51 protein-coding genes and 2 tRNA genes (1 of these 53 running past the window's edge) are annotated in these 57,671 nt (G+C 37.7%); 22 read left to right on the top strand and 31 right to left on the bottom strand.

From position 1 onward, the window contains the following. The 5 genes from EZ444_RS03495 to EZ444_RS03475 form a co-directional block, all read right to left on the bottom strand. Positions 1 to 559: the 5' portion of a glycerophosphodiester phosphodiesterase family protein gene (locus EZ444_RS03495; protein ID WP_225874620.1), read on the bottom strand. The gene continues 359 nt to the left of window position 1, outside the view; only the first 559 of its 918 coding nucleotides appear in the window; it begins with the start codon at positions 557 to 559; the stop codon falls past the left edge of the window. A 78-nt stretch (positions 560 to 637) separates the two neighbouring features. After that, complete coding sequence (locus EZ444_RS03490) at positions 638 to 1,000, bottom strand: response regulator transcription factor (protein WP_131607345.1); 363 nt, start codon at positions 998 to 1,000, stop codon at positions 638 to 640. A 114-nt stretch (positions 1,001 to 1,114) separates the two neighbouring features. Beyond that, positions 1,115 to 2,428, bottom strand: coding sequence for an alpha/beta fold hydrolase (locus EZ444_RS03485; protein WP_131607343.1), 1,314 nt, complete (start codon positions 2,426 to 2,428; stop codon positions 1,115 to 1,117). 31 nt (positions 2,429 to 2,459) lie between these two features. Beyond that, positions 2,460 to 2,912 (bottom strand): DsrE family protein, encoded by a 453-nt coding sequence (locus EZ444_RS03480; RefSeq protein WP_131607341.1) that lies wholly within the window; start codon positions 2,910 to 2,912, stop codon positions 2,460 to 2,462. A 40-nt stretch (positions 2,913 to 2,952) separates the two neighbouring features. Further along, positions 2,953 to 3,414, bottom strand: a complete 462-nt coding sequence (locus EZ444_RS03475; protein WP_131607340.1) for a DUF4268 domain-containing protein — start codon at positions 3,412 to 3,414, stop codon at positions 2,953 to 2,955. 421 nt (positions 3,415 to 3,835) lie between these two features. Here EZ444_RS03475 and EZ444_RS03470 point away from each other — a divergent pair. Together EZ444_RS03470 and EZ444_RS03465 are read left to right on the top strand one after the other, a co-directional pair. Next, a tRNA-Ala gene (locus EZ444_RS03470) sits at positions 3,836 to 3,912 on the top strand. Positions 3,913 to 3,961: 49 nt separating this feature from the next. Then, positions 3,962 to 4,044 (top strand) — tRNA-Tyr (locus EZ444_RS03465). Between the two features lie 39 nt (positions 4,045 to 4,083). Here EZ444_RS03465 and EZ444_RS03460 read toward each other — a convergent pair. After that, a complete protein-coding gene (locus tag EZ444_RS03460; protein WP_131607338.1) occupies positions 4,084 to 4,422 on the bottom strand; it encodes a hypothetical protein in 339 nt (112 codons plus the stop codon). Positions 4,423 to 4,826: 404 nt separating this feature from the next. Then, positions 4,827 to 7,220 (bottom strand): TonB-dependent receptor, encoded by a 2,394-nt coding sequence (locus EZ444_RS03455; protein ID WP_225874619.1) that lies wholly within the window; start codon positions 7,218 to 7,220, stop codon positions 4,827 to 4,829. 187 nt (positions 7,221 to 7,407) lie between these two features. Here EZ444_RS03455 and EZ444_RS03450 point away from each other — a divergent pair, with 187 nt between their 5' ends. The 4 genes from EZ444_RS03450 (at position 7,408) to EZ444_RS03435 (ending at position 10,280) form a co-directional block, all read left to right on the top strand. After that, the gene (locus EZ444_RS03450; RefSeq protein ID WP_131607334.1) at positions 7,408 to 7,668 is read left to right on the top strand and encodes a type II toxin-antitoxin system HicA family toxin; all 261 of its coding nucleotides are present in this window, start codon (positions 7,408 to 7,410) and stop codon (positions 7,666 to 7,668) included. Beyond that, positions 7,652 to 8,020 (top strand): type II toxin-antitoxin system HicB family antitoxin, encoded by a 369-nt coding sequence (locus tag EZ444_RS03445; RefSeq protein WP_131607332.1) that lies wholly within the window; start codon positions 7,652 to 7,654, stop codon positions 8,018 to 8,020. Before EZ444_RS03450 ends, EZ444_RS03445 begins: the two co-directional genes overlap by 17 nt. 61 nt (positions 8,021 to 8,081) lie before the next feature. Then, entirely contained in the window at positions 8,082 to 9,686 is a 1,605-nt protein-coding gene (locus tag EZ444_RS03440; protein WP_131607330.1) for a Na+/H+ antiporter, read from the top strand. A 24-nt stretch (positions 9,687 to 9,710) separates the two neighbouring features. Next, positions 9,711 to 10,280, top strand: coding sequence for an acyl-CoA thioesterase (locus tag EZ444_RS03435; protein WP_131607328.1), 570 nt, complete (start codon positions 9,711 to 9,713; stop codon positions 10,278 to 10,280). On the opposite strand, the gene lpxB is transcribed toward EZ444_RS03435, so the two are convergent. From lpxB to surE, 3 genes are read right to left on the bottom strand one after another with little or no spacing between them, the layout of a single operon-like run. Next, positions 10,224 to 11,339: a lipid-A-disaccharide synthase gene (gene lpxB, locus EZ444_RS03430; RefSeq protein ID WP_131607326.1), complete on the bottom strand. Its 1,116-nt coding sequence runs from the start codon at positions 11,337 to 11,339 to the stop codon at positions 10,224 to 10,226. The two genes, EZ444_RS03435 and lpxB, sit on opposite strands and share 57 nt — an antisense overlap. Continuing rightward, the gene (locus tag EZ444_RS03425; RefSeq protein WP_131607324.1) at positions 11,339 to 11,620 is read right to left on the bottom strand and encodes a stationary phase survival protein SurE; all 282 of its coding nucleotides are present in this window, start codon (positions 11,618 to 11,620) and stop codon (positions 11,339 to 11,341) included. Before EZ444_RS03425 ends, lpxB begins: the two co-directional genes overlap by 1 nt. 2 nt (positions 11,621 to 11,622) lie before the next feature. Further along, on the bottom strand, positions 11,623 to 12,444 hold the full coding sequence (gene surE / locus EZ444_RS03420; protein ID WP_131607322.1) for a 5'/3'-nucleotidase SurE: 822 nt from the start codon (positions 12,442 to 12,444) through the stop codon (positions 11,623 to 11,625). Between the two features lie 170 nt (positions 12,445 to 12,614). Between surE and EZ444_RS03415 the strand changes: the two genes are divergently transcribed. Together EZ444_RS03415 and EZ444_RS03410 are read left to right on the top strand one after the other, a co-directional pair. Beyond that, positions 12,615 to 15,548: a M16 family metallopeptidase gene (locus EZ444_RS03415; protein WP_131607320.1), complete on the top strand. Its 2,934-nt coding sequence runs from the start codon at positions 12,615 to 12,617 to the stop codon at positions 15,546 to 15,548. A gap of 87 nt (positions 15,549 to 15,635) precedes the next feature. After that, entirely contained in the window at positions 15,636 to 18,047 is a 2,412-nt protein-coding gene (locus EZ444_RS03410) for a hypothetical protein (protein ID WP_131607318.1), read from the top strand. Positions 18,048 to 18,075: 28 nt separating this feature from the next. On the opposite strand, the gene acs is transcribed toward EZ444_RS03410, so the two are convergent. Further along, on the bottom strand, positions 18,076 to 19,974 hold the full coding sequence (gene acs / locus EZ444_RS03405) for an acetate--CoA ligase (RefSeq protein WP_131607316.1): 1,899 nt from the start codon (positions 19,972 to 19,974) through the stop codon (positions 18,076 to 18,078). Positions 19,975 to 20,149: 175 nt separating this feature from the next. Here acs and EZ444_RS03400 point away from each other — a divergent pair, with 175 nt between their 5' ends. From EZ444_RS03400 to EZ444_RS03390, 3 genes are all read left to right on the top strand, one after another. Next, positions 20,150 to 21,106: a helix-turn-helix transcriptional regulator gene (locus tag EZ444_RS03400; RefSeq protein ID WP_225874618.1), complete on the top strand. Its 957-nt coding sequence runs from the start codon at positions 20,150 to 20,152 to the stop codon at positions 21,104 to 21,106. A 102-nt stretch (positions 21,107 to 21,208) separates the two neighbouring features. After that, positions 21,209 to 21,664, top strand: coding sequence for a MauE/DoxX family redox-associated membrane protein (locus tag EZ444_RS03395; RefSeq protein WP_131607314.1), 456 nt, complete (start codon positions 21,209 to 21,211; stop codon positions 21,662 to 21,664). Positions 21,665 to 21,743: 79 nt separating this feature from the next. Then, positions 21,744 to 22,052 carry a hypothetical protein gene (locus EZ444_RS03390; RefSeq protein WP_131607312.1) on the top strand — a complete coding sequence of 103 codons (309 nt, stop codon included), beginning with the start codon at positions 21,744 to 21,746 and terminating at the stop codon, positions 22,050 to 22,052. Positions 22,053 to 22,094: 42 nt separating this feature from the next. Here the strand turns inward: EZ444_RS03390 and EZ444_RS03385 are convergent, their stop codons facing one another. From EZ444_RS03385 to EZ444_RS03375, 3 genes are read right to left on the bottom strand one after another with little or no spacing between them, the layout of a single operon-like run. Next, entirely contained in the window at positions 22,095 to 23,468 is a 1,374-nt protein-coding gene (locus tag EZ444_RS03385) for a RagB/SusD family nutrient uptake outer membrane protein (RefSeq protein WP_131607310.1), read from the bottom strand. Positions 23,469 to 23,477: 9 nt separating this feature from the next. Beyond that, on the bottom strand, positions 23,478 to 26,768 hold the full coding sequence (locus tag EZ444_RS03380; RefSeq protein WP_131607308.1) for a SusC/RagA family TonB-linked outer membrane protein: 3,291 nt from the start codon (positions 26,766 to 26,768) through the stop codon (positions 23,478 to 23,480). Then, positions 26,768 to 28,054: a FecR domain-containing protein gene (locus EZ444_RS03375; protein WP_131607306.1), complete on the bottom strand. Its 1,287-nt coding sequence runs from the start codon at positions 28,052 to 28,054 to the stop codon at positions 26,768 to 26,770. The genes EZ444_RS03380 and EZ444_RS03375 overlap by 1 nt, the downstream gene beginning before the upstream one ends. A gap of 417 nt (positions 28,055 to 28,471) precedes the next feature. Between EZ444_RS03375 and rpmB the strand changes: the two genes are divergently transcribed. From rpmB to EZ444_RS03340, 7 genes are all read left to right on the top strand, one after another. Next, entirely contained in the window at positions 28,472 to 28,705 is a 234-nt protein-coding gene (gene rpmB / locus EZ444_RS03370; RefSeq protein ID WP_084289430.1) for a 50S ribosomal protein L28, read from the top strand. Positions 28,706 to 28,746: 41 nt separating this feature from the next. Then, positions 28,747 to 28,929, top strand: a complete 183-nt coding sequence (gene rpmG / locus EZ444_RS03365; RefSeq protein WP_015809322.1) for a 50S ribosomal protein L33 — start codon at positions 28,747 to 28,749, stop codon at positions 28,927 to 28,929. Between the two features lie 40 nt (positions 28,930 to 28,969). Next, the gene (locus tag EZ444_RS03360; protein WP_131607304.1) at positions 28,970 to 29,125 is read left to right on the top strand and encodes a DUF4295 domain-containing protein; all 156 of its coding nucleotides are present in this window, start codon (positions 28,970 to 28,972) and stop codon (positions 29,123 to 29,125) included. Positions 29,126 to 29,197: 72 nt separating this feature from the next. Next, a complete protein-coding gene (gene ftsY / locus EZ444_RS03355) occupies positions 29,198 to 30,160 on the top strand; it encodes a signal recognition particle-docking protein FtsY (RefSeq protein WP_131607302.1) in 963 nt (320 codons plus the stop codon). 43 nt (positions 30,161 to 30,203) lie between these two features. Next, complete coding sequence (rimO, locus tag EZ444_RS03350) at positions 30,204 to 31,538, top strand: 30S ribosomal protein S12 methylthiotransferase RimO (RefSeq protein WP_131607300.1); 1,335 nt, start codon at positions 30,204 to 30,206, stop codon at positions 31,536 to 31,538. 46 nt (positions 31,539 to 31,584) lie between these two features. Then, on the top strand, positions 31,585 to 33,171 hold the full coding sequence (gene bshC / locus EZ444_RS03345; protein ID WP_131607297.1) for a bacillithiol biosynthesis cysteine-adding enzyme BshC: 1,587 nt from the start codon (positions 31,585 to 31,587) through the stop codon (positions 33,169 to 33,171). Between the two features lie 5 nt (positions 33,172 to 33,176). Then, positions 33,177 to 34,262: an Ldh family oxidoreductase gene (locus tag EZ444_RS03340; RefSeq protein ID WP_131607295.1), complete on the top strand. Its 1,086-nt coding sequence runs from the start codon at positions 33,177 to 33,179 to the stop codon at positions 34,260 to 34,262. Here the strand turns inward: EZ444_RS03340 and lepB are convergent. Genes lepB through EZ444_RS03315 form a run of 5 tightly spaced genes read right to left on the bottom strand, consistent with a single transcriptional unit; the run spans position 34,259 to position 38,590 of the window. Beyond that, positions 34,259 to 35,458 (bottom strand): signal peptidase I, encoded by a 1,200-nt coding sequence (gene lepB / locus EZ444_RS03335; RefSeq protein WP_131607293.1) that lies wholly within the window; start codon positions 35,456 to 35,458, stop codon positions 34,259 to 34,261. The two genes, EZ444_RS03340 and lepB, sit on opposite strands and share 4 nt — an antisense overlap. Before the next feature lie 6 nt (positions 35,459 to 35,464). After that, entirely contained in the window at positions 35,465 to 36,205 is a 741-nt protein-coding gene (dapB, locus tag EZ444_RS03330) for a 4-hydroxy-tetrahydrodipicolinate reductase (RefSeq protein WP_131607291.1), read from the bottom strand. 27 nt (positions 36,206 to 36,232) lie between these two features. Next, positions 36,233 to 36,853 carry a DUF5683 domain-containing protein gene (locus tag EZ444_RS03325; RefSeq protein ID WP_131607289.1) on the bottom strand — a complete coding sequence of 207 codons (621 nt, stop codon included), beginning with the start codon at positions 36,851 to 36,853 and terminating at the stop codon, positions 36,233 to 36,235. Next, positions 36,853 to 37,776, bottom strand: a complete 924-nt coding sequence (locus EZ444_RS03320; protein WP_131607287.1) for a ParB/RepB/Spo0J family partition protein — start codon at positions 37,774 to 37,776, stop codon at positions 36,853 to 36,855. The genes EZ444_RS03325 and EZ444_RS03320 overlap by 1 nt, the downstream gene beginning before the upstream one ends. Positions 37,777 to 37,786: 10 nt before the next feature. After that, positions 37,787 to 38,590, bottom strand: coding sequence for a ParA family protein (locus tag EZ444_RS03315; protein WP_131607285.1), 804 nt, complete (start codon positions 38,588 to 38,590; stop codon positions 37,787 to 37,789). A 182-nt stretch (positions 38,591 to 38,772) separates the two neighbouring features. Between EZ444_RS03315 and EZ444_RS03310 the strand changes: the two genes are divergently transcribed. Then, the gene (locus EZ444_RS03310) at positions 38,773 to 39,294 is read left to right on the top strand and encodes an NADPH-dependent FMN reductase (RefSeq protein WP_131607283.1); all 522 of its coding nucleotides are present in this window, start codon (positions 38,773 to 38,775) and stop codon (positions 39,292 to 39,294) included. Here the strand turns inward: EZ444_RS03310 and EZ444_RS03305 are convergent. Then, positions 39,281 to 39,739 carry a hypothetical protein gene (locus EZ444_RS03305; RefSeq protein ID WP_131607281.1) on the bottom strand — a complete coding sequence of 153 codons (459 nt, stop codon included), beginning with the start codon at positions 39,737 to 39,739 and terminating at the stop codon, positions 39,281 to 39,283. The genes EZ444_RS03310 and EZ444_RS03305 overlap by 14 nt on opposite strands. 54 nt (positions 39,740 to 39,793) lie before the next feature. On the opposite strand from EZ444_RS03305, the gene EZ444_RS03300 reads away from it, so the two are divergent. Then, positions 39,794 to 41,416: an ABC transporter substrate-binding protein gene (locus tag EZ444_RS03300; RefSeq protein WP_317130108.1), complete on the top strand. Its 1,623-nt coding sequence runs from the start codon at positions 39,794 to 39,796 to the stop codon at positions 41,414 to 41,416. 72 nt (positions 41,417 to 41,488) lie between these two features. Here EZ444_RS03300 and EZ444_RS03295 read toward each other — a convergent pair whose 3' ends face one another. The 8 genes from EZ444_RS03295 to EZ444_RS03260 form a co-directional block, all read right to left on the bottom strand. Next, positions 41,489 to 42,796 (bottom strand): hypothetical protein, encoded by a 1,308-nt coding sequence (locus EZ444_RS03295; RefSeq protein ID WP_131607277.1) that lies wholly within the window; start codon positions 42,794 to 42,796, stop codon positions 41,489 to 41,491. An 80-nt stretch (positions 42,797 to 42,876) separates the two neighbouring features. Next, positions 42,877 to 43,248, bottom strand: a complete 372-nt coding sequence (locus EZ444_RS03290) for a hypothetical protein (protein ID WP_131607275.1) — start codon at positions 43,246 to 43,248, stop codon at positions 42,877 to 42,879. 63 nt (positions 43,249 to 43,311) lie between these two features. Then, positions 43,312 to 43,539, bottom strand: a complete 228-nt coding sequence (locus tag EZ444_RS03285) for a hypothetical protein (RefSeq protein WP_131607273.1) — start codon at positions 43,537 to 43,539, stop codon at positions 43,312 to 43,314. Positions 43,540 to 44,021: 482 nt separating this feature from the next. Beyond that, complete coding sequence (locus tag EZ444_RS03280; RefSeq protein WP_131607271.1) at positions 44,022 to 44,234, bottom strand: RNA polymerase sigma factor; 213 nt, start codon at positions 44,232 to 44,234, stop codon at positions 44,022 to 44,024. 401 nt (positions 44,235 to 44,635) lie between these two features. Next, on the bottom strand, positions 44,636 to 45,826 hold the full coding sequence (locus EZ444_RS03275; protein ID WP_131607269.1) for a hypothetical protein: 1,191 nt from the start codon (positions 45,824 to 45,826) through the stop codon (positions 44,636 to 44,638). Between the two features lie 78 nt (positions 45,827 to 45,904). After that, on the bottom strand, positions 45,905 to 47,218 hold the full coding sequence (locus tag EZ444_RS03270) for an HlyD family secretion protein (protein ID WP_131607267.1): 1,314 nt from the start codon (positions 47,216 to 47,218) through the stop codon (positions 45,905 to 45,907). Between the two features lie 4 nt (positions 47,219 to 47,222). Then, entirely contained in the window at positions 47,223 to 49,424 is a 2,202-nt protein-coding gene (locus tag EZ444_RS03265) for a peptidase domain-containing ABC transporter (RefSeq protein WP_131607265.1), read from the bottom strand. Between the two features lie 26 nt (positions 49,425 to 49,450). Continuing rightward, a complete protein-coding gene (locus tag EZ444_RS03260; RefSeq protein ID WP_131607263.1) occupies positions 49,451 to 51,034 on the bottom strand; it encodes a cysteine peptidase family C39 domain-containing protein in 1,584 nt (527 codons plus the stop codon). Between the two features lie 200 nt (positions 51,035 to 51,234). Here EZ444_RS03260 and EZ444_RS27570 point away from each other — a divergent pair, with 200 nt between their 5' ends. Further along, positions 51,235 to 51,531, top strand: a complete 297-nt coding sequence (locus tag EZ444_RS27570) for an ABC transporter substrate-binding protein (RefSeq protein WP_317130114.1) — start codon at positions 51,235 to 51,237, stop codon at positions 51,529 to 51,531. A 213-nt stretch (positions 51,532 to 51,744) separates the two neighbouring features. Next, entirely contained in the window at positions 51,745 to 51,990 is a 246-nt protein-coding gene (locus tag EZ444_RS27565; RefSeq protein WP_225874617.1) for an ABC transporter substrate-binding protein, read from the top strand. A gap of 1,229 nt (positions 51,991 to 53,219) precedes the next feature. On the opposite strand, the gene EZ444_RS03250 is transcribed toward EZ444_RS27565, so the two are convergent. From EZ444_RS03250 to EZ444_RS03240, 3 genes are all read right to left on the bottom strand, one after another. Then, the gene (locus EZ444_RS03250; RefSeq protein ID WP_131607261.1) at positions 53,220 to 53,528 is read right to left on the bottom strand and encodes a hypothetical protein; all 309 of its coding nucleotides are present in this window, start codon (positions 53,526 to 53,528) and stop codon (positions 53,220 to 53,222) included. A 118-nt stretch (positions 53,529 to 53,646) separates the two neighbouring features. After that, positions 53,647 to 56,094, bottom strand: coding sequence for an outer membrane beta-barrel family protein (locus EZ444_RS03245; protein WP_131607259.1), 2,448 nt, complete (start codon positions 56,092 to 56,094; stop codon positions 53,647 to 53,649). Between the two features lie 80 nt (positions 56,095 to 56,174). Beyond that, on the bottom strand, positions 56,175 to 56,660 hold the full coding sequence (locus tag EZ444_RS03240; protein ID WP_165503513.1) for a DUF2147 domain-containing protein: 486 nt from the start codon (positions 56,658 to 56,660) through the stop codon (positions 56,175 to 56,177). Positions 56,661 to 57,671: the final 1,011 nt, after the last annotated feature.

Here is a 57,671-nt window from a genome sequence, read left to right as displayed (position 1 = left end):
TGTGTACCGTAAGCATGATGATGTCATTTTTACATTCCGTCAAAATCTTTGCTGTCACCTCCAAAGGCAAATCCTTTTTATCCAGGTTCACTATCGTTTTACCTTTGCTCCAAAGAATCACCTCTTTCAGCGTCGGAATTTTAGCCTCAGTCACATGGCCTTCAGGATCTTTTAACCTAAATTTCTGTAGTTCTGCATAAGTATAATCAGAAACTTTACCCGTACCATTAGTGGTTCTGTCCAATGTAGCATCGTGCATCAACACAGCCACACCATCCTTTGTTAAACGCGGATCTATCTCATAAAAAGCAGGCGTAAAACGTAAGGTGTTTTCAAAAGTCTCAATACTATTTTCAGGAAAGCCTTTGATCATGCCTCCTCTATGACCGCTAATAACAGGTATATTTTTGCCTTTGTACCTAAAAAATTCTTTCAGTTGCTTGGTGTTTTTAACATTTAGCGTGTGGAGTTTCTGAGCCGAAGCCATACAACTTACACCTAGAAGGCATAAGGTCAGCATCAATACAAGACCGTTATTTTTCAAAATTTTCATCATCATTTCTGGGGTACGGCTTTTTCATAAAAAAGGCTAATCACAAATATACATGATCAGCCCTTTTTATAAATTGAGATTAATCTATTTTACTAACAATTTGTTAATTCGATTAACAATATGATCAATGTCAAAAGGCTTACTGATATAATCATCAGCCCCAGCTCCTAGACTTTTATCTTTATTTTTGTCATCTGCAGACATTACTATAATGGGGATCTGTTTTGTAAAAATATCATTTTTCAGGTCCGCACAAATATCTGTACCATTACCATCAGGAATCATTACATCTAAAATAAACAAATCAGGAACAGAATCTTTCAGTTTGCTTTTTAGGTCACTAAATGACGATGAAAGCTGAAGTTCATATCCCTCATCCTTCAATAAAACTCCAATAATATATCTGATATCTTCGTCATCTTCAAGTACGTGCACCCTTTTAATCATAATTAACTTTGCTTTACGTTTAAATTCAATTTAATACATGCAACAATTTTGCCATAAATTAAATAAAGCTAAACTATCAGACAATATCATAATTTAACATAGCCAATTATATCATTACTTAGCTTTAATCCAATTGACGAGATCAGTAATCAGCTCTTCTGATACGCTTGAAGGGACACTATATTGATTCATCGATCCCTTTTCTGTCTGCCAACTCATTAAGTGATTAAGACTAGGGTACAGTTTCAACTCCACATTTTTCTTTTTACCAAGCGCAGCATTCCACAAATCATAATCGGTTGTCGATACCTGAAAATCATGACCTCCTTGAGCTATAAAAATGCGCTGTTTCAATTTCTTTGCGACTTCAACCTGATTATAATTATTAATATCAACCAAATAAGATGCTGGCAGAACTAAAACATTAGAATCCGGCTTCATTGCACCCAATTGAGTAATTCTGGTTTTATCAAGCATTTTAATCACACTATCGAGCTGTAATTTACCCGCCTGAGTGGTATCCTTAGAAAGTGCAAAGCCGTACTTATTTTGTTCCACCATTAAATCGGTCAATGATCTTGCAGGTGCAGCAAGTAACAAAACCCCATTTAAATCAGGTGCTAACATTGCCAACCTTGGAGCCAACATTCCACCCAAACTATGCCCTAATAAGTAAATTTGCTTTTTATCTACCTCCGGAATTGTTCTCGCCAAGGCAACCGCAGCCAATGCATCATCTAAAACCTCTTCCTTAACAGTGAAAGCACCACCAAAATCATTTGGATAAACCATTGTTCTTTTCACATAGCGGATGCTAGCAATGCCTTTGGCAGCCAAACCCGCTGCCAGGTCTTTAAATGGCTTATTTGGACCAATAGTTTCATCCATATCACTTGGACCAGAGCCATGCACCAACACCACAACCGGATAATTGGTCGCATTTTTAGGAACAGTTAGTAATCCAACAAGATTATGATCTGCCGACTTGACATAGACCTCTTTCTCTTTATATAAAGTTGTATCAGCATAAGCAGGAGCTACGTAAGCAGCTGCTGTTGACTTAGGCTGAAGGAAAAAGCCTACTATCTTTTCAGTTTTATTATAAGCAATCATAAAATTCTGCGTATCGTTAGTAAACTTCCCTTCTACTATAACTGTGTAAAAGTCACCTTCAGTTTTACTATTTATGACCGATACAGCATCTAGCTTACCAAATCGTTCGCCTATTTTACCCCATAGCGACTTTAAATCATCCTGGGTCACCTTAGCTTGAAAGGTAGCATCAAAATTAGCATAAGCTTCAGTAAATTTATCTTCGGAGAACTGATTAAACAAATTTTGTGATTTGCCTATAAGGCTTAAAATACCTTGCGAAAATGATGCACTTGAAATTAAAAGGGCAAAAAACAAAAGAAATACTTTCTTCATATCAATGGTTTAAAGGTTTTTAGGTATAATTTTAAGGATGAACAATCGCCCAGCCTTGTTGCTGTCTGATGATGATCTCTCCATTGCCGCTAGGCACAAAGTTTATAAAATCGTATAGGGTATTTTTATCGATATTTCGTTCCTTAGGGGTATTTTCGCACTGCGCAAGTAACACTCCTCTTGCCTTTAGGTCTTTTAGCTTTTCTTGATACGGGCTATTTTTGTCATAAATGGTTACCCCATCTCCAAAAACAACAAATTCTAATTCTAATTTTCCTTTAAGTCGTGGATCTTCCAGTGCATTTTTAATATTGCGGAGGGTGCCATTGATCTTTTTTTCATCACCACTATTTAGCACATACAATGCCTTATAGTGCTTCAACGTAGCTTTTGCCCCAGTAAAAACTGGCTGTACTTGAGATTGAGCAGAAAAAGAGATGCCCAATAGCAAAAGGAAAGAAAAAATTATGGTGTATTGTCTCATGTATATTAAAAATTATAATGGCACAATATACCCGATTTTTTTATTTAAACACATCAAAACTATGCTGTGCATCGTTCCAAAATTCGTCCAATGCAATCATTCTTGGTTTAAAAAATGAGATCAATGCTGGCCAGTCTTCTTTTTTAAAGATGCTAACCCCTGGCAAGACTGTATAAATGCGGCTAATCTTTTTACCATACTCATCAACTGCCCCAAGTTCCCATTCCCACTCTTCCTGCACCTGAGCTTCAAACAACTTTTTAAACTCTTTAAATTGCTCGAATACCAATTCCTGCATACCTGCATCTGGGTGCGTGATCTCTATCCCTATTGTAGCCTGACGTTTATCAGCTTGCATTTTAAAGAACAGGTGTTTTATTCCTGTTTTATAGTTAATCCAATTGATTCTTAACCCTTCAGCTGATAGTTGCGGTGCAATATACTGTCCAAATGCGGTCCAGAATTCCTGTTTTAATTGTGATACTTGATCTTTTGAGTACAATTTGAATCGTATTGAAAATAGTTAAACTTCCCCAAACGTAGGTAATGGGGTATAAAGCCACAAAACTACGACTAGTTTAGAACTATTTTTTATAACTTTAAGATAACTTAAACCCAAACTATGCATTTATTTCAATTAATGGCTCTACTTCCCATCGTGTTTACACTGGTGGCAACCATTCTATTTTTCTTAATTCTAAACAGCTTTCGTAACACAGCAAAGGAAAAAAACCAAATTCTTAGAGAGATCCTCTCTGAATTAAAGTCACGCAAGGAATAAATCAAAACGATAATCCACTGACAACGTGGCCATATGATTCTATTACAGATTCCCAGAGCAGTTATTTCAATATTTAATTTGTAGGGTTTCTAAATTTAATTACTTTTGCCCCACGCTGGTAATTGATTATCGGCAGTTTTAAGGGGGATTAGCTCATTTGGCTAGAGCGCTTCGCTGGCAGTGAAGAGGTGATCGGTTCGAATCCGATATTCTCCACCAATAAAGCTTCAGAGCAATCTGAAGCTTTATTATTTAGAACGATATAAATGGGGGGATACCAGAGTGGCCAAATGGGACAGACTGTAACTCTGTTGTCGCAAGACTTCGAAGGTTCGAATCCTTCTCCCCCCACTTCTAAAGCTTTTCCACATAAAAGCCAAGTACCAACAGCTACACCTTTACGCTTTCAATTTTAGTCAACCTCCGATCACCTAATAAGAACACGCAATCAAAGCTATAGGAAGTCATACCTTCATTTTTTAGAAATGTAACAATCCTTGGTTTAAAAGCAATAAATAAGGATGTGCAGTAAAGTTCAAAATTATTAAGAATGAATTTTCGCTGATACTCTTCAGTAAAACCATTGAAATCAAAGATGAGCCTATTGCTTTCTGTCAGGACAATCAATTTATTATAACGACTTATTGCCTTACTCATATATTTATTGGCGGTTACAAAGGCAGCTGCAAACCGGTTAAATGACATTACTTGCTCTTCATTTAAAATCATAATACTAACAAATTTAGCGAAACAATTTATAATAGCTGAAATTGATGTAACAACCAATTCTGCATAAGATCCGTTGAAAAACATTTACCTGGCATTAATGCAGAAGCGTTATCGGATAATTTAAGTCCATAGGATTGTGGTACCAATTGTAAGCTGCATTAGTTTTTGGCAAAAGAGATTGAAGCTTATAAAGCTTAAGGCAGAAAAAAGCCCTAAAAAAGAACACCCAGAAGCGCTAATAGCACTTCTGGGTGTAGTATGGCCTCAATATGTAATGTATCGAAATTAATCAGCAAGTGTCCAATGATTTGAAGCTTAAACACCTACTTAACCAAACTGTCGCAAAGATACACTTTTTACACAAAAAAACAGCATCCTCGCTAAAAGTATATTTACAAATACACTTAAAACTCTATCCTATAATTAATTGTGGGAATAATTCCACTCCATTTTTGTGGTTCTATAACCCGTTTACTCGAATTATAGAACATCCCAACCGTATTTTCACGGTTCAAAAGATTCTGAATATCAATAATAATCAAATGACTTACGCTCTTACTATTGATACGATAGCTGGCAGAAAAATCAACCCTTACATAAGGATCAGCAGTTAAAGTATTAATTTTGTTCTGATCTATGACTTCTTCATCCAACCTAAAAGACTCTTCAACCAGAATTGGAGAATACCTTCTGCCACCGGCATAAATCAATTTTGCATTCAACCCGAAAATATTGTTCTTTTTTTTGCCTGCTATCCATTCTTTTCCTGCCAAAAGATTACCTACGTATCGAGTATTGAAGGACGTATTAAATTCCTTACCACTCAAAGCTTTAAATTTCGAATCGAATAATGAAGTTGTGGCAATGAAATAATAACCTTTACTCAGGGATTTTTCAAGTGAAAACTCGACACCATAGTTTTTACCAGTCCCCTTATTAACAAGCTGACGGTAAGCGGAAGAACTGATGGCGGAATTATCTGAGACATTGAGCAATGAAAAATTCACAGTTGGATCTACAGACACCGGCACATCATACAAATGCTGATAATACACTTCTGTTTTAAATTTCAGGTTTCCACCAAATAGCTTTTCGTATCCCAATACAGCTTGCGCAGACTTTGTAGGCGTAAGCGGTTTAACAGGCTCAGCTCTTCCAGATGATGCTCCACTTTTAGCAAAATAGTAGGAAAGCGGTTCAAGACGGCTATACAAACCTGTTCCGAAAGATAGCAGCTGATCCGGAGACAGTTGATATTTTAAGCCTAATCTGGGCTCAAAACTCCAACTCTTGCTTAAGTTAAAATAATTGATATGCAGTCCCGTGTTTAAGGTTAGTTTACTGTTTAATTCGGCTTTATGTTGCACAAATCCATCGTAACTACTGGTATTACCTTGTTGATTAATCAACTCTTTTAATGCATTAAGTTGTGTATCATGAGTTAATGCATACAAGTCATATTTTAAAAAACTAGCATTTACACCTGCCCTGATCGTATTTGAGCCGTTGATCTTATAATTTAGGCTTCCCGCATACCGAATCGCCGTATTGGTATACTGATCTTTATAATCGAGACTAGGCTGATAGTTTTTAGTGAGCGTGTCGGTAGTATTAGCGCTTCGACTAACAGAAACAGAAACGATATTATTAAAATAAAGTTTGCTGTTGGCAATATAAAGGTGCTTCAAGCCTGCACTTCCAGCATTAAAACTCAAATTTTGATTCGAGCCGTCATACCGTTCTTCCCATTTTGTATAATCGTGGTCTGCCACTTTATTGATCTTACCCAAGCCACCAATTCCAAACAAGGAAAAAGTACCTCCCTTTTTTGTAGGGAATACAAAATTGAAAGACAAATCCTGATATTTTGGCGTACCCGCATCCGAAACTTCAACTCCCACCTTTTCCAGTAAACTCAAGGAAGAATAACGGTAACTAACCAAATATGAGGCAGCCCCACCCTTTTTAAATGGACCTTCCAAAGTAGCCCCAGCTCCTAATACTCCAATATTAAAGGCATATTCTCTCTTGTCTGTATTTCCCTTTCTGAACTTTAAGTCAAAAACACCAGAAATCGCATTACCATATTCTGCCGCTAAACCTCCTGTATAAAAGTCAGAGGTACTTAAAACGGTGGTATTGATCATACTCACCCCACCTCCAGAGGCCCCTTCACTACCAAAATGATTCGGATTTACAATTTCTATTCCTTCTAATCGCCATTGTAAACTTTTTGGAGAATTCCCTCTTACGATGATTTCGTTATCATCGCCGCCGGCAACAACGCCTGGAAAGCTTTGAGCCATTCTTGCTGGGTCAAAAAATGCACCAGCATAACGATTCGTTTCCTCAGGAGAAAAGGAACGTCCACTAACCAGTGCCATTTGGTTTAATGGCTTTTTACCTGAATTCGCATTTACGACGACTTCGTTCAGGTTATTGCTTTGCGGCTCCATCTCCAGATTCAATATATTTTCTTTGCCACTGGTAATCAATAGTTCGGCAAGAACTACGTGTTGGTAACCGGTTATACTGGCCTGTAATACCTGACGACCTAAAGGCACACCAATTAAACGGAATACACCATTCTGATCTGTACTAGACACCTTAACAGATGGATTTGAGGTTAACCTTATCGTAACACCAGCTAATGGTAACCTGCTGCCCTTGTCTAACACGGTACCTTTGATGGTTTCGGTTAATATTTTACTATTTAAAGTTGTTGAATCTTTGTGCTGAGCCACAACATGTAAACTTTGCATCAGAAAAGCAACGAAGAGAATGGGGGAAAATTTCATATTCATTATGAGTTGGTTTCCCCTTATGACACCGAGTTTAAAGTTTACCCCTATGTCGACCAAAAATTTAATCAACAACTCTTCACCCAACGTAATAAGCTTTAGGTATAGATTAGCATCATTAATAAAAATAGGGGCAAAACCACAAGTAACTATTTTTTAGTTACAAAACTAATTGTATATTTGTATGAGCAAAATAGAGAAGCTATTAGCACGATTATATTCGAAACCAAAAGACTTTACCTGGCAAGAGGCCACCAAAATATTAACCCATTATGGCTTTCAAGAAATAAACAAAGGTAAAACTGGCGGATCCAGAAGAAAATTTGCAAATCAATATAAGGATGTTATAAGTATACATGAACCACATCCCAGCAATATTTTAAAGGGTTACCAAATTGATTTAATTAAACAACAACTTAATCAGCACTATGAAAAACTATTTTGAATACGAAGGATATATAGGCTCTGTAGAGTTTAGCGCAGAAGACCGTGTTTTTTTTGGCAAAATACACGGAATAAATGATTTAGTAACTTTTGAAGGGGCTTCTGTGAATGAGTTAGAGTCAGCTTTTAAAGACGCTATAATCGATTACTTGAAAACCTGCAAAGAATTAGGAAAAAAACCCAACAAAACATACAAGGGTTCTTTTAATGTAAGAGTTTCTGAAAAGCTTCATCAAGATTCTGCACTGCTAGCTAAAAAGAAAGGCGTTAACCTTAATGAACTTGTAAAAGCTTCTTTAAGCTACATGGTGCAACATGAAGAATTACTAGATAAGGAAACCCTGTATGCATAAACACAGCCTTACCCCCTTAAAAAAAGCGTAAAAAGAAAGTTCAATTGCTTATTTTTAAAAAATGATACATGCGAACCTCCTTTTAATTCTTGCATTGTTTTTTGCTATGGCTCTTCTTTTCTTGTTGAGTCAGCACTGGAAAATCTCCTATCCCATTTTTCTTGTCATTGGTGGTCTGGGAATTAGCTTTATCCCTGGCATTCCCTCGATAAACATCAATCCTGATATTGTATTCCTTATTTTCTTACCGCCCTTGTTATTTGAAGCGGCATGGTATACTTCATGGAATGAGTTCTGGAAATGGAGAAGATCCATCTTCTCTCTTGGATTTGCTTTAGTTTTAATCACCTCCCTTGCCATTGCCTATTTCTCGGTCAGCATTATACCGGGCTTTACATTAGCATTTGGCTTTTTACTAGGCGGTATCATCTCTCCTCCAGATGCCGTTGCTGCGACTTCGGTTTTAAAAGGCCTTAAAATGCCTAAACGAGGACTAACAATACTGGAGGGCGAAAGTCTCGTTAATGATGCAGCTTCTTTAACCGTATTTAGATTTGCTTTAGCGTCTATATTAACGGGACAATTTGTGCTCCAAAAAGCAGCTACCGACTTCTTTATTTTAGCTGTAATGGGTATAATAGTAGGATTAGCTATTGCCCACTTGCTTTATATTGTATTAAGGTACTGGGCAAAATCATCAAGCATTACCACTCCGATTACCCTAATTGCCCCTTACCTGATGTATATAGTAGCAGAGGAGTTCCATTGGTCGGGTGTACTGGCTGTGGTTAGCGGTGGACTATTTTTATCATTCCGATCTGGTGATTTTCTAAACTACCATACCCGTATACAGGGAAAAGAAGTTTGGGCTACAGTAGGTTTTCTTTTAAATGGTTTTGTATTTATCCTCATTGGATTAGAGCTGCCTGTAATTGTGAATGGATTGGAAGGTTATTCTATGGGGGAAGCGATTAAATATGCCCTAATCATAAGCTTAATTGTGATCATTGTCCGAATCGTTTTGGTCTATGCTTCCGCCTTTATTCCAAGATTTTTAAGTCCCCGAATCAGAAAAAAAGAAACTAGCCCAGGTTTTAAGCTTCCGTTCATCATAGGTTGGGCAGGTATGAGAGGTGTAGTTTCCTTGGCCTCCGCATTAGCAATTCCCCTCACCTTAAATACAGGCGAGCCTTTTCCACATCGCAATATGATTTTATTTATCACTTTTGTGGTGATACTGATAACACTTGTATTTCAAGGATTAACACTGCCTATTTTTCTTAGACTCTTAAAAATCGAAGAAGTAGACGAGCATATCCCTGAAGATGAGCAGATGGAATCGATCCGTTTACAACTGGCTAAGGATTGTGTAAGTTTCCTGAACGACAAATACAGCTCAGAAATGAGTCAATTTGAAACTATTTCCCGAATTAAAGAGCAGCTTGAGAGAAGTATAAATGCTACGGAGCGCACCTTGCTTGAGCAAACTCAGAAAGAAGAGGTTACATCGGTAAGAAAACTATACAGAAAAATTATGCTGGAATTGGTTGCTTTAAGAAGAAAAGGGCTGAAGAAAATGAAAGCTACAAAGAAATATGACCACGAAGTACTGAGAGATATGGAAGAGAATCTTGACCTTGAAGAGGCAAGATTAAACAAACACTAATAGCAATTTAACTAGCAAAACTAAATGGAAAATTATAAACCAGTACTTTTTTCGGAAACCGTACTTACAGAATTGATGATTCCCGCTTATGCCAACTTTGGCGGAAAGATACATGGGGGCACTTTACTTTCCTTGATGGATAAGGTTGCTTATGTCTGTGCAGCAAAACATGCTGGCAATTACTGCGTAACCGCCTCTATTGATACCGTTAATTTTTTAGCGCCTGTTGAAGTTGGAGAATTGGTATCCTTAATGGCTTCTATAAACTATGTAGGAAACACATCGGTGGTAGTGGGGATACGAGTAATTTCTGAAAACGTTAAAACTAACGCGGTTAAGCATACCAACACCTGCTATTTTACCATGGTGGCCAAAGATGACAATAATCAACCCGTGCAGGTACCGGGCCTGATATTGGAAAACAGGGAGCAGGTAAGACGGTTTATCGAAGCTAAAAGTAGAATCGACATTAGGCGACAATACCGAAAGGACTTGAACGATGTAAATATTCCGGAAAAAGACGAACAATGTAGGCTGTTACTTGTTGGAGAGCGTTGCCAAATAGTTGAGAATGAGTTTAGCAGTACGTCCTGATGCTCCAGCTGTACCCATTTTTGCAGAGAGCTCATTATAATCACTAAGCATCTGAGCTCTTTCGGCCCCATTTAGAATCCCCTTAAGCACACGGGTAATATTGGTCGTATTACAATCATTCTGGATCAACTCCGTAACTACAGCCCTATCCATGATTAAATTAACGAGGGATATAAACCTGATTTTGACCAATGCCCGCGCTATCGCGACAGAGATAGCACCGCCACGGTAAACTACAACTTGGGGCACATGAAACAAAGCAGTTTCAAGTGTAGCTGTACCTGATGCAACAATTGCCGCTTTGGCTACATGAAGCAGGTTATAAGTTTGTGCAAAAACCAGTGTCACATTATCAGTTTTAATAAACTGTCGGTAATAAGTCTCGTCAAAACTCGGTGCCGCAGCAACCACAAAATGACAATCAGGGAAACTTTGTGTAACACTAAGCATATCCGGGAGTAATCGCTCTATTTCCTGTTTACGGCTACCTGGCAACAAGGCAATAACATCCTTTTCAAGCTGGTATTTTTTGCGGAACTCAGAGTCCGGGGTAAACTGGGCAATTTCATCCAGCAATGGATTACCTACGTAATCTACCTCCATCCCCCAGCTCTTATAGAAATCAACTTCAAAAGGCAAAATACAGAACAGCTTATCAACTATTCGTTTTATTTTAAGTACGCGTTTCTGGTTCCAAGCCCAAACCTTTGGTGAAATATAGTAGCAAACCTTAATGTCATTCGCCTTAGCAAACTCCGCAATCTTTAAATTAAAACCCGGAAAATCAATAAGAATTAACACATCTGGTTTATAAGCCAGTATAGCAGCCTTACAGGCCTTTAGGTTTTTAAAAATGGTGCGTAGATTTAAAAGCACTTCGGTGAAACCCATAAAGGCCATTTCCGCATAATGCTTATCCAATACTCCACCTTCGGCCAGCATTTTATTGCCCCCATAATACCTAAATTCAGCATTTGAATCTTCCGCCTTTAGCGCTTTCATTAAATTAGCACCGTGCAAATCACCTGAAGCTTCTCCTGCTACTATATAATACCTCATTATTGGGTTATTTTATAAAAAAAGAATGCAAAGGCCCAAAGAAAAGTAGCACTGATAATGCCACGGCCAATATTGTCCTTATTTAATTTAAAAAAGTAATGCATTAGTCCCGCATTTACAGCAATACATCCGATCAATAATAAATCGGCCTTTGCCAAAAAAGCAAACTTATGCATCAGGTACCAAACTATAGCAAGTAAGACTCCGGGTATCAGTAATCCGATACCCAAGCCTGTAAATACAGAATCTTTAATTTGCGCTAACCGATTTCCTAATGTCATAATTATCCAAGTGAAGGCCCATCGGGTGCAGCTACAACAGCAGGTGGAACATCGAAAGTCCAGCTGTTCAATACCGGAATAGCGTGATGTGCAGTAAGATCAAACTGTACCGGAACTACCGATACATATCCATTATCCAATGCCCATACGTCTGTATCCTCACCCTTATCATTGTTTTGGAATACACCAGTAAGCCAATAATAGGAGCGATTGTGCGGATCTTTACGTTCATCAAATTCTTCAGCCCATTTGGCATTCGCCTGTCTGCAAATTTTAATACCTTTCAAGTCGGCCCCATTAGGGAAATTCACATTTAACAATGTAGCCTGTGGCAATCCATGTTCCAGTACCTGTAAGGCAATAGTTTTGATAAATCTTTTACAGTGACTAAAGTCTGCTTGCTCAGAAAAATCATCTAATGAAAAACCTACTGATGGAATATTTTCGATTGCACCTTCTACGGCAGCCGACATTGTTCCAGAATATATTACGTTGATAGAATTATTTAAACCATGGTTGATACCAGATACACAAAGATCAGGCTTTTTACCTTTAAATATTTTATTTACAGCCAGTTTTACACAATCCACCGGCGTACCCGAGCATTTGTACATTTCTACACCTGGGTACAGATCAACCCGGTCAAAACGCAATGGTTTTCCTATAGTAATGGCATGTCCCATACCCGACTGCGGCCCATCAGGTGCCACAACCACCACATTTCCCAACTCCATCATTACCTCAATCAGGTTTTTAATTCCTGGTGCTGTAATACCATCATCATTCACTACTAAAATATTGGGTCTTGAATTTTCTTTCTTCATGTGTGTATATTAATATGCCATATTCACCATTCTTGATGAAATACTTAACAAACTACTTTTGTAGCCGTAAAAGTACAAGAATTCGAACAAAAAGTTTAGCATTCAACTTATATTTGAAATGAGTTACGAAAACTATAGTAGCTTAAAAAACTAACAAATAACTTATTCTAATGAAAAAAAAATTACTGTTGCTTGTCTGTTTGCTGATAACAGGTTCGAGCTTAATGGCGCAATCCGCCTACCAATGGAAAACGGCATCATCAGGAGGCTACACCTATAAGTACGTAACTAATGACCCTACAAAAGCCCGTTTCTACACCTTAAAGAATGGACTAACAGTAGTACTTTCGCAAAACACCAAGGAACCAATCATTGAATTTCGTCTTGCGGTAAGAGCGGGTAGCAACAACGATCCCCATACGGCAACAGGTCTAGCCCATTATCTGGAGCATCTATTATTTAAAGGAACGGATAAGTTTGGCACCATGGACTTTGCTAAAGAAAAACCATTACTAGATAAGATTTCGGCACTTTATGAGCAGTATCATGATACTACTGATCCTGCAAAACGCAAAGCGATTTATGCTGAGATTGACAAAACATCAGGCCTGGCCTCTAATTACTCTATTGCCAATGAGTATGATAAAATGATGAAAGCAATTGGCGGTCAGTCTACCAATGCCCATACCTGGTACGAAGAAACAGTTTACAATGAGGATTTTCCTGCCAATGCTACAGATCAGTTTCTTGCGCTTCAGGCCGAACGTTTCCGCAATCCAATCTTCCGTATCTTCCACACTGAGCTGGAAGCCGTATACGAAGAAAAGAACCGTGGACTAGATGACGATTCCTGGAAGATAAATGAGCAAACTGGAGCATTGTTGTTCCCTACTCACAATTATGGACAACAAACCACGATTGGGACTATTGAGCATTTAAAAAACCCATCGCTGGTAGAGATCGGAAAATACTATAACAAGTATTATGTACCCAACAATATGATCATCGCTTTATCTGGTGATTTTAATCCAGATGAGATGATTAAAAAGGTAGACAAATCGTTTGCCTATATGAAACCAAAGCCGCTTTCGCTTTACAATCCAGCTCCTGAAAAACCGCTTACAAAGGTACAGAAGGTAGACATCTATGGCCCTAGTGCAGAAAGTGTAAGACTATCCTATAGAGGTTTTGCACAAAACACCACACAGAGCATGTTACTGGATTTGATTTCCAGCATTCTATCTAATGGAAAAGCTGGTTTATTGGATATCAACTTAAATAAACAACAAAAAGTTTTAGGTGCGGGAGCCGGGTATCAACAGATGAAGGATTATGGCATTTTTACGCTCTCGGCGCAACCTAAACAAGGACAAAGTCTAGAACAGGCACAACAATTATTACTGGATCAGATTAACATCCTTAAAAAAGGAAACTTTGATGAAAGTCTGATTAAAGCGACTGTGGCAAATAGTAAGCTCGGACTTTTGCAAGCTTTCGACAAAAACGACTTCCGCGTTGAAAGTATCACCAATGAGTTTATTCTTAACCGTGGAGTAAATTGGGACAAATCATTAGGCAGCCCTGATGCTATGGCCAAAGTGACTAAGAAACAAATCACAGACTTTGCCAATCAGTTTTTTAAAGACAATTATGTTGTTGTCTACAAACACAAAGGTGAAGACAAAAACATTGTTAAGGTTGAAAAACCAGTTATCACTCCGGTAAACACAAATGCTGCTGAGACATCAGACTTTGCAAAAAACTTACAATCAATGCCGGTTAATCCTATTTCCCCTAAATTTTTGGATTACAAAAAAGATTTAGATTTTGGAAAATCAGGCATTGCTGAGGTTATTGCTGTTCAAAATAAAGACAATAGCATCTTTAACCTAACCTACCGTTTCGACATGGGTGCATGGAACAATAAGTTACAGCCTTATGCTGCCCAATACTTAACTTTTTTGAGCACAGATAAATACACAGCAGAGCAGATTAGCAAAGAGTTTTACAACATTGCTTGTAACTATAGCTTTAACGTAGGTAATGAAACTACTTCTATTACCATAACTGGACTGCAGGAAAACTTTGACAAGGCGGTGAGTTTGGTTGAGCATATTTTTGCCAATTGTAAGCCTAATGAGCAAGCGCTTGTAGAACTTAAAAGTCGCCTCTTAAAATCAAGAGAGAACAATAAGCTCAACAAAACGGCAATCCTTAATGGGTTAACAAGTTATGCACAATATGGCGCAAGTAATCCTTTTAACCATACAATGAGCAACGAAGAGGTGAAAAACATGACTTCAACTCAATTGCTGGACATTTTACATAACATTAACAACTACAAGCACACCATTACCTATTATGGTCCGCAACACCTAAACACATTTACTACAACTATTGGTAAATTACATAATCTACCTAAGGAATTCAGTCCTGAGGCTCCTGCTAGTAAATTCTCTTATGCCAACAACACGGAAAATCAGGTTTATTTTGCTGATTACGACATGGTACAGTCAGAGATCCGTTGGGTACGTAATGGCGGTTTATACACGCCTACCTGGACACCTAAGGTAACTTTATTTAACAGTTATTTTGGCGGCGGTATGGGCTCTGTAGTTTTCCAAACCATAAGGGAGTCGAAAGCACTGGCTTATTCCACTTTCGCGGTATTCTCTGCTCCAGACAAAAAGGAAAAGCAATATGCGATGGTAGCTTATGTGGGCTGTCAGGCTGATAAGATGAATGACGCTGTTAAAGGGATGAACGAATTGCTGAACGTTCTACCTCAGACTGATAAAGCTTTTGAGGCTTCGAAATACAATGCATTAAATGCGATTGAAACGAGTAGAATTACCAAGGATGATATTATTGGTGCTTATTTTACCGATAAAAAAATAGGCTTCGACCACGATTCTAGAATCGATGCATATGCTGGCTTAAAGCCATTGACGTTTGGTGATATTAAATCATTTCATGAAAAGAATGTAGCCAACAAGCCTTATACTTATTGCATTGTTGCTTCAGAGAAAAATGCAAAACCTGAGGACATGCAGAAGTTTGGACCTGTTACCAAATTATCACTTACACAGATTTTTGGTTACTAATCCTAAATAAAAACAAAAGAAGCCGTATTAAAGCAATTTAATACGGCTTCTTTTGTACAATCGGATTCCTTATCCTAACTTTAGTCAATGCGCTACTGGTTAAACCTCATTTTAGGGCTCTTAATATTTTCCGGTCATGTTGCTTTTGCGCAGCAAGAACAGCCGTTATTGGTCGACCCGCTGGCCAAACAGCTTTACCTGTATAAATTAGCCAATCCCTCCCCCCGCCTCTTTGTTCACTTTGACAAGAACATATATACCAACAATGAAACAGTATGGTTTACTGGTTACCTTTTAACAGAACGAGAAGCTAATATTAGTAAACACAACATCATGTCTGTTGCGTTGATAAGAAATTCGGACAGTTTAGTTGTTAAACACCAAAAGTTTCTAATGGCTACGAGCCTATCTTTTGGAAGCATGGTACTCCCCGACTCCATGTTAGCCGGTGATTATCATCTTTTAGCGAGTACTAACAGAGTTTCAAATGGCGTTCCAGAGGCTATCTTTATACAACCCATAACGATAAAGACGAATATCAATCCCAGTTTTAATGCCGGCTTAAAAATACTGGAGCAAGGGATTATGGGCGTAAAACCAAATCAGGTTTTACTATCCGCAACCACCAGGGATGCTCGATTTTTGTCACAGCCAGTTGAGGTCAGTTACCACTATGGTCATCTCTCTAAAAAAACTAAAACCAATTCTTCAGGCGAGGTAATTTTAAAATTAGATGAACAAGAAGACATTCCCGATCCTAATGTTTATGTAAAACTGAAATACGGTAGTGACAGTAGCTTTTTAAACCTTAGTCTGCCTGTTACAAAACGCAGGGCCAAAGTTGGCTTTTATCCTGAAGGTGGGAACTTAATTAATGGGATTCTGGGCCGTGTTGGTGTCGAGGTCAAAGATCAACAACTTGCAGTTGTTTCTCTAAAGGCCCAACTTTACAAGAATGATACAGTAATTGATACTATTGAAACGGATAGTTACGGGATTGGGAGCTTTTTATTAAAGCCAGAAAAGGGAAGTAGTTACAGAATAAAGCTTTTACACTCAGGTTTTACGGATACTAGTTACTTGCTGCCGCCTATTTTAGATAAGGGGATTGGTATTTACATTTCCGAAGCAGCAGTAAGAGACACGCTCATTGCAAAGCTCAGAACATCCCAAAAGGAAAACCTGTTTATTAGGGTTCATAATTTTAAAGAGACGTTTATTTACAACCATCTAGATGCACAAAATCCTCAAATGACCTTAATCATCCCACTGGAAACAGTCCCCCTGGGTCTCAACACATTGACCATTTCCGATAGCTTGGGCAGACCTCTTGCCGAGCGTATGTTCTTTGCACATTACAATCCTACACCAAAACTCACAATTTCATCAGACCAAAAGGTTTATGAGCAACGGAAAAAAGTAACACTGAAACTACGGCTAGGTGATTCGGATAGTCTGGCAATCGTATCTGTTGCCTGTGTACAAGAAAGGCGCATATCGTCAAAGCTTAACGTCGACATAGAAAGTTATTCCTATTTAGCAAGTTCACTGACTGCTTTACCTCCTTATAATACCACGAGAGGTTACGAAGACCCGAAGTATATGGACAATATTTTATTAGTAAAAGGTTGGCGCAGATATACCTGGCAGGATGCCATGAAGACAAAACCATCAGACACTATAAAAAGCTACGACAATACGAAGCTGTCTCTTCAAATCACGGGCAAAAAACAACCAGTAAATGAACCCCTTCAGATTGGTATTTTAAGTTCTTCGGGAATGAAACTCTACAATACTGATAACCGAGGCTATTTTGAATTTAATGCATCTAACCTTGCGGTAGAAAAAGAAAAGCCGGTTTATATATTCCTGGGAGAACAAAATAAGAACCGATACTTGCTATCCGTAAATGATCCTTATGCAAAGCTGAACAAAAGCTATTTAAACCTATTTGGGCCAGAGTATAGGGCTGTTCCATCATCAGTTCAAAATAACAATGTGTTATCCCTTAAGGGCAATGAAACTGCGATAAGGTTGAAAGAAGTACAAATCACTTCTGGGAACAGCAACAACGCTCACTCCCCCAAAGGTCCAAATAATTGTGGCGATTATGTGTGCAGTTATAATATATTAAACTGTTTCAACCATGTAGGCGATCCAAACAACAGACCTCCTGTAGCTGGGAAAAGTTACCATATGAGCGGGGGTGGATCAATAATATATCAAGCCTGTGAAACCGTCACGGTTAATCCTGGAATGGTACTTATGGACGGTGTTTATTCAAAAAAAGAATTTTACGTGAACGATTATGCCGAGCCTTTAGAACCAGCATTTGCATCGACCATCTACTGGAGTAATGGATTATTACTAAACAAGGAAGAGCGGGAAATTACGTTTTACACCAGCGATATTACCGGTAAGTTCAAGGTAATCGTACAGGGATTGAGCAGCAAAAACGTACTGTATGGAGATTATATTTTTGAAGTAAAAGGGAAATAGTGATTAGCCATTTCCCTTTTGCTTCATTTTATTTTAATTGCCCTGCTTTTTCAACAATTTCAGTTACTACCGTCGGATCTAGCAGCGTACTTACATCACCTAGATTACTGGTATCACCTTCGGCAATCTTCCTTAAAATACGACGCATAATTTTACCAGAACGAGTTTTTGGCAAGCCTGATACAAATAATATTTTATCCGGTTTGGCAATTGCACCAATAACTCGGGTTACGGTTTGTAAGATATCTTTTTTAGTCAGGTCCTCATCGTTGTGTACATTAGGATTGATCACAAAAGCATAAATCCCTTGTCCTTTAACATCATGTGGATAACCAACTACAGCACTTTCAACCACACCAGCATGCATATTAATTGCATTTTCAACTTCTGCAGTACCAATTCTGTGTCCCGATACATTGATCACATCATCTACCCTACCTGTAATTCTGTAATATCCGTCCTCATCCCTTAAGCAGCCATCACCAGTAAAGTAAAGATCTTTATAAGTAGAGAAATAGGTGAGTTTACAACGCTCATGATCACCATAAGTGGTACGTAACATTCCAGGCCATGGGAATTTAATACACAGGTTACCATTTACACCATTACCTTCGATCTCATTACCTTGTTCATCAACCAAAATTGGTTGTATTCCTGGCAGTGGCAAAGTAGCAAAACTTGGTTTTGTAGGGGTAACGAAAGCAATTGGAGAGATCATAATCCCGCCAGTTTCCGTTTGCCACCAGGTATCTACGATTGGGCATTTACTTTTTCCAATGTTCTCATCAAACCAGTGCCATGCTTCTTCGTTAATAGGCTCACCTACTGATCCTAGAACTCGTAACGAGCTTAAGTCAACGCCGTTAAGCGGTTCCTCTCCAAAGCTCATTAGTGAGCGAATGGCCGTAGGTGCAGTATAAAGAATATTTACTTTGTGTTTCTCTACAACCTGCCACATTCTTGACGCGTCAGGATAAGTTGGAATTCCTTCGAACATCAAGGTCGTAGCACCTTGCGAAAGTGGACCGTAAACGATATAAGAGTGTCCCGTGATCCAACCGATATCAGCCGTACAGAAGAATACTTCATCTGGCTGGTAATTGAATACATTAGAGAAGGTATATCCGGCATAAACCATATAACCACCAATGGTATGTACTACACCTTTAGGTTTTCCTGTTGAGCCCGATGTATATAGAATAAACAACAGATCTTCTGCATCCATTTCTTCAGCCGGGCAATTGGTATCAACCAATTTAATTTCATCTTCCCACCAAACATCTCTGCCTTTCAGCATCGATACAGCCATACGGGTGTGGGTTAAAACGATTACCCTTTCTACTGTTGGACAGCCAATCAGGGCATCATCAATCACCTCTTTTAATTGAATTTGTTTGCTTCCTCTAAACGCGCCATCAGCGGTAATCACCACTTTACATTCGGCATCGTTAATACGATCAGCAATAGATTTGGCAGAAAAACCGCCAAATACTACAGAGTGGACAGCACCGATACGTGCACAAGCCAATACTGCAACTGCGAGTTCAGGAACCATTGGCATATAGATACATACTCTATCGCCCTTTTTTACGCCGTTCTTTTTTAAAACATTACCAAAACGACAAACTTGTTCATGTAAGATCTTATAACTTAAGGTGACGCTCTCTTTTTGTGGATCGTTTGGCTCCCAGATAATGGCCGGTTTATCTCCATTTTCTGCTAAATGTCGGTCCAAACAATTCTCAGTGATATTTAGCTTCGCACCTTCAAACCATTTAATATTAGGTTCAGAAAAATTCCAGGACAAGACTTTATTCCATTTTTTTTTCCACTGAAAATTATTGGCAATCCCTTCCCAAAACTGTTCTGGGTAATCTACACTATACTGATATGTTTTTTGATACTCTTCAAATGATTTAATTTGCATGGTTTAATTGGTTTCGGTACTAAAGTTCAAATATAACTTTATTAAAAAGCTAACAAAACTTTTATAGAATCTTTTACATAGTGTAAATAGTGTAAAAAATAGTAATTATCGTTGCTTTGTCGGACTTTCCTTTACTTTATAGGACATCTTTACCTAGTTTCTAAAAGGGTAGACAATGCAATCACACATCAAACTTCATTTAGCAGGTGGTAGATCGGTAGCTCTAACGCCTGATGCACTTACTCAACTTAGTGCTATGCCTTTACGAATGGCAAAAGCTGAAAAAATCAAAATTAACGAGGGAGATATTATTATTCAATCTCTTAGTCATTACCTGGCCTATGTCGAATTGTTCGAGTATACGCTTACACAAGAGTTCAAAATTGATTTTTCGGTTAATAAACCTGCATTTTTCATGTACGTTAATCTGAGACAAAACTCCTGTTATTTATGTTATCGATCTGAAGGAAAATACAAAGAAACACTCCCTGCGGGAGTTCATCAAATGTTATTGATCACCTTTAGTCCGGAATGGTTAGTCTATAAAAGTGAAAAGCTACCAGAATTAAAATCTTTGATAACATTCTTCAGTAATTCGCAAAGGCAAAACATCACCCTTCCTTCCTTCGGTATCGCTAAAAGTCTATTTAATTTACTAAAAACTACAGACCTGAAAGCTAACCAAGTAAACATGGACACCAACACTTATGTTTTCATCGATAATTGTGTGACCAAATATTACAACAAACTTATCGGTCGAAATACCACCAGTCAATACCACCAGCATAAGGCTGCTGCCATTGCCAACTTTATACAGGAGAACTTTACATCTGAAAAAGCAAGCAGTGCTCCTGAACTTGCAGACCGATTTATGGTATCGGAAAGAAGCCTTGCGCGACTGGCAAAAATAGCTTTCGGAATCCCGCTTCGCGAGCAGGTTATCAAATTGCGAATTGATTTGGCGTTAGAATTGCTTTCAACAACCAATAAACCTATAGGTGAAATAGCCAGATTAAGTGGCTACAAAGAACCACATTATTTTAGTAAGGCCTTTAAAAAACACGTGGATAGCTCTCCAAAGTTCATTAAAAGGCCATACAAAAATATGGCCATGCTGGAAATGCAGGGGTAGATTTTTGCCATCAATTCTCGATTTTTTTTTGGCAAAAATCTCCATTTTTTATAAAAAAAATGTGCTGCACCTTTGGATTATCAACCAATAACAATAATCGATATGCAAATTACATTAAACAAACAACCTGGCTTGCACATATCTGCTAAAACCAGAGAAATCATCGTAGACATTACGGTTTATTTGTTCATTATACTTTTCATGTATACTGCAGCAAGTAAAATACTAACGGTAAAAGCCTTTGCATCCACACTGGCAAAGTCACCTTTAATTGGTAGCTATAATATGATTGTGGCCTATGCGGTTCCAATCATAGAAATTATCATCAGCATCGTCCTGATCTTTCCCTTGGTAAGAAAAGTAGGATTATATGCTTCCCTTTTATTGATGACGGCATTTACAGCTTACCTGTCTTATATGGTTTTATCAGGGAGCAAATTGCCTTGTCATTGCGGAGGAGTAATCAGCACCATGACCTGGCAGCAACATATTTGGTTCAATCTAGGGTTTGTTGCACTGGCAATTATTGGTTTAACCATAAGCAGAAAAAAGAAATAAAGAATTTACGCGCGTGATTCAGGTAAATAAGGTAGCCTGTTAAAATAAATACTTTGGGGACTTACTAAAACAAAAAAAGATGAACAAGATTAAAAAAGCAGCATTTGGTGTTCTTATAGCTGGACTCGCATTTGGATTCAGCGCATTCACCACAATAAAAAAACGTTCCGTTTATTACTACTATCAGATAAACAATCCTTATGGAGCACCTAACAGTCCTAGCGGTTATGCTTATTATTCAGGTGACAGGTGTGAACCAGGAGGTAACCTTTGTTCTTCACAATGGGATATTGGCACCAATACACCTCCCGCTACTGATGGACAATCTCTGCCTTCGACAGGAGTAACCTTTCAAAGTGGTTCAGTCATCAATGGTCATTTTGAGTAAAAATATTAAAGGAGATTGATTGTTCAATCTCCTTTAATATTTTTAACGTTCGTTTTGCTGTATCCCGCCCAACTGGATCTCTTCTTCATCAATCGGAAAAACATATCTTTTATCATTTGGCTGTAGATTATAAGAAATCCCATTCAATACTCTGGTTAAAGTAACCGCAAATCTGGGATCTCGGTTTAGTCTTCGTAAATCGGACCAACGAATTCCTCGGAACACCAACTCTTTTCTCCGTTCTTTTAGGATATACTCCAATACTGTATTAGGGTTTGTACTGATCAAATCCAGATAAATACCGTTCCATCGGCTTCTCCGTAAATGATTCAAGTCCTCTAATGCTAAGCCGGGTTTTCCGTTTCTTGCATTACACTCCGAACGGATTAGATACATTTCATCAGTAGCCAAACCTCCGAAAAGTAGTTTATCCCCATTGTAACTCCCTTTAAAAGTCATCCCATTCGCATTCGTAGTGAAAAAGACAGACCTACGACAATCCCCAATAGCATAGTCATTGTATAATTCTGGTACCACAGTTAGCCTTGTGGTATTAAATATCCCATACGTAAATGTGCTGTGGAAAATCACTTCAGCGTTAAATCTTGCAATTGGAAATAATGCAGCACTATTCAACTTTGTGTAATCCATCAAATCAGATTGAATCTGCAAAGCCAGATCAGCGTATACTCCGGCTTGTTCATAGTTTTCCATAGCCAGATAAGTCCTTGCGAGTAAAGCGTACGCAGCTTCTTTAGAGGGCCGAGTTTTGTACTGAGGCCTAATTCCTAGCAGATTAGCCGCTTCTTTTAAATCAGCAATGATCCGATCATAAGTTTGTTGAAGATTGCTCCGTTTCACTTTTATATTTACATCATACTCCAGCCTTAAAGGCAACCCTAGATCCGCATTTGCAGTACTAGAATTATATACTACACAGTATTCCTGAGCCAAATTAAAGAAATCAAAAGCACGAAAAAACAGTGCTCCTCCCTTTACATTGTTCCAATCCTGCTGCTCAGTCATTCCTGGCCTTACTTTTTCAATTCCTTCTAGAATTACATTCGTATTTAAAACCCGTTGATAAGCAGATGACCAGTCTAAGCTTTGTTCTCCATTATAAAATCCTGCTGTTGGAGCCCAGATATAAGCTGATTTTTCCTGTACATTAAAAAGAGACTGCCACCCCAAAAAAGAAATATAGAAATCACCCGCGCCTATTTCGCTTAAACCACTCGCTTGATTGATATTAAAAACTTGAGAGGTATTATCAAGTAAAGCCTGAAAATCTTTTATACTATTTGGAACGACTAATGATTTGTCTGGTTTGGCTTCCAACCAGGTCTTACCACAGGATTGAAAGAGTAGTACTAGCACTATTGAAAATATATAATTCAAATTCTCTTTTCTCATCATAATCTCCCTTTAAAAACTGACTTTAATCCCTAGTGAAAAATTCATAGGCACAGGATGTGCTAAACGGTCATTTGTCCCCGGAACAAGATCTGGATCCAAGCCAAAATCATTTGCCTTCCAAATGACCCCCATGTTATTCGCATACAAATAAAGTTGCATTTGTTTTACCGGAATACTTTTCCAATTCGAATCATCCAGATCAAAACTTAGGCTGATATCTTGCAAACGGACATGGTCACCCTTGGCAATAGTTGAAGAAGAATTCAGATAAAATATGTCCCTAAAGCTGCCTTCCGTGTAATTCGCTTGGGATGGCACATTCGTAAACAGTTCATCACCAGACTTTTGCCAGCGCCTTTCAAAATCCTTTTTCAAGCCCTTGTCTAATCCTAAATGATACATACTGTAATAATTTACAGAGGGCTTTCTAAAATAATAGCCTAGCTTATAACTGATACTAAAAGCAAACGTAAATTTACGAAAGGAGATTGTATTATTCAACCCTCCAAATACAGTAGGACGGGCAGCTCCATTATACTCGAGGTCATCCACTGTAGTTTCGGTCAATATCCGATTATAATCCTTACTAATCTGATCTTTTAAATAGCCACGTGGATCACCATTCAAAGGGTCCAATCCTGCAGATCTGTAACTGTAAATACCATAAACAGGTTTCCCAAGTAATGGTTTTGCGAGATTATTATCAAAATAAGAGGCCCCGGTAGTCTCAATCACATCATACAAAGTTACCCAATCATGCACTGTTGAAAACAATGCATTCGTTTGCCATTTAACAATACCATTTAAATTCTGAGAAGTCAATAAAATATCTATACCTCTAGCCTTCATTTCAGAATAATTCCCGCGTAGCACCTTTATCCCTGTACTAGCAGAAAAAGCCTTGTCACCAAGCATATCAGTCCCCCTCTTAAAAAAATAATCTACCTTACCCGAAACAACATTATCCTTAAACCCAAAATCAAGCCCAAGGTTCGCTATACCTATTTTTTCCCAGCGAAGCTCAGGGTTGCCTATGTTTACTATGCTAGCAAATGGCAAATTCGTATATACTGCATTTGCAATGTTATTTCTAATAGTAGTTATCCCTGTATTGCTCTTATCGAGATTTCCATTAATACCATAAGAGGCTCTTAATTTTAATACGGGTAACCAATTCATCTTGTAAAAAGCTTCCCTATCCAAATGCCATAAAGCACCTGCAGACCACAATGGTACGTTCTTCTGATTGGTTTTGACTCCAAAATAATTTGACCCGTCCATTCTCATACTAGCCGATACCACATACTTTTGGTCATAAATATAGACGGCATTGGCAAATAACGATCGAATTCGATCCAATCTCCCGAAAAGATCGCCGCCAGTATTTATTTTACCATTTCCTGAAGGGTTTAGATTAAAAACAGTCACCGCATCAATTGGAACAGAACTTCCTGTGCGCTTATCATAACCATAGTTAATAGATGTGTTTGCTTGTGTATCAAATTCAGAAAGTTCATACCCAGCAATTGCATAAATGGCATGTTTTTGCCAATCTTTTTCATAATTTAATTGAGCCCTGAAATTTTTTGACACGGCTTTCCGCATTGTTTGATACTGAATTGCACCTAGAGGTATGTTATAGCCACTGACCTGCCCGGCTTGCAAAATCGCATATTGATTGATCGAGCTTCTTGTTAAGTGCCTTTCCAGCCCACTTGTAAGTTGTGAATTATTTTTTATATGCTGGTAAAGATACTTAACCTCAGCTTTTAACCCCGGAAGAAATGTATAATTTAAACCGCCATTTAAGCGCAAATCATTACCCAACACAGTTGTCGAAGGTAATCCTAATTCATCCAGAGGAACATAAGACCAATCCAAAAAACCTTTAGCCATAGCTTGTGCATTGAAACCCCCACTATATGCACTTTCAAATACTGTGGCATTACCATTGCCGTCCTTGAATTGATAATAAGGTGTAAAGTTTGGACTTGAAGTCCCCGCAATTGTACTATCCATTTTCCCACTAGTTCTTACATAATACAATCCTGCATTCAACTCCAAGTTTTTCAACAGCTTTACAGAATGTTGGGTATTTACTGTAATCCTATTGTTTTCATTATTCACAAGACTAGCAAGTGACCTATCATAACCTGCAGAAAGATAATGACTGGATACGTCAGTCCCTTTACTCATATTCAGATAATATTGCTGTGAAATAGGGTTTCGGTAGAAATATTTAAGCTCCTCATTCCGAATGTCATTTCCTCGCAAGGCATCAAGTTGTTGCTCGGTTACCGTTGCAGATTGCCCTTTCTTTTGTCTATCTAAAATCTTCACAACAGGAGAAACAACGGGAAAATTAACCTGATCTAGCAATGCGGCATCATATTTCCCATTGTTAAACAAGAAGGTTTCTACATCAATAAAATCTTTAGAAGACAAGTAATTTGGATTGTAAAAAACATCCGGCTTACCAGAAACCGTCAAATTAGAATTAAAAGAGAGCTTCAAAGGTTGCTTGTATTTTCCGCTTTTCGTGGTAATCACAATCACTCCATTACCAGCCCGAACTCCCCATATAGAAGCCGATGCCGCATCTTTTAATACTGAAATGTTAGCTACATCATTTGGATTGATGGAATTAAAATCGCCGTTAAAAGGGAAATTATCTAAAATAATTAATGGTTGATCATTCGCATAAATTGTACTTCTACCCCGAATAGAGATATCCAAATTCCCAGAAGTACTATTTAAAGTATTTTTATTAAACAACAGTCCACTGGTAATCCCTTCCAATCTGCTAAAAATATCAGGACTAACTCTGCGATTTAGCTGAGCGCTATCTACCATCGCAAAACTCCCGGTAACACGTTCTTTTGGTATCCGCTGATAACCGGTGCTTATAATTTCCACCCCAGGCAAATTAAACTCCTTTTTCTCCTCAGTAGCTACAGGTTTATTATCGATCTTCGGTTTTACCGTTTCAATAGGGTTGGCAACAACCAATTGATCCTTTACGACAATCATTTTATCAACCATGGAATAGGTAAAGTGCAACTTGGCAGCGATCTGATCGATTGCTGTTTTAAGCTCCACATTCCTAAAATCAGCATCTATCTGTTGATTTACATTGAATCCTTTTTCATTCCAGACTACACTAGCCCCCGTTTGTTTTCTTATTTCCTTAAAAAAACGCGACAAGGATACATTTTTCTGCACATAATTTAACTTTTGCGCACGTACAGCTATCCCTAGTAGCATCAATATGAAAACAATTACTCCCTTTTTTAAAAGCATTATTCTAATACAGTAACTCTTCTGCCTTCAACTTTAAATCTTACATTTCCGGTCATCTCCAGCATTTGTAATACCTGAGCTAATTTATAAGACCTTACTATGGTACCCCCAATAAGCTCTGCACCGACCTCTTTGTTCTGGAAAATAACTTCTACATCATACCAGCGGGTAACCATTCGCATAATACTCTCCAGCGATGTATTCCTAAATATAAATTCGCCATTTTTCCATGCGATCGCCTCTTCAGCATCTACATGTCTAACACTTATTTTATCGTTTGTCAAAGTCGCTTGCTCATTAGGTCTAAGTAACACAGATTCTCCCAAATCTAATTCACCTTTTACACCACCCATAAAGTCGAGTGTTGAAGGATCCAGACTTGCTGCCAACATATTGTCTGTCGATGATTTCCTAATGCGTACACTTCCTTCAAGCAAAGTGGTCTGCACCGTTTTTTCGTTACTATAAGCATTTACATTAAAGTGCGTCCCCAAAACTTCTATTTCCTGACCATTGCTTACCACTATAAATGGAACCCGGATAGCGGATTGCTTATTACCCGATGGACGTGTAACCTTAGAAATTTCAAAATAAGCCTCTCCATTTAACTCCACTTTGCGCTGAGTCGCGCCTGCAAAAGTTGAAGGAAACTTTAAACTACTGGCGGCATTAAGCCATACTTTACTCCCATCAGGCAATATCATCTGATAATTACCTCCCCTTGGAATATTCAGTATCATCTGTTGGCTTTTACTAACCAAACCTGCTGATCCGGCAACTTTACCTCCATCAATATACTGTAACTCATTACCTATTACAGCAACTCCAGTTTCAGTGTCATTTAAGGTAATGTTATCCCCATTTAACAAAGTCAACAGTATTTTTTTTGTACCAGGGATTGCCGCATTATTTTCAACAGGAGGAATTGAATTAACCGGTGTAAAAAACAACCTGTTTAGGCCTAGTAAAACGAATACAACTGCAGCTACCGAACTTAATCCTATCATAAATTGTTTAACTCCTGTACTCCGCAAGGGTCTTTGCTCATTTTCACTACGTAATCTCTTTATGGTAACCAGTGCAGTTCCAAGTTCAAAACTCATCTTATGGGCATCAATATTCCCCATTTTTCCGTTATACCTTAAAAAAGCGCGTAGTTCCTTGTATGTAATCCTCCCTATAAAATTGCCATTATCATACACTGGAAGGTTATCAACCTTCCCATTTTGCATGATGGATAATGCTTCGGCAACCAATTGCCTGGTATATAATTTGATCTGATCCAAGTTTAGAATACGTTAAATTAAAATCCTTCCTCCCACCTAACTCCAAAAGTACCGAATTTTACGATTTAATCATAAATTACTAGCTATAATATTATTACAATTCAATTTGATTATCAAGGTTTTAAAAGAGCAACTTCAAGAAGACCATAAAAAGGAAGAAAAACAAATAAAAAAATAGAGCCATTTCAGGGCTCCCTCTAAGATAAATTTGGCACTATGAAAACCCAGGCCACCCTTTCAACCATCTTAAAAGCTAAAAGAATGCTGCTTTAGAAGAAAATGATGATTTTATCTCCCAACCCCTTGGAAATAAATTAAAAATATTTCGGACTCCTCTTGACGAATACAAATATTTTATTGATATTTGCACACTCTTAAAAAAATTAAGAAAATATATTTAACACTATAAATAAAGGCATGTCTAGAGTTTGTGATTTAACCGGAAAAATGGCAATGACAGGTTTTAATGTTTCTCACTCAAACGTTAAAACTAAGCGTAAGTTTTATCCCAACTTACAACTTCAGAAATTTTATATTCCTGAAGAAGATCGTTGGATAACACTGAAAGTATCTACTTCAGCAATCAAAACCATCAACAAAATTGGTATTACTGAAGCGATCAGTCGTTTCGTGAAAAAAGGGTATTTGTAAATAACATTGGTTGATGTGAATCAACCTTAATAGTATATAAAATGGCAAAAAAAGGTAACAGAGTACAAGTTATTCTAGAGTGTACAGAGCATAAGACTAGCGGCATGCCTGGTATGTCTAGATATATCTCTACTAAAAACCGTAAAAACACTACTGAGCGTTTAGAATTGAAAAAATTCAACCCGGTATTGAGAAAAGTAACGGTTCACAAAGAAATTAAGTAATATCAATTTAGTTTATTAACTAGATACAATCCATTAAATCATGGCAAAAAAGGTAGTTGCTACCCTTAAAACGGGTAAAGGAAAAGAATATTCGAAAGTTATTACAATGACTAAATCTGACAAAGGATCTTATTCTTTCAAAGAAGTTATTGTTCACAACGATCACGTTCAAGATGCTATTGCATCTAAAAAATAATTTTAATATTTTATAATATTAGAGCCGTCCCTTTTTACCGGGAGGGCTTTTTTTGTTTTATTATACATTCGTATGGGGTTATTTGATTTTTTCAAGAAAAAGGAAACTGAACCTGAAGCCCAAGTGGCTCTGGATAAGGGATTAGAAAAAACTAAAGAAGGCTTTTTTAGTAAAATCACTAAAGCTGTTGCTGGTAAATCTACCATAGATGATGATGTGCTCGACAACCTGGAGGAAGTATTGGTTACTTCTGATGTTGGGGTAAATACAACATTAAAAATCATCGACCGTATACAGCAACGTGTAACTAAAGACAAATACTTATCTACTACTGAACTGAATCACCTATTGCGTGACGAGATTCAGTTACTATTGGCAGAAAACAACAGCAACGACTTTAGACAGTTTGAATATGGCCAGCACAAGCCTTACGTAATTATGGTTGTAGGCGTAAATGGTGTAGGAAAAACTACTACTATTGGAAAACTGGCACATAAACTAAAAGCCGAAAACCTTAAGGTTGTTTTAGGTGCAGCTGATACTTTTAGAGCTGCTGCTGTAGAGCAAATTAAACTTTGGGGTGAACGCGTTGGTGTACGCGTAGTTGCGCAGGCAATGGGTTCAGACCCTGCGTCTGTTGCTTATGATACGCTACAATCAGCCGTAGCTAACGGAGAAGATGTAGTTATTATTGATACTGCCGGCCGACTACACAACAAAATCGGTTTGATGAACGAGTTGGGCAAAATTAAAAGTGTGATGGAAAAAGTAATCCCTTCTGCCCCACACGAAATATTGCTGGTACTAGATGGCTCTACAGGACAAAATGCCTTTGAGCAATGCAAACAGTTTACTGAAGCTACGGACGTAAATGCATTGGCCATCACTAAACTTGATGGTACGGCAAAAGGCGGTGTGGTAATTGGCATTTCAGACCAGTTTAAAATCCCCGTAAAATATATAGGCGTAGGCGAAAGCATGAACGACCTTCAATTATTTGATAAAAAAGCATTTGTTGACAGCTTATTTAAATAAAAAGCGACAACATTAAAATTACAAGAATACCCAATATTACAACATGAATACAAAAAACACTTCCAAAATAATCCCCGTTAAAAAACCAAAAATCAATGTCATCACTTTAGGCTGTTCTAAAAACACCTACGACTCTGAAGTTTTAATGGGACAACTGCGCGGCAATAGCATGGATGTGGTTCATGAAGCTAATAAAATGGGTAAAGACGATATTGTTGTCATCAATACTTGTGGCTTTATCGACAATGCAAAACAAGAATCCATCGATACCATCTTGCAATACAGTCAGCTAAAAGAGGAAGGTAAAGTAGGAAAGGTCTTTGTAACTGGATGCTTGTCGGAACGTTACAAACCAGAATTAGAATCCGAGATTACCAATGTAGACGCCTTCTTTGGAACCAATGATCTAAATAATTTATTGCACTCTCTAGGGGCAAACTATAAACACGAACTGATTGGAGAGCGTTTATTGACTACCCCTTCTCATTTCGCCTACTTTAAAATCGCAGAAGGCTGTAACCGTCCCTGCTCTTTTTGTGCCATTCCATTAATGCGCGGAAAACATGTTTCCCGCGATATGCAGGAACTGGTAAATGAGGCTAAAATATTAGCAGCAGGCGGAACTAAAGAATTAATACTGATTGCACAGGATCTGACCTATTATGGTTTAGATATTTATGGCAAACGTAATCTAGATGAATTACTGCGTAGACTATCAGATGTAAACGGTATTGAATGGATCAGACTTCAATACGCCTACCCTTCTGGTTTCCCAATGGAAATTTTAGATGCCATGAATGAACGCGAGAACATTTGCAAATACCTGGATATGCCTTTACAGCACATCACAGACAATATGCTAAAATCAATGCGTCGTGGTATCACCAAACAAAAAACCATTGATATTGTAAACCAGATCAGAGATAAAGTACCGGGTATCGCTATGCGTACTACTTTAATCTGCGGTTATCCAGGTGAAACTGAACAGGATTTCGAAGAGATGATGAACTGGGTTGAAGAAACTCGTTTCGACAGACTAGGCTGCTTTACTTACTCGCACGAAGAGAAAACCCATGCACATGATCTTGTAGATGATGTACCTGCTGAAGTAAAACAAGAACGTGTAGATGCTATTATGGAATTGCAACAGGGAATATCTTTTGACATTAACCAAGAGAAAATTGGCAAAACCTATAAAGTTTTGGTAGACAGAAAAGAAGGAGACTTCTTCATTGGTCGTACCGAATTTGACTCACCAGAAGTTGACAATGAGGTCCTAATTGATGCCAGTACAGGTTATGCCGCAAATGGTAGCTTTGTACAGGTAAAAATAGACCGCGCTGAAGACTTTGATCTATATGGACAGATTGTAAAATAAAAGCCGCAAATTAAGAATTATGGTTTATTAACTTAAATTCGTAGCAATGCAGGCTAAATACATACCATACCAGGAAACGAATGCTTTCTCTGCAATTGTACTGGATTACATCAGCGGAAAAGATCAGTTAAAGTCTTTCTATAAATATACCCCGGATTTTAATGGCTTCGCTGAAGCCATTAAAAATCGTAATTATAATGCGGATAGATCCGTATTGGTGGATACGCTGAAAAAGCAATACGCGTCTGTTAAAACAACGCCAATGGTCACTGAGCATATCAAACGATTGGGAGATAGCCGCACCTTTACCATCACTACTGGCCATCAGCTGAATATTTTTACCGGTCCACTTTATTTTATTTATAAAATAGTGACCGCTATAAATCTGGCCAGAGAATTAAAGCAAGAATTTCCAGACTATAATTTTGTCCCTGTCTATTGGATGGCTACAGAAGATCATGATTTTGAGGAAATCAATCATGTGAAAATTGAGGACAAAATGCTGACCTGGAATAAGCAGGCTGCCGGAGCTACCGGTAGGCTAAATACTAAAGATATTATTGAAACCCTTACTGCTTATAAAGGTTATTTAGGCATTGGCACAAAAGGACTCATGTTATCCCGATTGGTCGAAGCTGCTTACACCAATAATGCAAAACTAAGTGATGCCACACGCGAATTAGTAGATGCCCTATTTGGTGAGTATGGATTGGTTTGCGTTGATGCAGATGATCCTCAACTAAAAAAACAATTCGCTGCAATTATATACCAGGACATTACTGAACAAAATAGCTTCAAGTTTATTTCCGACAGCAATTCAAAACTGGAAGAACTTGGTCATAAGCCACAGGTAAACCCTAGAGAGATCAACTTCTTCTACATGACAGATCAATTACGGGAACGTATTGTGGAAGAAGATGGCCGCTACAATGTAATGCATACTGATATCAGCTTTAATAAAGAAGAGCTTGAAACTGAAATCAGTAATTTCCCTGAAAGATTTAGCCCGAATGTGGTTATGCGCCCGGTATACCAGGAGGTGATTTTACCCAATCTAGCTTATATAGGCGGAGGTGCTGAGCTGACTTACTGGCTACAGTTAAAGTCGAACTTTGAGCATTATAAAGTTGATTTCCCGATCGTATTATTACGCAATTCGGCAATGGTAATTGATAGCAGAAGTGAAGAAAGAATGCAGATCCTTGGTATCAGTTATAAAAACCTGTTTGCCAAAACTGAAAGTATAAAAAATGAATGGGTACGCTCGCATGTCAACCTGCAGCTCTCTTTAAATGATGAAGAACGTGCAATCAGCGCCGTTTTTGATCAGATTAAGCTAAATGCTTATAAGATTGACAAAACGCTTTCTCAATCGGCTGATGCAGCAAAAACAAGAGCACTTAAACTCATTTCAAGTTTAGAGAAAAAAATGCTAAGAGCCGAAAAGCGTAAGCATAAAACCTCCCTTGCTCAAATCGAGAGCTTAAAGGACAAACTTTTCCCAACAGGAGTACTACAAGAAAGGGTGTTAAATATTGCACCAATGTATGTAATATATGGTGACGAGTTTATTGATTCTTTGGTTGCCTATTTTAAACCGTTAGACCACCAGTTTACCGTATTATTTGCCTAATTACCATGAAATTTTACACTTTTACCGAAAATAACCTGCGTCGTTTTACCGAAAATGTCTTTTTAACTATGGGATGTCCGGAAGTCGATGCAAAGCTTGCCGCAGATGTTTTATTACGCTCAGATTTAAGAGGTATTGACTCTCATGGAGTAGCTCGTTTAAGCGGCTATGTGAGACTCTGGGAGAAGAAACGAATCAATGCTACTCCTATGGTAAAGGTAGTCCACGAAACCGCTACGACAGCTACTGTAGACGGTGACGGAGGACTAGGTTTAGTGGTCGCTCCTTTTGCCATGAAAATTGCAATAGAGAAGGCAAAAACCTATGGTAGTGGCTGGGTTGCAGTAAAAAACTCCAATCATTTTGGAATAGCAGGTTACCATGCACTAATGGCCGTTGAGCAAGATATGATAGGAATCAGCATGACCAATGCAAGTCCATTGGTAGCACCTACGTATGCCAATGAAAGGTTATTAGGCACCAATCCGATGTGTTATGCTTTCCCTGCTGGCAAATATCCACCGGTAGTGGTAGATATGGCAACCGCTGCCGCAGCAAACGGTAAGTTGGAAATTGCGCAAAGAGCTAATCAGCCTATCCCTGAAGGATGGGTACAAGATAAGGAAGGACAAACATCTATAAACCCACATCAGCTAAAAGAAGGCGGTTCATTATTGCCCTTGGGAAGCGATAAAGACCACGGGAGCCACAAAGGTTATGGATTAGGTGCTACAGTTGACATTCTATCAGCTGTGCTCTCTGGTGCTAATTACGGACCATGGGTCCCTCCTTTTGTTGCTTTCCTGGAGCCACCAACAGATCCTGTAGGCGAAGGTATCGGTCATTTCTTTGGTGCAATGCGCGTTGACGGTTTCCGTCCGGCACAAGACTTTAAAGACCATCTTGACAACTGGATCACACGTTTTAAAAGTGCTAAAACCATCGATCCTGAAAAGAAAGTAATCATTCCCGGAGAACCCGAGTATGCCTTTGAAAATGAGCGCAAAAAAAACGGCATCCCTTTAATAGATGCCGTTGTGAATGATTTGAATGAGCTAGCCCTTAAATTAGGAATAGCTGGTTTATCTTAATGAATGCCTCTTAACAATCTACTCCATCTGATTTTGCTGAAGAACGAACCATTGGTATCGTAACTCATCCATATAAACAATGCTTTTCCTACGATATGATCCTCAGGAACAAAACCCCAATAACGAGAATCTGCAGATCTGTGTCTGTTATCACCCATCATCCAGTAGTAATTCATTTTAAAGGTATAGCTATCTGCAGCTTTACCATTTATCAGCCAACCAGTAGCTGATTTTTCCAGCTTATTGCCTTCATAAATACGAATGCTTCTTTCATAAAGTGGCATAGTAACACTGTCTAATTTAACCGTCCATCCTTTTTTAGGAATAATGATAGGCCCAAAGTTATCTACATTCCAATCTCTATTACGGTCAAACGGGAAAATATCACCTTCACGCTCATGAGGAGGGGCAGTAAATACTTTTACAGATTGCACGAAGTCCAATTTTTTCACATCGGCCATCATCTCCGCAGTTCCATTAAATGTATATACATTAGGCGTCATGGTGCTTCTGATATCATCCGAAATGTTAAATCCTAAATCTTCAAAAACTGAAGGATTCACATCTGGAGTTTTAAATACCACCTCATAGCTAATCTCACCAGTATTTTTTAATGGTTCAGCTTTTCCATTAACACTTACCAACCCATTGGCCATGCTTATGGTATCACCTGCTATAGCAATACAACGTTTGATATAATTTTCTCTTTTATCAACAGGTCTGCTTACAATGGTATAGCGACTATTAATTGCTGCCCATCCTTCAGATCTTACCATCTGGTAATAATCAACATCCTGCTGCTCCAGCGCTACAGTATCACCTTGTGGATAGTTAAAAACCACAACATCATTTCTTTTAATATCTGATAAACCTGGTAATCTGTGAAACTTCCATTGTACACCATCCCAATAAGCTTTAGTACCAGTTATTGGCATTGTATGGTGGGCAAAAGGGAATGCAATTGGAGTCATAGGTACCCTTGCTCCATAATTAACTTTACTAACAAATAAAAAGTCGCCAACCAGCAAAGACCTTTCCATAGAGGCAGTCGGTATCGTATAAGCCTCGATAAAGAACACCCTGATGATAGTCGCAGCAACCACCGCAAAAACGATAGCATCTACCCATTCACGGGTTTTTGTTTTTTTCTTCTTTGGCTTATCGTCTTTACTTTTTTGCCAGAATTTCCAACTCATATATTGTTATTTAAAATTAAATATATCGGCTATATTATAAAAGCCCTGTTTATTTTGTAACCACTCTGCCGCCACTACTGCTCCAAGCGCAAAGCCGGAACGGTTATGGGCAGTATGTTTTAATTCAATTTCATCTACTTCCGAACTGTACAGCACAGTATGGGTACCCGGCACATTTTCAATTCTGTGGGATTCAATCAACAGCTGATTTTTCTTAACCACATCATCAAATGGAGTACCTACCTCTTCATTTACCCACTCAGATTTGCGGTCCATCTGCTCAATGATATCTTCAGCAAGTGTCATTGCTGTACCACTTGGAGAATCTAATTTCTGTGTATGATGAATTTCCTCTACCTGAACTTCGTAAGCAGGATAATCATTCATCAGCTTTGCCATCACTTTACTGATATGAAAAAACAAATTCACCCCTATACTAAAGTTTGACCCGTAAAGTAAGGTATTGTTACGACTCAAACATTCATTTTTCACTTCCTGCAATTCACCATACCATCCTGTAGTACCAACCACTACTGGTAAATTGGCATCAAAACAAGCATGAATGTTGCTGAGTGCAGCAGCAGGAGCACTAAAGTCTATAGCTACATCAGCCTTTGACAAGTTAGCAGTAGTTAAATCTTCCGTGTTGTCAATACTGATCTTCAGGACAATCTCATGGCCTCTTTCTAAAGCAAACCTTTCAATGATTTGCCCCATTTTTCCGTAACCAAGTAAAGCTATTTTCATTTAGTTTATATTTCTTTTTTATTCTACTTAAAAGGTAATTGCGATTTTCATTCCCGGCGCAAAGCTATTGAAGCCATACATCTGATTTGAGTTCATCAAATCGGGCCTAATTTTTATACGCGCTACATCGCCTACGTCAAAATTAGCCAAACGTGCATCAATGTAAGCTTCTACAATATTCAATAAGTATAAGCCTACATAAGAGAAAATGATCACTTGCTTGTTTCTTCGATAAGTGTCCTTTGCTAAAATTAAGCGATCGGTTGGAGAATTTGCATAAGGACTTCCTTCTGGAGATTTATCTCCATGTGTAGCCCGATACTCCAATTCATCAGCAAATATGTTGTATTGCTTAGTATTATCCATATAGGAAATCGTAAGCAAAGTTGCACCGGTATAAATACCTGCAACTTTTAGACCTCTGTAAATGTTAAGTCCGTTTCGGATTTGCCCCAAACCTGGCAACATAGCCGATCGGATAGCGGCTCTTCGTCCGGCAATTTTACCCACATTTACATAAGGTTTTACGGTATCAGTTGTTGTAACTTCCAACGTGGCGCTATCCTTCTTACTGGTCAGTTTTTGTTGGGCTCTTGCAGCAAAAGCAGCAAAAAACAAGAAGACCGATAACAGCAAAATTTTATGCATTACCAATCTAATAACTCTAGGATCCTGTTTAAATCGTCATCAGACATGAATGGAATCTCAATAGCGCCTTTACCATTATCCCCTACTTTAAGCTTCACTTTGGTCGCAAATTTAGAGGCCAGGTCCTTCTGTAATTTTTGATATTCAAAAGGCACTGCTTTGGATTTCAGCTGAAACTTAGGTTTCACCTCAACACTGTTGATGCTTCTAACCAATTCTTCCACTTTCCTAACAGAAAGGCCTTTATCAATAATTTCCTGATGGATAAAAAGTTGTTTTTCTTCAGAATCTACATTGATCAGCGCACGCGCATGACCCATAGATATTTTCTGATCACGAATAGAAATCTGAATAACCGGAGGTAATTTCAGCAAACGCAGATAATTGGTTACCGTAGTCCGGTTTTTACCTACACGCTCACCAAGCTGCTCCTGTTTTAAGTTACATTCATCCAGCATACGCTGAAAACTAAGTGCTACCTCAATAGCATTCAGGTTTTCACGTTGTATGTTTTCAATAAGCGCCATTTCCAGCATCTGCTGATCATTGGCACTACGCACGTAAGCAGGAATCTGGGTAAGTCCAGCAAGCTTACAAGCTCTTAACCTACGTTCTCCAGATATAAGTTGATATTGATTTTCGCCTTGTTTTCTAACCGTAATCGGCTGAATAAGCCCCTGCACCCGAATAGATTCGGCCAACTCGTTTAAAGCCACCTGATCAAATTCGGTACGCGGCTGGTACGGATTGGTCTCTATAGCACTGATATTGATCAGTCCGATACTATTGTTGTTTTGGTGGCTTTCCTGCCTGGTTTCACTAACCGGGTTAACCTCGCTTTTAGGCGGATTAACGGAATCGCTATCATCCAAAAGCGCACTTAATCCTCTGCCTAAACCTGTTTTTCGCTGAAAAGATGTCATTAAAAAATAATTATATAGTTGCCGTATTTACATCCTGCACTTCCTTAACCAATCCGTTTTTACGGACGATCTCACGTGCCAGGTTCAGATAATTGATAGCTCCTTTACAGTTTGCATCGTGCATAATTACAGATACACCATAACTTGGGGCCTCACTTAAGCGGGTATTTCTTTGAATGATCGTTTCAAAAACAAGCTCTTGAAAGTGCGTTTTTACTTCTTCAACCACCTGGTTCGATAAACGCAAACGCACATCATACATTGTCAACAAAATACCTTCAATTTCCAATTCAGGATTTAAACGATTTTGTACAATTTTAATTGTGTTTAGCAATTTACCTAAACCTTCCAATGCAAAATATTCACATTGAACAGGGATAATTACAGAATCCGCTGCTGTAAGTGCATTGATGGTAATTAAACCTAGCGAGGGAGAACAATCAACGATAATAAAATCGTACTGATCTCTGATCTTCTCCATAACAGCTTTCATTTTATACTCCCTGTTATTGAGGTTGATCATCTCGATCTCGGCACCAACCAGGTCGATATGCGCTGGCAACAGATCCAAATTTGGCGTTTCTGTTTTTTGTATCGCATCCATCGGTTCTATATCATTGATGATACATTCGTAGATGCTATTTTTGATATTTCTTGGATCAAAACCAATACCGGAGGTAGAGTTGGCCTGAGGGTCTGCGTCGACCAATAAAGTCCTGTATTCCAGTACGGCTAAACTTGCTGCTAAGTTTATAGATGAAGTCGTTTTACCTACACCACCTTTTTGATTTGCCAATGCAATAATTTTACTCATTTATCTTTTTAATAATTACCAATTATTTACTTAAGGCTTAATTTACATTGAAGTAAATCTATAAAAAATGCTATTTTTGTATTGTTTTAGGCATATTTTAACGATTAGCTAAGATACAAACTAAATGGCAAAACTAGCATTAATGCAGCAAGTGTTTTACACATCTTATTAACAATTTTCGCATGATAACCATCATATCAGGAACAAACAGACCTGCAAGTAATACACTAAAAATCGCAAAATATTACCAGAAAACATTAGCAGAAAAAGGATTACAAACTAACCTGTTTAACCTGGAGGATCTTCCCGAAACACTCATAGCCTCTGACCTTTACGGAAAAAGGAGTCCAGAATTTGAGCCCATTCAACAAATGATTGCCGCAACCAGTAAGTTTCTTTTTATCATCCCCGAATACAATGGCAGCTTCCCTGGCGTACTAAAAGCATTTATTGATGCCTGCAATTTCCCTGAAAGTTTTTACGATAAAAAAGCCGCTCTGGTAGGCGTATCTTCAGGAAAATACGGAAACATTAGAGGAATAGATCACTTTGGAGGAGTTTGTAGCTACCTACACCTTCATGTGCTCCCATTAAGGATCCACATTTCTGCGATTAAGATCGAACTAGACGAAAATGGCGATCTGTTTAAAGAAGATACCTTAAAATTTACAGGTCAGCAAATGGATAAATTTATTGCGTTTTAAAGCTCAACCAATCAATCCCTTCATTTCCAAAAACAAAGAATCCAGGATAAAGCATTTCGGCGATATCCTCAAGAGCAGTAACCAGATCTTCAGCATCATCCATCTCTAAATCCTGTCCATTCATTAAATAGACTCGATTGTATTCAACAGCAGGCCAGCTATTATCCAATAATGGCGGAACAAGGCCCATCAGCTCCAGCATAGTGGTCCCTTTTTCCATATAAATAACCACTTTAGCTGTGTTGATGAAATCCTGATACATACCACCCGCAGCTAAAATCACTTCCTCTAAACCATAATTTAACTGGTTATTTGTATCCAGACAAGCAACCGGAACCTTATCCATAAACTTTATTTTATGCTGGATTAAATCTACGCGTTCCTGAAGCTGCTCGCGCAAGGCTTCATCTTTAACCTTATTTATAACCGCATTTAAAAAAGACATATCGATATATTTATTACTTTGTGCAAAATTACTATTCCTGAACCGATGTGCCGTATGATAAACAATATTTTTTATACCTTGCTGATTTTAACACTGCTGTCCTGTAAGCAAAAATCAGCCGATACGGATAAAAAGGTGTTTAATATGAACCTTGACCAAAATGTCACGTCGCTCGACCCCGCGTTTGCCCGCAATCAAAACGCCACCTGGATGATCAATCAAATCTTTAATGGATTGGTACAGGTAGACAGCACATTAACTCCACTACCTTGCATTGCAAAAACCTGGAAAATTTCCGAAGATCACTTAACCTACACCTTCAACCTACGCAATGATGTTTACTTCCACGACGACCCTATTTTCCTTAATGGAAAAGGCCGGAAGGTAATAGCCACAGATTTTATATACAGTTTTTACCGACTTATAGATCCGAAGGTAGCCTCATCTGGAGGATGGATTTTTAGCGATAAAGTAAAAGACCAAAATAGCTTCATCGCACTAAATGACAGCACTTTTCAGGTAAAGCTCGTCAAGCCCTTTCCTGCTTTCATCAATCTGTTAACCACACAGTATTGCGCTGTTGTACCCTGGGAAATTGTAGAACATTACGGCAAAGATTTCAGAAGCCACCCAATAGGCACAGGTCCTTTTAAATTTAAATACTGGAAAGAAGACGAAATACTAGTCATGTTAAAAAATGAACGCTATTGGGAAAAAGAAGGCAACCAACAACTTCCCTATCTCGATGCTGTAAAAGTTACCTTTATTAGCGATAAGCAAAGTGCTTTCATGAATTTCATAAAAAAAGAGCTTGACTTTTTTGACAAGGTAGATGGCAGCTACCGCGATGATATCCTGACTAAAAGCGGCAAAATGACGAGCAAATATAAAGGCAAATTTCAATTAAGAAAAGGACCTTACTTATGTACAGAATATGTAGGTATTTTGGTAGATACCTCAAAAGCAATTGCAAAAAACTCCCCTCTAAAATTTAAAAAAGTAAGGCAGGCGATCAATTATGCAATTGACAAACCTAAGCTGATTAAATATTTAAGAAATAGCATTGGTATGCCCGCTACATCTGGTTTTATCCCACATGGAATGCCCGGTTTCGACAGCACAGCCGTTAAAGGCTATCATTATAATCCGCAGCGAGCAGCAGAATTACTTGCAGAAGCAGGCTTCCCTGATGGAAAAGGTATGCCCCAAATTACCTTAAGCACTTCTACAACTTACAAAGACCTAATTGAGTTTATTCAAGGCGAATTGGGCGCCATTGGCATTCGTGTAAAAGTAGACGTGAGTCCTAGCGCCAGCTTAAGAGACCTCATCTCTAAAAATGAAGTCAACTTTTTCAGAGGATCATGGATAGCCGATTACCCGGACGGAGAGAATTATCTGGCGATGTTTTATTCCAAAAACAAAGTACCCAATGGCCCCAACTACACGGGGTATTTTAACGATGATTTTGACCGACTGTTTGAAGAAAGCTATTATGTAAGTAATAACGAAAAGCGATACTTGTTATACCAGAAAATGGATAGGATGATTGTCGAATATGCAAACATAGTCCCTATTCTTTATGATCAGTCATTAGTCATGACACAGAATAACATCAGCGGATATTCGCTTAATGCAATAAACCTGATGATATTGAAAACGGTAAAAAAACAATAACCGGTTAAAGCCCCAATTGGGGGCTTTAACCGGTTATTTTCAATAGAATATTCAACTAGATTGCTCATTAATTTAATAAACTGCAAATCCCACCTTATCAACTTTTCCTCCAACAATTAGATAATATTTACCCAAAGCATAATTGTCGATAAAGTAATATGCGTCAATCAATACATTTTGAAACTGTGCATCAGAATAATATTTTCCATCAGAAGTATTATAAAAAATAGGTGTATCCAACGGTTCATTTTCTGGGTTATACTGTGTTAAACTAGTCAGGTAATAGGCATAAAAAGGCAATGGTGTTGGGAGTAACAGAGAGATATTAGTCCCAGCACCACTGCCCTGATCTTCAATAAAAGTAAACGGCTCTATATCAATATTAGTACTTACATCTGGAACACATCCAGACAAGCAAAACGATGCTGGCTGGCATTTTCTACAAATCACATCGTGGATATAACATAATGCATTCCAGTAATAACATGGCCCATTATAATTACCACAGCAACCATGCGAACTTCCACGTGGCCACCAGCTAAAACTAGAAGTAGGATGTTCATTTCTATAATCATCTAATTCTGCCAAAAGATCTCTAAGTGTAAATATTGATCCGTTCATATTCTCTAATACCTCTTGAAAAACATAGAGTCCTTTATCATCAATAGTCATTGAAATAAGATCTTGCGAAATCACGGCTTCCAATTGGGCCTTGTTTACAATAATGTCTTCATTAAGTACAAATGAAGACATTCCGAGATTATATCCCTCATAAACATCTTGATTAAATGGTGGATAAGTAGGAATATCAGGTTCATCATCTACGTTACTCACCCTTTCACGCGATCGAAATCCCTTCTGTTTCAAATTTTGGGATAATCCTAGTTTACTACTAAGTATTCTTCTCACAAAAGATAATCCAATAGATAAACCCTCAATTCTTGGGTCGCTCATTTCCTTTGGCGTCAGAGATTTTGCATTTTCATAAATCATTGACCTTAAAGATTTACAAATTGTTCTTACTTCAGACACAGGCAGGTTGTTATATTCAGGGTTTTGTGATCTATTGGAAAGAATTTCATAAATGTCCTTTTCAAAAATTGCTTTGCGTAAATCAATTTCAAAAGATTCATCTATTTCTTTTACATTATTAGAGATTTTATAAATCTGAATATTAAAATTCAATATACTATCCCCCACACTCGAACTGTAATTAATTTTGTGATTATCGGTGGTATATGTTTTTTTAGAAGAGGTATCTAAAAAATTATTGGTTTGGTTTTTTTTGCACGCATACATGCTAATCATTGTAATAAATACAAGAGAAATTGCAAAAAAGAAACTTTTGCTTTTAAGGCCTGAGACATCAACTTTTTTCATTAGTAATTTATTAAGATATAATTTTTGTTTAACAATCATTTTTAAAGAGTAAAAACAATATGACTTTTTAAAATCTTTAATTATTGAATCATCACTCCATAAAAGAAGGATGAAGGTGTAGTTTGATTTAGGAATCCACCAACAGTTGCTCCTGAAGGGGCTCCGGCAACTATGTAGACGATTTTAAAATTAGAACCGTCAAAATAATCTGTTAATGCCACCACATAAGACCTAATAACATTGGCATTTCCAACAGGTGCCATAGCGAGCGTAAACTTCGCAATTCCCGCGGCATCCAGTACCATATTATAAGTAAAATCAGCAGTGAGGAAACTAGTTTGATTATTTGGATTTCTATACCTGACTTGGAATGTCATTGTACCATTAGCATTAATTAACAAGGTAATGTACTCGATATAACGTCCAGCATTTTGATAGGTACCTATTATCAACAGAATTATGATATATAAATGTATCGCGAGGTTCCAATGTAATATCATACTCGGACAAGTCAATTATATATATATATAGGGCGGGAGAATTGGAAAAGGCGAAGTACCAGTGCCTCCTGGATTATCTCCTATATTTCCTCCTGGATCTAGGTCATCAATACTTGCCCTATAGCCAGGGGGCTTTTTTAACAGAAGCGACTCTGAAGGATTTTCAACTAAGATAGAATCTTTTTTACATCCATTAACAAAAAGCATTGTAAAAAAAAGCGTCAAATAGATTAATTTTTTCATAAAAAAGGATTAAAGATGAGAATTAACCATGATATTAAAACAACGAGACTTACATAAAATTCAAAAGAAAATTATCATAACCTTTTAGGCAAAATAAAACCGTTATTTTCAAAATTAGAAGAAACGAGGCGACTGATTTTTTGAGGCATTATCATTTGAGCGTTAATAAGATATTCTTAATTAAGATTAACCCAAATTACAAATAAAAAATAATAATTCAAAGTATAAACTTTTCTTACAATTTTATTTGACAGCACATTTTAAAAACCTTTTGTTTTTGCTCAGATAACATAGACAGTGCCTGATAGATTAAGGCCTGACTTTCTTTTAATGTAAGGCCTCTCCTGTAGGATTAACTTCTTCCTGCATATTCGCCCAAACAACTTTGATCATCTTTTCATCTCTGGCAACATTACTCAGATAACGCAAAGTTCTATTCCGAACTACAGTATAAATATAAATACGAGGATGCTCAACAGCCGTCAGGCTATTCCTGTTTTGCCATAAGCCCAAAAAGTATCTTGTACAATTTCCTCGGCATCAGCTTTAGAATGGATAAAATTTACAACGAAGGTAAAGGTTCGCGCTTTATAGTTATCAAAAATCGACTTAAAAGCAGCCTCATCTCCCATCGTAATCCGCTGGAGCAATAGCTTTTCACCTACCACATCATATATACCCCCCTGAGCTGCCATATTTGCTCTTATCCGTAAAATAAGATAAGAATGCAATATTAACAATATTTTAAAAAAATAGAATAATTGGCTAATCCCCCTGCAATCCACCAACTCCCCCATCGCCATTTCTTATTCTTCTTTCTTTACTTCATCATTATTTACCTTCTTCTTTTTAATGTCAAAATTTATCTTACCAAACTTATATCTTATACGAACGAGGAGAGTATGCCTCAAAGTAAAATCTGAAATTATAAACCAGAATTTAATTTGGATATTTACTCTAATTTTTGAACAACAAAAAAAACGGCAATTTTCAAGGTGAAAATTGCCGTTTTTTAGTTTATAAATCAGCTATATTAAATTTTAATTTCGTGTTATTTTGTTAAAAATGACTTTTGAGACAGCCTTCTATTTATTGTTCATGGTGTCCACTGATAAATAGCAATAACTTTACTATTTACAATATAATTATTATTATTATTATGGATGTCAAATTTATAATAACCATCAGATACTAAATCAGTAAAACTACTGCTAGTATAGAACTTCTGGTTATTTAAAAAAATTGGCACTTGTGAATCGATAATTCCATACTTAATTTCTAATATTGTGGCACAATATATCATTATATCTGTATCAAGGTCTTCTACATCTTCTTCAGTTGAGAAAGTATGGACAAGAGTAACATCTCCAAGGGACTCATTTTCGGTATTATCTTCAATAAAAGTAAATGGACTACCATTAGATTCATAATCAGGATCTGATATACACCCAGGTAGACAGAACCATTTTGGCTTACATTTGGTACATATTTTATCGTGTATATAACAGGAAGAGCGCCAAAACCAACAGCAACCACTATAATTACCGCAACATCCATGGCTACTTCCTGACGGCCACCATCCACCAAGACAACTTGAACCTGAGCTATCTATGTTTTCAGGGTGTGATGCCACATAGTTGTCAATTTCAACTAGCAAATCTTTTAAGCTTAAACTATTTGTTGTTGTATTATTTAAAACATATTGAAAAACATATAATCCCTGATCGTCTACAGCTAGATTATTTGCGTCAGCATTTACAACGTTAAGAAATTCTTGCTTATTAACAATTATGTCTTCATTAAATACAAACGACGATAATCCCAACTCATAACCCTCATAGACATCTTGTGCATAAATAGGTTGTTCAAAGTTTTGACTCATGTTTCTGTATGTTGTTGAAGATAAAGAACTTTTCCTAGCAGAAATCGAAATTCTAGGATTTGATTTCGCTAACTTATTTTGCAATATCCTTCTTGCAAAGGCAAGACTCATATACATTCCTTGTATTTCAGGATTTTTTATTTGTTCAGGTGTTAAAGGCTTTATCGTTTCGTCAATTAAAGCTCTTATGGAGAGACAAAGATCTTTGATTTGTTGTATAGTTAAGTCGTCGTATTTACTACTCACAGATTTTTCCTGTAATGTTTGATAAATAGAATTAATGTATTTTTTCCCTTTTAAATCTATTTCTATCCCTTCATCTATAATGCTTGTTGATGTTCCTACTTTTGATACTTCTAGGTCAAAACTTAATAGGCTATCTCTGATTGAATTCTGCCACGTCAATGACTATAACTTCCCAAGTATTACCCGCTAATAATTGTTTTTTGCCTGGAAGATGGAAAAGTTTGCTCTTAAACGAAGTTAGTTGCTGTTGAACATCTTTGTGATATTTCTCATAAACCTTTGCAATAAAGAACTTTCTTCGGTAATGATCTCCGCATCAGCCAGCATTCCGTTCTTCAGTACAATCTTGTGTGCCGTGTCTTTATTTTCAAAACGTTCAAATCCAATTTTGGAAATAAACACACTGTCCTTAAAAGCTACATCTGAAATATAATTTACTCTACCTCTGATCAGCCCATATTGCTCAAAAGGAAAACTTCTCATTTTTACCAGAACCTGCTGTCCGGTTCTGACTTTTCCCAGGTTGTATTGAGGAATATAAACTTCACCAAAGAAATCCGTGTTATTAGGATTGATCATAAATACCTCCTGCCCTACATTCAGTGTTTGGTTTTCCTGTACAATCCCTGCATAACTTACTCTTCCATCAACAGGGGCCTTTAAAACGTACTGATTGATCCAGGCATTCGTTTCCGTAACCATATTGCTCAGCGATTGTACAAACTTAGCCCGTTCATCTTGTATCGTATGTTCCAAATCCAGTATTTCTTTTTGTTTCCCCGTATAGCTAGTATTATTGTTTAGTAATGCTGTTAAACTTTGCTGCAGAGGATATTTCCCTGCAAAATACTTGTTTTCCTGTTGTTTGTATTCGCTGGTAGAAACCATGCTTTTCTGATACAGTTTCTTATAAGCCTCAAATTCATGCTCCACATTGGCGAACTCTTTTTCCTGTATTTTCTGTTGTTCGATAATCTGGGCTTTTAACTTTTCAATCTCTTTTAGATCCTGGTCTAGGTATTTCTTTTTGTTAAGATAATAGCCCCCGTTCTGTGCAGAAACGTACTGGAGACACTGTTGGTAAAAGCTTTGATATGCTCCTTGCAGTTCGCCCAGATTTAAACCTTTTAGGAGTAAAGCAGGTGCAATTCCATTAGCACTCAACTCTTTGGTGATTTGCATCAATACATCATGCAACTTCAATACATCACGATGATTAGCTGTACTTTCCATAAAAGCCAGGGGTTGGTGCTGTTTAACCATTACACCTTCAGCAGCAAGCAGGCTGAGTAATTTTCCCGTTTGTTTTACATAAACAGCTTTCGGGGCGTTGAGGGAATTGACCTTCAAGTTGGTTTTGACTACGTCGGGGTATTGAATAAAAGCAGACACCAACCCAATGGCCAGCAATATACTAAAGACCAGCGTAATACCTCTACGTAGTATCCATGAGGGCACAGCAGTAATGATTTCCTGAACTTCCTCACTGTTTACCTCTAGGCCGTTGATTCGGGAATCGGTTTGTTTAATATCTTCTGTTGTTGTTTTCACGTTGTTATACTCCAAGTTCCAACTGATTTTTTACCAGCTTATAATATTCACCATTTGCAGTCACCAGCTCCTGATGTGTACCCTGTTCTATAATTACACCCTTCTCCAGCACAATGATATTGTCAGCATATTTCACTGTGCTTAATCTGTGGGCCACCACTACCACCGTACGGCCTTTAAAAAAGGTTCCCAGATTTTCCATAATGACTTTTTCATTATTGGCATCTAATGCATTGGTAGCCTCATCAAAAAAGATGTATTCCGGATCTTTATATACTGCCCTTGCAATCAGTATCCGCTGACGTTGTCCCTGACTAATACCATTTCCCGCAGCACCGATTTTGGTGTTCAGACCAAGGGGTAGTTCCTCTATAAATTCGCGAATATTGGCCACATTTATGGCATTTAGTAATTTTTGCATATCGAGATACTCATCGCCTACGGCAATGTTTCGTGCAATGGTATCCGAAAAAATAAAGCCATCCTGCATTACGATTCCGCATTTACCACGCCAGTAACGATAACCGATTTGCTGCAAATGAGTACTACCCACCCTGATCTCCCCTTTTTCGGGTTCATAGAATCTGAGCAAAAGCTTTAAAATGGTCGTCTTACCACTACCACTCATCCCTACAATTGCAGTAGTCTTCCCTTCTGGGATATTTAAGCTGATATTTTGCACAACAGGATCGTTACCCGCGCCTGGGTAAGTAAAAACGATGTTTTGCAGACTTATGCTTTTGTTTAAAGGCAATTCTCTTAAAAACTGTTTTTCAACAGGCTCTTCATCTTCCAATTCATGGATCTCATTTAAGCGTTCCAGACTGATCTTGGCATCCTGAAAAGATTGCAGAAAACCCAACAAATGCTCTATTGGACTATTGAGCTGCCCAACAATATATTGGATGGCCATCATAGCTCCTAAAGTCAACTGTCCATCAATCACTGATTTGGCCACCACAAAGGTAATCAGGATATTTTTACCTTCATTGATAAAAAAGGCCCCCAATTGCTGGTATTGCCCTAAAGCCAGACTCTTCATGCTAAATTTAAACAAACGGGCTTGAATCCTTTCCCATTCCCAGCGTTTTTGTTGTTCGCAATTATTCAGCTTGATTTCCTGCATCCCGCTGATAAGTTGTACAATGTTACTTTGGTTCTCGGAAGAAATGTCAAAACGTTTGAAATCCAGCTCACGCCGCTTTTTAAGGAAAAAGATCACCCATAAACTGTAGAGTACACTACTGACAAGGAAAATGATAAAAATATTGACATTATAATAGGCCAGAACAAAAGCAAATACAATAAGATTGAATAGTGAAAATATGGTGCTTAAGGAAGAGCCAGTTAAAAAGCTCTGTATCCTTCCCTGGTCACTCATCCGCTGCATGATGTCGCCAGTCATTTTGGTCTCAAAGAAGCTCATCGGGAGCTTCATCAACTTGATCAGGAAATCCGTTAAAATGGAGATATTGATCCTAGTGGTAATGTGCAGTAAAATCCAGGAACGGATAAAGTCAACACTCATTCTGCCCAAAAACAACATGGTTTGCGCAATTAGTACAATGTATACAAAGTTCAGGTTCCGGGTATTAATTCCAATATCGACTACAGACTGGGTTAAAAAAGGAAAGATCAATTGCAATAAACTGCCTACACCAAGCCCCACAAACAGTTGTACAATAAGTTGTTTGTATTTGTATAGGTACCTAAGCATATAGCTCAGATCTAATCCTTTAGAAGGATCTCCCCCCTGAGCATAGAATTCGGGCGCAGCAGACAGCAACAACACAATACCTTCAGAATGGCCATTGTTTTGTGTACTAAACCAGCACCTCAAAAACTCGGCTTCTTTGTATTCGATCAGCCCCCTGGCCGGATCAGAAATATGATAAACCCTTTTTGGGGATGACTTGGAACTGATTTTGTACAAGACCACAAAATGTTTCTGCTGCCAGTGAAGGACGCATGGCAGATCAATCTCCAACAACTTGACCAAGCTCAATCTTGCCCCTGTAGTGCGAAAGCCAATCTTCTCCGCAGCTTCACTGATCCCTAATAAAGAAACCCCTTCCCGGTTAATACCGCAAATTTCACGCAGGCGTTGCAAGCTATAATTACGTCCATAATATTTGGCAATGATCCTCAAACAAGTAGGGCCACAATCCATCTGATCTTGTTGTTTATAATGGGGGAATTTTTTCATTCAAGCTATAGCTTTATTCAGAACGATTAACCCAATAAATATTTAATATCAGCTAATCTATATGGATCAGGCAATTTATAGCCATTAACCAAAATAGCGGGTGTAAAAGTCACCTCTATCAACTCGCACCATTCTTTTTGTCTTTGTATAATCACTTCCACATCACCATTAACGTGCATAGGATATTTTTTTGCCCAAGCATCGTAATCTTTTTTTGTGCTATCATACCAATCGTTTAAAGCCAGCTCGACTTCACTTTTATCTTCCCGTAAACTTAGTGCTGTTAAATGTCTGGCAACTTTTGTTTTAGGATCATCATCATGATTCGCCGTGGTGAAAACTATTTTTACTTGAATGTCATTCCTTGTATTTAGCCATTCATCTAGTATTTTGTGTGTAGTAGCACATGGCCTACAAAAAGGATTGCTGACCATCGTGATGATCGTTTCGGCTTCAGCATTGCCCAAGACAATAGGCATAATATCATTTGGCACTGAGAACCGTGATTGGTTGGTTAAAACCTGATTAAACAAATTGGAGTTATATTTAAATTTCTTCAGTTGTTGTTTTAAAGATTTCAGTTGCTCTGCCTTCACCATAAATGGCTTAACAAATGCCCATATTACAATTGGGATTGAAAAGCTAATCACAAGAGCAATTGCTGTTGTTACTTCCAGAGCGGGCACAGTATAACCTACGCCGACAGCAAAGACTACGAACTGCAACCATAATAAGGCCTGAATACTACAACATAATACACACCAGTTTTTGGATCTATATTGATACCATATCGACCAAAATGTGTAAGGCAAACAACATAGATTTAAAATCGCCAAAATCGGAACTGCATTCTTTACAAACAAAAGGCCAATCAATGAACCTGAAAAATAAAAAAAACCAACTTCACTCCAGCTCAACCAGTCTGCGATTTTCGCTTCCTTGGATTTTAAAATTGTATTGCAATCGTTTTTATTACCCAAGCTACAGAGGTTTTGTACAAAAGGGTTATCGTTATTAATACTATATATTAGCAAAAATACATTAACTACTAAAGCTGTTAAGGTTAGTATACTTAAAGCTGTAAAAACCCAGGTTATCTCGACCTGAAAAAAGACATACACAATACCAAAAAAAAAGGCTGTAACCAATGCAGGAATACGTAATTCGTTTAATATATCTTTAAACCTCTTCAGCTTATAACCTTTCTCTCCACTTTCTGGCGTTGCTTCAGCGTATAAAACAATACCATCCCACAGTAGTAGAAACTCGTCTTCTGGCATGGAAATCTTATGTTTTTTTTCATCTGTATAATTTACTATACCATTGCTAATGTCATTAACCAGAATAAACCGCCCACTCTTTTTAAGATGTGCGATCAAAGGAAATGAGAACTCTCCTTTATCGTATTCGTTTTTATCAATCTGGTATGCACTATTGGGTATCTTCCATTCCGTCAGGCAATCGCTAAGCGCAAGGAGGCTCGGATAGTCGGGATGATCATTTAAACAGTTATCTATAGTACCAGAACTAACCCAAACACTTATTTTTTTAAGGAAGGCAATAAGAACAGCTACAGTATTTTCTTTATTCGATCGAGACGTTATCCACATACAAGACACTTGGTTGTTTTAAACAGGAGACAATATAGATTATTATTATCGATATATAGTTGTAGTTGCCTCAAATTAACGAAACTAATCTCAGGCAATCAATGACAGCACCTTCCAGATAAGACTCGTGAAGCCCTTTCAAGTGTTAATAAATATAACCACACAATATTGGTCGGTAGCACCCCTGGAAATTGTAGAACATTATAGCAAGCCATCCAATAGATACCGGTCCTTTTAAATTTAAATACTGGAAAGAAGACGAAATATTAGTCATGCTAAAAAATGAGCGTTACTGGGAACAAGCCGGCAATCAGCAACTCCCCTATCTGGATGCAGTAAAAGTTACTTTTATTAGCGATAAGCAAAATGCTTTCATGAATTTCATCAAAAAAGACCTCAACTTTTTTGACAAAGTAGATGGCAGTTACCACGTAGGTATTTTGGTGGACACCTCAAAAAAAATCGTCCAAAACTCTCCTTTAAGGTTTAGACCTTAAGACAAAAAATCAATTATGCAATCGACAAACCTAAGCTGATTAAATATTTTAGAAACAGCATTGGCATGCCTGCCACTTCGGATTTTATTCCTCGTGGAATACCCGTGTTCGACAGCGTTGCTGTTAAAGGTTATCATTTACAATCCACAAAGAGCCTCAGAATTACTTGCAGAGGCAGGCTTCCCTGACTGAAAAGGCATACCTCAATTAACCTTGGGCACCTCTAGCACTTACAAAGACCTGATTGAATTTATCCATGCCGAACTCGGTGCCCTTGGCATCCGGGTGAAGGTAGATGTAAGTCCCGGTGCAAGCTTAAAAGATCTCATCTCTAAAAACAAGGTGAATTTTTTCAGGGGGTCATGGGTAGCCGATTACCCAGATGGAGAGAATTACCTCGCCATGTTTTATTCCAAAAACAAAAGTCTCCAACGATCCCAATTATACCGGCTATTTTAATGATGAATTCGACCGCCAGTTTAAAAAGAGTTATTATGAAAATGATAACAAAAAACGATACTTAATGTACCAGAAAATGATTAGGATGATTGTAGAATATGCGAATACAGTTCCCATCCTTCATGATCAGTCATTAATCATGACACAGAATAACATCAGTTGCTTTTCGCTTAATCTTTAAACTGGATGATATTGAAGTAGATAAAAAAAACAATAAGCTCCTGTTTGGCAACTCTATTTGCTTTTTTTAACAAAATGGTTAACAAGCAGGCCCCTACTTCTCGCTCTTAATACATTACTGATCCTGCAGGAATCTTATTCACACTTGGTCTTGATGTATTAGCATCAAGAACCTTTACGTCTTTACCAGAATTCTATCACACGGGACAACTGAAATGTAAAAATATTTTTTTTTGAACTTTTTAAACATTAGATTTAAGTAAATAACTTAAAACAAAACCTGTATGAAAACAGATTTAGCAGTAAAGTCACTTTCAAGAAGCGAAATGAAAAAGATTTTAGGAGGATCCGATGTAGAAGATCCTGGTGACGACACATTAGCACCATGCCTGGAATGCGATAAGCCACCCACAGAATCAGGGGGAGTCGGCATAGGGGGACCTGGATCGGATAATACACCGTGTAGACCGTGGCCATGCGACAATCAAGAACCGATAGATGAACCGTGAACATCAGTAAAAGAGAAACATACAGAGATGATCAAGATCATTTTCTTTAGGGACGCCTCATAAACAAATAGATTATGGGGCGTTTATTTGTAATCTTCGGAGTATGTTCTGCTGGTTCAGTTCTGATATTGATTTACGTCTGCTTTCCCAGAGTAGAGTTCTAATTTACTCTATCAACTCTTATTTATAAACTTTGAACCAATAATTTGAACAAATTATCTTGCGCTGTTTTTAATAACACTATCATTTCTTGCAAAAAGAAGACCTTAACACTTTTAAATTCAAGCGTTCACAATTCGAAACTTAAAGAGCGTGCGAAGAATATTGGTATTATTACTAGATTAGCCTCTCGTATTTACCTATTCAGAAACGAATGATCACAAATAAAAAAATCTTAATGCAAAGAGTTTAAATATCAAAGACCATTTTTTTCAATACAATTGTATGTGATTAGCAATTGCTCTTTACTAACCACATACAAATTGACTACATCTGATCTAAACAAGATGAACATACATCCGCCTCACCTCAATCTCCACTTTACTCCTCAGTCCCAATTCTAGTAATTGCAATTCCTGACATCACAATTTTACCTAGCACGACTTTATAATATTTACCTGAAGAAAAATCAGTAAAGGGCATGTAATAGGCATCCATTGCTAAATTTAGAAATTGTGCATCTGAATAATATTTACCATCAGCAGAATTGTAATAAATACTTGTTTCACGAGGTTCTAATTCGATATCATACTCGGCCAAGTCAGTTAAATAATATAGATAGGATGGTAAAATCATGCCAGTTAATTGGGCGAATACCGGATGTCCGGAAAATGTTGCACGTTTAAACATACTTTTAGGTGTGGTAACTTAAAAGTATAAAAAAACGGGTTGGCTCGGGCTATCCCATTACTTTTATCGGAAACAATGGAATGAATATAACAATATTTTAAAAAAATAAACTAATTGGCTAATTCCCCTGTAATCCACCAACTCCGCCACCACCACCGTTACCGCCGCCCTGTTGTTGTTCTTCTTTCTTTACATCATCATTATTAACCTTCTTCTTTTTAGCATCAAAGTTCATCTTACCAAACTTATAGCTAAAGTTTATCCCAAAAGAACGCAAAGGGTAATGAATATCGCTACGCTGAAACGAATTGGCCGTAGTGTTTGTAGTTTTAATGTTCAAATCCCGGTTAAAAGGATTCAAAACATTTACACCAATGGTTGCTTTTTTCTTTAAAATCTCCTTTTTCACCGCAGCACCATAAAAATACATCATATCAGTCTTCCCCTGAAAGGTACGTTTTGGTGCATTAATCACACCCCAAAGCTCAGTAGTCCAACCCTTAGGCAAAGCATAGGCCGAACGCGCAAAAGCAGTATAATTCAAAAATGTGCCTGTACTTACATCTTTGTCACGACTATTAACCTCATAAGTATTTAAGCCCAGATTGGCCATTAAAGTCCATTTAGGTTTTGGATTATAAGAACCAAAAACATTAAAACCGTAGGACTGGCTAGTTCCCACATTGATATAGGTAGTCAGGTTTTTCCCCACACCATTATCAACTATTGGCCGTATAAAACTCTCAATCACATCCTGAGTATTTTTGTAAAACACCGAGGCTGTAATTACCGATCCCTTAATAAAGGTAGAATAGCCTAGTTCTATATTATCCGTCAACTCTGGAGCTAACTTTGGGTTACCCTCCATTGGATTAAACACATCACTCTCATTTCTGAAAGGATTTAAATAGAATAAGCTTGGGCGTTGTACTCTGCGGTTATAACTCAGCTTAAGGGTAGTCATTCCTTTTAAAGTCTTCGAAATCACCATGCTCGGAAACAGGTTAAAATAATCGTTATCAAAATCTAAAGTATGACCAGCCAAGCCATCTATTTTAGTATACTCGGCCCTTAAGCCAGCCTTAACTGTTATCTTTTTAGTCAATTTAAAACCGATCACACCATAGGCTGCCGCTACATTTTGGTCATAATCAAAATCCTGTTGCGCCTGATCATAATCACTTATAATATTCCTGAAGATTCCCTTTACACCAGTTTCAAAAACTGTTGTTTTACTGAATGGATATACATAATCACTTTGTACCGTGTACTCATTATTTTTACCTGTATTATGTCCTAAAACGATCAGATCAGGGATACCCGCACTAATAAATCTATTACTAAAATCGCTACCATTACGTCCGGCAGATAATTGCGCAGAAACACTAAATTCCTCACCATCCCGTTTCGTGGTTTTTCTATAATCCACATTCCAATCCAGGTTATTAAAACTCATGTCCATATCCCTGATATTGGTAGAGACCATATCGTTCCTGGTGATTACTGAACTGCCTGGCCCACCATTAGAAAAGCGATTCATTTTGGCAGTTGTACTGATGTTATTGTACCCATTGAAATCGTAATCCAGTCCCAAACTTCCGTTATACCCTACCCTAGACCATTTAGAATAACCATCTTGCAATGTCGTATTTGTGACGCCCTCAACTGTTGCGCTGTTAAAAATAACGACTTTGGAATTTTGCGGATAAGCTTGATTTAGGCCTAAACTTCCGTTTACCGCTAAGCGACCCGTTTTAACATTTAAGTTAAAAGAACCATTATTTGAGCGCGTACCGGCTGTTGCACTTACATTCCCACTCGTCCCCTCAGCCGTTTTCTTCTTGGTAATGATGTTTATAATCCCACCAGATCCCTCAGCATCATATTTGGCAGAAGGACTAGTGATTACTTCAACACTTTTAATCTGCTCTGCCGGAATCATTTTCAAAGCATCGGCAACACTATTTGCCATTGTTCCAGATGGCTTTCCATTAATCAAAACCCTAACCGAGCTACCGCGTAACTGAACATTCCCATTGATATCTACCGAAAGCATCGGCACCTTACGCATCACATCAGTAGCATCACCACCAGCATTTGTAATGTCCTGTTCTGCATTGTAAACCAGTTTATCAATCTTATTCTCGATCAGCGCTGCTTGCCCCGTAATTTCTACCTCCTTTAAATTACCTGCTGTAGGGCTAATGTAAATTACACCCACATTTTGATCCGGTTTCCCAGCGGTAGTTTTAACCAATATGGTTTTAGTCTTATACCCCATAAAACCAATAGTTAGCTTATAATCATCTGGGGCTACATTTTGTAGTACTACTTTCCCCTTATCATCCGTTAAACCTCCATTAACCGATTTATTGTCCTTTGCATTAAACAGGGAAATACTCGCATAATCGATAGGCTTTTTAGTAAGGGAATCGAGGATTACCGCAGTAACCCGACCTGTTACCGTTGGCTTAGTTGCCCCACCAAAAGAAAACTGGGCATTTGCGCTAAAAATTGGTACAGCTACGACAAACAAAAAGGCGAGATATTTTAGATAAGATTTCATACCTCAATTAGTAGCAATAGGATTGAAATTGTTACATAATCCTATAAAATATATCCACAATGTTTTGACCTATGTTATAATTATTTAACACAGCCCTTATAAGGTAAAAAGTCCAGGCTTTTACATAGCATTTTAAATCGCCAGTAGCCCTTTACACGCAAGCGCCCTTTATCTGTAAAAAAAGCACAGGAGCTCCATTCCTTACCACTCAGCGAATCATAGATGACCCCCTGCTCCCAACTATTTGATTCCTCTATAAACTTAAGTTGCTTTAATACTTCCATTCCCAGAAGCTTCCGGCTTCTCAATGTAGGGTTAGGATTTCTAAAATCCGTCCTACTATCAATAGGTTCAGTCAAATTATCTTCATCACTAAACCATAACACTTTTGCTTTAAATTCAACTCCGGACTTATAAATTTCGACGATGAGATTTTTCTTTTCGGTGATCCATTTACCAATAATCCTATCTGGAAGATAATTAACCGAAGACTCTTTGAATACGGCCTGACTAGCATAGCCACTAGCGGTACTTTTTTGTGCGTAAATTGGGTTGACAGCTAACATAACCAACAAGGTTATTGATACCTGCCGAAGCAGTAAGGAGCCGTACATAGTTAATAATATTGGTGCTACTCTAAATCTATGCAGAAATTTCGGTTTCTTTCTGTATTACCCAATGATTTTTTATTTTAATAAGTCTGCTCTCTTTAGGATGTCTTAATATCCTTCGGGAAGCCTTGCTTAGGGCTAGGACCGACTAAGGGGTACCTTAGGCACCTCATAGGAGTATCGTAGGACTAATAGTCCTATAAAAGCCCTATGAGACGCCTTTAAAGCTCCTTCTATGGTGCAACCCTATCCGAAGCGTTATCGAAGCCTATATAAAGCGCTACCAAAAAAGCCTTGATTCATCAACCAAAATATTGTATTTTATCGCAATAATTTTCTACAAAAACATTACAATAATCTTACAGAAGAATGTAGTTCTCTAAACTTACATTGATTAAATTACAGTAGATTTTAAACTAACCAGTACCACCTAAAATAGATAGCCAATGAAATAAAGAAACAACAATAACAGATCATACTTCTTAAATGAGGTATTAATTAAGAGTCTCGACTTAAAAAATCTCACAATATTGCCGACGAGACAATAGATTAATGCCCATGACAAATATTGTTGTACTTTTGAAAGTGCACTATAGCGTTATGGGCTCTATTGTAAATCCGTTTGGCTAGGTCGTGAGAAACCTTTAAGTGCGGTATATAGAGCTCGCTATAGTTACTGTTGCACAACTCATAGTCTTCCAACCAAAATTCAATGATGTCTAACTACTACGTTTTGATTGCGAAAATCATTCCTAAGTATTTTCATAAATAATTGTAAATGAATATATTAATTGTTATTTTTATAACATGCAAGGCAAAAAAGACTATCAGGAAAAACTGTTTATCCGATTTCAACTTTCGGATTATGTTCCACAGGATAATTTTTACAGACAGCTTAAGGGATTATTAGACTTTAGTTATTTATATCAGTCTACAGTCAAATATTATGGCAAAGAAGGTCAGAAG

Origin of the sequence: Pedobacter hiemivivus (genome assembly GCF_004331685.1) — a bacterium.
GTDB lineage: Bacteria > Bacteroidota > Bacteroidia > Sphingobacteriales > Sphingobacteriaceae > Pedobacter > Pedobacter hiemivivus.
The sequence above is the reverse complement of the archived record's forward strand: the minus strand, read 5'-3'. Positions and strand labels throughout refer to the sequence as shown.

What these genes read in the sequence shown, in the direction of transcription:
- EZ444_RS03490 (WP_131607345.1), bottom strand. Translation starts at nt 1,000, where the DNA reads ATGATTAAAAGGGTGCACGTACTTGAAGATGACGAAGATATCAGATAT.
- EZ444_RS03485 (WP_131607343.1), bottom strand. Translation starts at nt 2,428, where the DNA reads ATGAAGAAAGTATTTCTTTTGTTTTTTGCCCTTTTAATTTCAAGTGCA.
- EZ444_RS03480 (WP_131607341.1), bottom strand. Translation starts at nt 2,912, where the DNA reads ATGAGACAATACACCATAATTTTTTCTTTCCTTTTGCTATTGGGCATC.
- EZ444_RS03460 (WP_131607338.1), bottom strand. Translation starts at nt 4,422, where the DNA reads ATGATTTTAAATGAAGAGCAAGTAATGTCATTTAACCGGTTTGCAGCT.
- EZ444_RS03455 (WP_225874619.1), bottom strand. Translation starts at nt 7,220, where the DNA reads ATGAAATTTTCCCCCATTCTCTTCGTTGCTTTTCTGATGCAAAGTTTA.
- EZ444_RS03450 (WP_131607334.1), top strand. Translation starts at nt 7,408, where the DNA reads ATGAGCAAAATAGAGAAGCTATTAGCACGATTATATTCGAAACCAAAA.
- EZ444_RS03445 (WP_131607332.1), top strand. Translation starts at nt 7,652, where the DNA reads ATGAAAAACTATTTTGAATACGAAGGATATATAGGCTCTGTAGAGTTT.
- EZ444_RS03440 (WP_131607330.1), top strand. Translation starts at nt 8,082, where the DNA reads ATGATACATGCGAACCTCCTTTTAATTCTTGCATTGTTTTTTGCTATG.
- EZ444_RS03435 (WP_131607328.1), top strand. Translation starts at nt 9,711, where the DNA reads ATGGAAAATTATAAACCAGTACTTTTTTCGGAAACCGTACTTACAGAA.
- lpxB (WP_131607326.1), bottom strand. Translation starts at nt 11,339, where the DNA reads ATGAGGTATTATATAGTAGCAGGAGAAGCTTCAGGTGATTTGCACGGT.
- EZ444_RS03425 (WP_131607324.1), bottom strand. Translation starts at nt 11,620, where the DNA reads ATGACATTAGGAAATCGGTTAGCGCAAATTAAAGATTCTGTATTTACA.
- surE (WP_131607322.1), bottom strand. Translation starts at nt 12,444, where the DNA reads ATGAAGAAAGAAAATTCAAGACCCAATATTTTAGTAGTGAATGATGAT.
- EZ444_RS03415 (WP_131607320.1), top strand. Translation starts at nt 12,615, where the DNA reads ATGAAAAAAAAATTACTGTTGCTTGTCTGTTTGCTGATAACAGGTTCG.
- EZ444_RS03410 (WP_131607318.1), top strand. Translation starts at nt 15,636, where the DNA reads ATGCGCTACTGGTTAAACCTCATTTTAGGGCTCTTAATATTTTCCGGT.
- acs (WP_131607316.1), bottom strand. Translation starts at nt 19,974, where the DNA reads ATGCAAATTAAATCATTTGAAGAGTATCAAAAAACATATCAGTATAGT.
- EZ444_RS03400 (WP_225874618.1), top strand. Translation starts at nt 20,150, where the DNA reads ATGCAATCACACATCAAACTTCATTTAGCAGGTGGTAGATCGGTAGCT.
- EZ444_RS03395 (WP_131607314.1), top strand. Translation starts at nt 21,209, where the DNA reads ATGCAAATTACATTAAACAAACAACCTGGCTTGCACATATCTGCTAAA.
- EZ444_RS03390 (WP_131607312.1), top strand. Translation starts at nt 21,744, where the DNA reads ATGAACAAGATTAAAAAAGCAGCATTTGGTGTTCTTATAGCTGGACTC.
- EZ444_RS03385 (WP_131607310.1), bottom strand. Translation starts at nt 23,468, where the DNA reads ATGATGAGAAAAGAGAATTTGAATTATATATTTTCAATAGTGCTAGTA.
- EZ444_RS03380 (WP_131607308.1), bottom strand. Translation starts at nt 26,768, where the DNA reads ATGCTTTTAAAAAAGGGAGTAATTGTTTTCATATTGATGCTACTAGGG.
- rpmB (WP_084289430.1), top strand. Translation starts at nt 28,472, where the DNA reads ATGTCTAGAGTTTGTGATTTAACCGGAAAAATGGCAATGACAGGTTTT.
- rpmG (WP_015809322.1), top strand. Translation starts at nt 28,747, where the DNA reads ATGGCAAAAAAAGGTAACAGAGTACAAGTTATTCTAGAGTGTACAGAG.
- EZ444_RS03360 (WP_131607304.1), top strand. Translation starts at nt 28,970, where the DNA reads ATGGCAAAAAAGGTAGTTGCTACCCTTAAAACGGGTAAAGGAAAAGAA.
- ftsY (WP_131607302.1), top strand. Translation starts at nt 29,198, where the DNA reads ATGGGGTTATTTGATTTTTTCAAGAAAAAGGAAACTGAACCTGAAGCC.
- rimO (WP_131607300.1), top strand. Translation starts at nt 30,204, where the DNA reads ATGAATACAAAAAACACTTCCAAAATAATCCCCGTTAAAAAACCAAAA.
- bshC (WP_131607297.1), top strand. Translation starts at nt 31,585, where the DNA reads ATGCAGGCTAAATACATACCATACCAGGAAACGAATGCTTTCTCTGCA.
- EZ444_RS03340 (WP_131607295.1), top strand. Translation starts at nt 33,177, where the DNA reads ATGAAATTTTACACTTTTACCGAAAATAACCTGCGTCGTTTTACCGAA.
- lepB (WP_131607293.1), bottom strand. Translation starts at nt 35,458, where the DNA reads ATGAGTTGGAAATTCTGGCAAAAAAGTAAAGACGATAAGCCAAAGAAG.
- dapB (WP_131607291.1), bottom strand. Translation starts at nt 36,205, where the DNA reads ATGAAAATAGCTTTACTTGGTTACGGAAAAATGGGGCAAATCATTGAA.
- EZ444_RS03325 (WP_131607289.1), bottom strand. Translation starts at nt 36,853, where the DNA reads ATGCATAAAATTTTGCTGTTATCGGTCTTCTTGTTTTTTGCTGCTTTT.
- EZ444_RS03320 (WP_131607287.1), bottom strand. Translation starts at nt 37,776, where the DNA reads ATGACATCTTTTCAGCGAAAAACAGGTTTAGGCAGAGGATTAAGTGCG.
- EZ444_RS03315 (WP_131607285.1), bottom strand. Translation starts at nt 38,590, where the DNA reads ATGAGTAAAATTATTGCATTGGCAAATCAAAAAGGTGGTGTAGGTAAA.
- EZ444_RS03310 (WP_131607283.1), top strand. Translation starts at nt 38,773, where the DNA reads ATGATAACCATCATATCAGGAACAAACAGACCTGCAAGTAATACACTA.
- EZ444_RS03305 (WP_131607281.1), bottom strand. Translation starts at nt 39,739, where the DNA reads ATGTCTTTTTTAAATGCGGTTATAAATAAGGTTAAAGATGAAGCCTTG.
- EZ444_RS03300 (WP_317130108.1), top strand. Translation starts at nt 39,794, where the DNA reads ATGATAAACAATATTTTTTATACCTTGCTGATTTTAACACTGCTGTCC.
- EZ444_RS03295 (WP_131607277.1), bottom strand. Translation starts at nt 42,796, where the DNA reads ATGAAAAAAGTTGATGTCTCAGGCCTTAAAAGCAAAAGTTTCTTTTTT.
- EZ444_RS03285 (WP_131607273.1), bottom strand. Translation starts at nt 43,539, where the DNA reads ATGAAAAAATTAATCTATTTGACGCTTTTTTTTACAATGCTTTTTGTT.
- EZ444_RS03280 (WP_131607271.1), bottom strand. Translation starts at nt 44,234, where the DNA reads ATGGCAGCTCAGGGGGGTATATATGATGTGGTAGGTGAAAAGCTATTG.
- EZ444_RS03265 (WP_131607265.1), bottom strand. Translation starts at nt 49,424, where the DNA reads ATGAAAAAATTCCCCCATTATAAACAACAAGATCAGATGGATTGTGGC.
- EZ444_RS03260 (WP_131607263.1), bottom strand. Translation starts at nt 51,034, where the DNA reads ATGTGGATAACGTCTCGATCGAATAAAGAAAATACTGTAGCTGTTCTT.
- EZ444_RS03250 (WP_131607261.1), bottom strand. Translation starts at nt 53,528, where the DNA reads ATGTTTAAACGTGCAACATTTTCCGGACATCCGGTATTCGCCCAATTA.
- EZ444_RS03245 (WP_131607259.1), bottom strand. Translation starts at nt 56,094, where the DNA reads ATGAAATCTTATCTAAAATATCTCGCCTTTTTGTTTGTCGTAGCTGTA.
- EZ444_RS03240 (WP_165503513.1), bottom strand. Translation starts at nt 56,660, where the DNA reads ATGTTAGCTGTCAACCCAATTTACGCACAAAAAAGTACCGCTAGTGGC.